The sequence below is a fragment of the Flavobacterium sp. CF108 genome (assembly GCF_900129795.1).
GTDB lineage: Bacteria > Bacteroidota > Bacteroidia > Flavobacteriales > Flavobacteriaceae > Flavobacterium.
The window spans coordinates 1-57,671 of record NZ_FQWW01000004.1 but is presented as its reverse complement, the minus strand read 5'-3'; the positions used below and the strand labels follow the sequence as shown (position 1 = coordinate 57,671).

The window sequence follows — 57,671 nt, the reverse complement described above, 5'->3', positions numbered from 1 at the left end:
AAGCTCTGATGCTTATTTCAAAAAGTTTAAAAATTATATTTTGCTGACAGGTTTAGATCTTAAATTAGACAAAACCAAAGCATTGGTAAACCGATATATTACGGCTGAATTTGCCCGTCAGTTATATGGCGAAATGTATTATTATGATGTTATTTTAAAAGATGACGCCATGATCAAAACAATTTTGAATCCGAAGAAATAATCCTTAAAATTCTAATTTGATGGAAAAAGATCTAATTGTAAATGCCGAAATTGAACTTTTAACCGCAATTAAAAATGCCGATGTTTCTGTTTTAGAACGAATTCTTCACGATGATTTGCTTTTTAATTTGCCAACTGGAGAAACCATCACTAAAGAGTTTGATTTGAATTCCTATCGTTCGGGTAAAATGAAAATTGATTCTCTCGAAGCTTCAGATCAAATTATAAATATTATAGATAATACTGCTGTAGTTACTGTTTCTGTTTCATTAAAAGGAACTTACGATAATAACCCCATAAATGGAGTTTTGAAATACATAAGAGTCTGGAAACAATTTGATGGTCATTTGAAAGTTATTGCCGGAAGCTGCGTTCAGCTGGCATAAATTTTGTTTCAAATTTAATAGTAACATAAAACAAAACTTAGCGAACCCTGCGTAAATCTTAGCGTACTTCGCGGTTAAAAATTTCAAAACATGAAAAATCTAAAAAGAATAAGTTTCCTTGTCGTTTTAATGACTTTTGTAATCTCTTGTACAACTATGAAAAATGATACCAGTAGTGCAGTTTCAGGAAAAGTAGAATCGATAGAATCTGGAAAAGACGGTTACACAGCAAAAATCAATACGGACACAAAAGGAGTATATTTTGCAACAATCAGCATTGTAAACGTTGGCGGTCCGCAAAATTACAAGCAACTAAAAATTGGAGATATAGTGTCATTAAAAGGAGAAATCTGGAAAACCGACGACGAAAACCATATCAAAGTAACACAGATTGTTTCGGTAAAGTAATCTGAAGAAACATAAAATATTTTTTAAACCATTAAGAGATTAAGTGTATTAAGCTTTGAGGCTTGTTTTCTTAATCTCTTAATGGTTTAATTATGTTTGAGGCTTAAGTTTATTAAGTACAGAAACTTAATTTCTCTTAATCTCTTAATGGTTCAAAATAAAAAAAAAACTTATGTTTTAAAATTTTATCGAATACTGTCGTGCGAGTGAGTCTGTGTTCCGTTATTCCATAAAGTTAGAATATCTGTGGCAACAGCCGCGCCGCTTCCTGCAGCAATGGCCAATTGGCTTCTCCATCCGGCTAAAGTTCCAATAACATAAATGCCGTCAGTAACTTTATGATCTTCGTTTTTAAGCTGAATACGCTGTTTTTCCGGAAGTGCCTTTTTATGCGGTTCAATATATTGTGTCAAACCTCCAATATCAAATGTATTGGCAGAACCAATTCCCACAACGATACTTTTTGTTTGATAAGAGTTTTTGTTGGTAATAACAGTAAATGAAGGAAAAGAACCTTCTACGTTAATTACTTTTTCGTTTGCAATCTGTTCGATATGCGGATAAGATGCTGCTAAATCCTGCGTACTTTCTTCTAGTAATTCAGAACCTAATTTACCTGGCGTAATGCCATAAGCGTTGTAGAAAATAGCCTCTTGTAAAGAAGAGTTTTTCTGATGCGTAAAAATTCCGATTTTTTTGTCGGTAGCAAAAGCTTTGTTTTTAGCAGAACCCAAAACTAAGGCACAAGACATGCCTGATACACCCCCGCCGATAATTAAAACGTCAAACATATATTATCGACCGTTTGTTTTTTCTTCAATTCTTTTTGAAATTCTAAAAATCAAAAGAATCAACACGGCGCAAAATGAAGCTGCAATTCCAATAAAAGCTACCATACTGTCTCCTTGAAAAGGATTTGTAAAGTCTAATAGCGTAATATTAAAAACAATTAAAGCTAATGCTAAAAGCACTAAGATTGAAGTGAAGATTTTCATATTGGTTGTTTTGTTTGTATAAAAATATCAAAGTAAAACTCTAATAAAAAATGCCTTAAAGTTGTATTTTATAAATTTAATGGGGGTAAAAGTATAAAAATAAATCTTAGACAAACAAACCTTTAACATTAGCAGCGAATAATTTAACAGCAATTGCTAAAAGTATCACTCCAAATGTCTTGCGGACCACGCCAAGTCCGTTTTCTCCTAGTAAATTTTCGATTTTTTTAGAAGATTTCAAAACAACATAAACCAATATAATATTTAGTAAAATTGCAATGATTATATTAATAGTATGAAATTGAGATCGAAGGGAAAGTAAAGTAGTCATAGTTCCCGCTCCGGCAATTAATGGAAAAGCCAATGGCACGATAGAGGCTGAGCCTGGTTCTTCGTCACGATAAATGCGGATTCCTAAAATCATCTCTAAAGCCAGAAAAAACAATACAAAAGAACCGGCAACGGCAAATGAATGAACATCAATACCAATTAAGTTCAATAATCCTTCTCCAACAAAAAGAAAAACAATCATAATCATTCCCGCAACAATCGAAGCTTTTTCAGATTCAATGTGTCCCACTTTTGCTCTTAAATTCACGATAATTGGAATTGAACCTACAATATCAATTACGGCAAAAAGTACCATGCTTACTGTAATGATTTCTTTAAAGTCTATATCTAACATATCGCTTTGATTTAAGGGTTTAAAAAACTGCTGCAAAAGTAGTTAATAAAGTTAGGTGTTTTTTCGGTATAATTCATTTTTGTTATAAAAACACGGTTTAGTGGTTAAAAAAGTGATATTTGTAACAATTATTGTTTTTACCGCAGAGTATCGCAAAGTTTCCTCGCAAAGTTTCACAAAGTTAAAATTGCGAAAAGAGTAAAAACTGAATTATTCTTTGCGAATCTTTGCGAATCTTTGCGAAAGCCTTTGTGAATCTTTGCGGTAAATTTTTTATCCGTTTTCTTTGACTATCTTTGCACTTTATAAATTTAGCGTATTTTATTATCATGTTTCAGTTAGGGAAAACTATTGTTTCAGAAGACATTCTGGAAAAAGAATTTGTGTGCAACTTGTCTGCTTGTAAGGGGGCTTGTTGTGTTGATGGAGATGCGGGCGCGCCTTTGAGTGAAGCAGAAACTAAAATCTTAGAAGAAATTTATCCAAAAGTGAAACCTTTTTTAAGAAAAGAAGGAATTGCAGCAATCGAAGCACAGGGAACCTGGGTAAAAGGAACCGACGGCGATCTTGAAACGCCGCTTATCGATAATAAAGATTGTGCTTATGTTATTTTTGATGGAAAAACTGCGCTTTGCGGAATCGAGCAAGCTTATAATGAAGGAATCGTAGATTGGAAAAAACCGGTTTCTTGTCACCTGTATCCAATTCGTGTAAAAGACTTCACAGAATTTGCTGCGGTTAATTATGACAAATGGGATATTTGCGATGATGCCTGCTCTTTAGGAAAAGAATTAGAGGTTCCGGTTTATAAATTTGTGAAAGAAGCCTTGATTCGTCGTTTTGGTGAAGACTGGTATTTAGAACTTGAAAAGGTAGCTCAGGAACTTAAAAATTCTTAAAAATTAAAGTGTAAAAAATACCTTTTTGCGAAGGCTTATTTTGACTCAAAAAAATAAAGTTTTGACTCAAAAAAAACTTTTTAAAACAATTTAAAATTTCTTGCTTTTTATATTAAAAAGTCTATATTCTACGGGGCTTCAAGGTGTAATTGGTGTATTTAATTCGTTCATTTACAGTAAATTAATTATTGTATGAAAAATGTTTCAAATTTTAACCTTTGTTAAAAACTACATCAAATTGTGAATAAGTTTGACTTTCATTTTTAGCTATAATTGCCAATCTTTGTAGTCTACTGAATTAGTAAAGTTTCAGTATAAAAATTTAACAAAATTTGTCATGTCACAAGTAGAACCAATCTTACAAGAAAATAAAAATCGTTTCGTTATTTTTCCTATCAAACATCATGATATTTGGGAATGGTATAAAAAAATGGAAGCTAGTTTTTGGACTGCTGAAGAAATCGATTTGCACCAAGACTTGACAGATTGGAATAATAAACTTAATGACGACGAAAGATATTTCATTAAACACATTTTAGCATTCTTTGCTGCTTCTGACGGAATCGTAAATGAAAACCTTGCAGAGAACTTTGTAAATGAAGTTCAATATGCTGAGGCAAAATTTTTCTACGGTTTTCAAATCATGATGGAGAATATTCATAGTGAGACCTATTCACTATTAATAGATACTTATGTGAAAGATGAAGCAGAAAAAGCAGAGTTGTTTAATGCTTTAGAAGTTTTCCCGGCAATTGCTAAAAAAGCAGAATGGGCTTTAAAATGGATCGAGTCTGATTCGTTTGCAGAAAGACTTATTGCTTTTGCTGCTGTTGAAGGAATCTTTTTCTCAGGTGCTTTCTGTTCAATTTATTGGTTGAAAAAACGTGGTTTAATGCCAGGTTTAACTTTCTCTAATGAGTTGATTTCTCGTGACGAAGGCGTACATTGTGATTTTGCAGTTCACTTGCACAATCACCATTTGGTAAACAAAGTACCAAAAGACAGAATCAAAGAAATTATTGTTGATGCACTGGATATCGAAAGACAGTTTGTAACAGAATCTCTTCCGGTAAGTTTAATTGGAATGAATGCAGGTTTAATGACACAGTACCTGGAGTTCGTCGCAGATAGACTTTTGGTTGAATTAGGTTGCGAGCGCGTATACGGATCAGCAAATCCATTCGATTTCATGGACATGATTTCTCTTCAGGGAAAAACTAATTTCTTTGAAAAACGTGTTGCCGAGTATCAAAAATCTGGAGTTATGAACACAGACAGCGATGCTCAAAAAATTTCATTTGACGCAGATTTTTAGAACAACAGCATTTTTTTAATTTGGGATAATTTTATCTAAAGCCCGGATTAATTTTTACAGAACATTTTAGGTTAAATCTCTATCACCCAAATCGGAGATTTAATAGCAATTTTAACGGCTTTTCGGTTTGATATTCAAATTGGGAAAGGACAACTATTGAGAATTCTGTAATTCTCGAAAAATAATTTAAAAACACGCAATGTTTAAGGACTGGAATTCGTTTTCTAGTTACTTTCATTTATTCAATAACTATAAAAAGTAAGCTTATGTATGTAGTAAAAAGAGATGGACACAGAGAGCCTGTAATGTTTGATAAGATTACAGAAAGAATTAAAAAATTGTGTTACGGCCTGAATGAGCTTGTAGATCCGGTTAAGGTAGCAATGAGAGTTATCGAAGGATTGTATGATGGAGTTTCTACTTCTGAATTGGATAATCTTGCGGCAGAAACTGCGGCATCTATGACGATTGCTCATCCAGATTATGCACAATTAGCAGCTCGTGTGGCGATTTCGAATTTACACTCTAATACAAAAAAATCTTTCTCAGAAACGATGAAAGATATGTATCACTACGTAAATCCAAGAAATGGTCAGGATGCACCATTAATTGCTGATGACGTATTTAAGGTGATTCAGGAAAATGCTGCTTTTTTAGATTCTCACATCATTTATACAAGAGATTTTAATTACGATTACTTTGGGTTTAAAACCTTAGAGCGTTCTTATCTTCTTAAAATAAACGGAAAAATCGTAGAGCGTCCGCAGCACATGTTGATGCGTGTTTCTGTTGGTATTCACTTAGATGATTTAAAATCAGTAATTGAAACTTACGACTTAATGTCTAAAAAGTTCTTTACGCATGCAACGCCAACGTTGTTCAATGCAGGAACTCCAAAACCGCAAATGTCTTCTTGTTTCCTTTTGGCAATGCAGGATGATAGTATTGATGGTATTTATGATACATTAAAACAAACAGCAAAAATCTCGCAGTCAGCCGGAGGAATTGGACTTTCTATTCATAACGTTCGTGCAACAGGATCTTATATTCGTGGTACAAACGGGACTTCAAACGGAATTGTTCCGATGTTGAGAGTATTCAATGATACAGCTCGTTACGTAGATCAAGGTGGTGGAAAACGTAAAGGAAGTTTTGCGATTTACATCGAAACATGGCATGCTGATATTTTTGATTTCTTAGATTTAAAGAAAAACACAGGAAAAGAAGAAATGCGTGCGAGAGATTTATTCTTCGCAATGTGGACTTCAGATCTATTCATGAAACGTGTTCAGGAAGATTCAACTTGGACTTTAATGTGTCCTAACGAATGTCCGGGATTATATGATGTTTATGGAGATGAATTCGAAGCATTATATACTGACTACGAATTTAGAGGTAAAGGAAGAAAAACAATCCGCGCTCGTGAATTATGGGAGAAAATCCTAGAATCGCAAATCGAAACCGGAACGCCATATATGTTGTACAAAGATGCAGCAAACCGTAAATCGAACCACAAAAATTTAGGAACAATTCGTTCTTCTAACTTGTGTACAGAGATTATGGAGTTTACATCTAAAGATGAAATTGCAGTTTGTAACTTAGCGTCTATTTCGTTACCAATGTTTATTGAAAACGGAAAGTTTGATCACGAAGCGCTTTACAATGTTACAAAACGTGTAACTCGTAACTTGAACAAAGTAATCGACAGAAACTATTACCCAGTTCAAGAAGCAGAAAACTCAAACATGCGTCATCGTCCGGTTGGTTTAGGTGTTCAAGGTTTAGCTGATGCATTCATTATGTTACGTATGCCGTTTACAAGCGATGAAGCTAAAAAATTAAACCAAGAGATTTTCGAAACATTATACTTTGCTGCTGTAACCGCTTCTATGGAAATGGCAAAAGAAGAAGGACCATATTCAACATTTGAAGGTTCTCCAATGTCTAAAGGAGAATTCCAATACAATATGTGGGGAATGAAAGATGAAGAATTATCAGGTCGTTGGGACTGGGCTTCATTAAGAAAAGAAGTGGTAGAACATGGAGTTCGTAACTCATTATTAGTTGCGCCAATGCCAACAGCTTCGACTTCACAAATTCTTGGTAATAACGAAGCTTTTGAACCATACACATCAAACATTTACACACGTCGTGTACTGTCTGGAGAATTCATTGTAGTAAACAAACATTTACTGGAGGATTTAGTAAAATTAGGTTTATGGAACGAAACGCTGAAACAAGAAATTATGCGTCATAACGGATCTGTTCAAAATATAGATGTGATTCCGCAAGATTTAAAAGAATTGTACAAAACAGTATGGGAAATGTCGATGAAAGATATTATCGATATGTCTCGTCAAAGAGGATATTTTATTGACCAGTCTCAATCGCTAAACTTGTTCATGCAGGATGCAAACTATTCTAAATTGACTTCAATGCACTTTTATGCTTGGCAGTCAGGTTTAAAAACAGGAATGTATTATCTAAGAACAAAAGCGGCTGTAGATGCGATTAAATTCACATTAAACAACGACAAAAAAGAAGAAACAGCTCCATCATTAGTTGCCGAAACTGAAGCAATCAGTGTTGAGGATTATAAAGCGATGCTTTTAAAAGCACAAGCCGCAGATCCTGAAGATTGTGAAATGTGTGGATCTTAATAATTTTAGATTTTAGATTTTAGATTTTTAATTATATAAAAGCAGTTATTGTAATGATAGCTGTTTTTTTATTGACTTTGATTTTTTTTGTAGCTTTTTACTTATATTTGTAGATTTTATAGAAACTTTTATATCTATAAAAGTTTCACTTAAGAACAACTTTTATATATTTGCTAAAATGAATGAGAATTCAAAGTTGAGATCTGTTTTTTTCTTTAAGGAGTATTTTAAAAAGTTTTTTAATGAACAAGAAGAAAAAGTCAAAGCAAAAATAATCTGGACAATTAGAGTAATTGAATATGCTGAAAAAATTCCATCAACATATTTAAAACATATTGAAAATACTGATGGACTTTTTGAAATTAGAATTCAGCAGGGAAGTAATATATTTAGAGTTTTTTGCTTTTTTGATGAAGGAAAAATAGTTGTATTGGCTAATGGATTCCAAAAGAAAACTCAGAAAACACCAAGGAAAGAAATTAAAAAGGCTTTGAAAATTAAAAAAGAATATGAAAACGAAAAATAAAAACTTGGTTAGCTTAGACGATTTCGTTGAAGAACATTATGGAAAAATTGGAACTCCCAAGAGAGATGAACTAGAAGTTGGTTATGAAAACTTTAAAATTGGAGTATTGCTTCAGGAAGCTAGACTTCAAAAAGGAATGACACAAGAAGAACTTGCATTAAAATCAGGAACAACAAAATCGTATATTTCAAAGATTGAAAATAATGTAAAAGAAGTCAAATTTTCGACACTTCAAAAAATTGTAGAACTTGGTTTAGGAGGACATTTAGAGTTGTCTATTAAATTATAAAATGAGTATACTTAATTTGATTATAGAAAACAAAGAGGCATATTATAATCTTGCGAGTGAGTATTTTAATAATATAAATCCCGAAGAATATGAAAATGTTAAGTTTGATAATATAGTTTCAAAATCAATTGCGGTTTTAATAGATCATGATTTTATTCCTACTCCTTGTGTTAAGATTAAAATGAATCTTTTTAAAGATGAAAAAGAAATTGGAGCTTATTATTTATATGTGAATGATGACAAAGAATTTATTGATGAGTTTTTAATAATTAAATGATACATAAAGGATTTCTTTATCTGGTATCCTATTAGTAAATAAAAAAATCTCAGAACCTTAGCAGCTCAGCATCTTAGTCCCTTAGAAAAAACCAATTGTAAATATCTCATTTTAAGCCCATATTTTTATATTATCATACAAATCAGCCTAAATTTGTTAAGAAATCCCTTTTTGTTTCATAAAATGCAATATTTTTTTTGGTGCGGTAAAAATAATTTATACATTCGCAGAGAATTTACAAAATAACACAAACAAAATGGCAAGTAACCGTTTTTATTTTAGCAACAGTTTTTATTTCTTCTTTAGTAGAAGTCAGGATTGTGCTATGGTTATTTGAGAAATATTTCTAAGACAAATAAAACTAATATACAATCCTGATGCAAATCAGGATTTTTTTTTGAATATATGACAACGAAAATTGCAATACAAGGTATTAAAGGATCTTTTCATCATCAGGTTGTGAAGGAGTATTTCTCTGAAAATGTGGATATTGATGAATGTTTGTCCTTTGAAGAATTAATTGACAGCCTTATTGCCGGAAAATCAGATCAGGCGGTTATGGCGATCGAAAATTCAATTGCCGGACCAATTATCCCGAATTATGCTTTGATTGACAAGAATAATTTACACATTATTGGAGAGCATTATTTAAACATTCAGCAAAATTTAATGGCTTTAAAAGGTCAGAAAATTGAAGATATAAAAGAAGTTCATTCACACCCAATGGCACTTTTACAATGCATGGATTTCCTGAAACAATATCCAAATATCAAATTGGTTGAGGATAAAGATACAGCCGAAACAGCAAGAAGAATTCAGGAAAAACAATTAACCGGAATCGCAGCAATTGCAAGTGAAACGGCTTCTGAAATGTATGATTTAGATATTATTGCTCCGGCGATTCAAACGATAAAAAACAATATGACGCGTTTCGTGATCATCAAAAAGCAAAATTCATTTTTGCCGGAAAACGAAATCAACAGAGCATCTGTCAAATTTGAATTAGATCACAAGAGAGGAAGCTTAGCAGCGGTTTTAAATGTAATGAGCGACTGCAAACTGAATTTGACAAAAATCCAGTCACTTCCAAAAATTGAAACACCTTGGAAATATTCATTCTTCGTAGATGTGACATTTGAGAAATACGAAGATTTTGCAAAAGCCAAAGCGTTATTAAACATAATGGCAGAATATTTTAAAGTGTTGGGAGAATATAAAAATACAAGACCTTAAGATAGTCTTAAAGTTGGAAAGTCAAAAGTCTTAAAGTCAACAAAGCATAAAGCAAAGTAAAAGTTAAAAAGAGCCTAAAGCATACAGCTTAAAGCCTAAAGCAATAAAAAAAATGATTACAACAGCAAAAAGATTAGATACAGTTGAAGAGTACTACTTCTCATCAAAATTGAGAGAAGTTCGTCAGCTGATGTCTGAAGGAAAATCGATCATCAATATGGGAATCGGAAGCCCTGATTTGAGTCCGTCAAAAGCAGTAATTGAAGCAGTCGCTGCGGCAATTCAAGACGAAAACGGACATGGTTATCAAAGCTATCAAGGATTACCGGAAATGAGAAAAGGGATGGCAGATTTTTATCAGAATCAATTTGGTGTTGAATTAAATCCGAATAATGAGATTTTGCCTTTGATGGGTTCGAAAGAAGGAATTATGCACATTTCGTTGGCATTTTTAAACGAAGGCGATCACGTTTTAATTCCGAATCCAGGTTATCCAACTTATACCTCGGTAACTAATTTGGTTCAGGCAGTTCCGGTTTATTATGATTTGAAAGAAGAAAATGCTTGGGAACCAGATTTTGAAGCTTTAGAAAAATTAGATCTTTCAAAAGTAAAAATTATGTGGCTGGGATATCCGCATATGCCAACAGGAGCGAGAGGAAGTTTAGCGTTATTTGAGAAATTGATTGCTTTTGCTAAAAAACACAATATATTATTGATCAACGATAATCCGTATAGTTTTGTTTTGAATGATAACCCAATGAGTTTATTGCAGGTTGAAGGTGCGAAGGATGTAGCTTTAGAATTGAATTCACTTAGTAAAACCTTCAACATGGCTGGCTGGAGAGTGGGAATGGTTTTAGGAAATCCTGAAATTATCGATGCAGTTCTAAAAGTAAAAAGCAACATGGACAGCGGAATGTTCTACGGAATTCAGAAAGGTGCAATCGCCGCTTTAAATTGCGATAAATCTTGGTTTGAAGACCAAAACAAAATTTACAGACGCCGTAGAGAATTAACAGAAAAACTAGCAGAAAAATTAGGCTGCGAAGTTTATAAAGAAGGAGTCGGCCTTTTTGTTTGGGCAAAACTTCCGGCAGGAATTGAATCAGCAGAAAAGTTCATTGACGAAATATTATACGAGAAACATATTTTCATTACACCAGGAACAATTTTCGGAAGCAATGGTGAAGGTTATATCAGATTCTCATTGTGTGTAAAAGAAGAAAAAGTACAAGAAGCGATTGATCGATTTTGAAAATTTTAGATTGTCAGGCTGAGCGAAGTCGAAGCCACACCCAGATTGGAAAGCTCTTCGACTTCGCTCAGGGTGACAGAAAAAATAAAAGGTCTTGAAAAACGAGAAGCTCTAGCCCTGATAGAAGCGGCATCCTTTTATGGTGGGGTTCACCATAAAAGATACAGCGGATAGCAGGAAACAGCTTCTAATAAAAATAAATATGAAAGTATACGTAATAGGAATAGGATTAATAGGCGGTTCGATGGTGCTGGACATCAAAGACCAGCATCCTGATTCGACAATTTTTGGAATTGACAGCAACGAAAAACATTTGCAGGAAGCCATTGATTTAGGAGTTATCGATGAAGCAGGAAGTTTTGAAGATTTGGCAGAAGCCGATTTTGTAATCGTTTCGGTTCCGGTTGATGTGGCGCTGACGGTTTTGCCTAAAGTTCTGAATTTAGTTGGAGATAAAACAATTGTTTTTGAGGTTGGTTCGACGAAAAAACCAATTTGCGAAGCAGTAGCAAGCCACCCAAAAAGAAGAAATTTTATTGCCACGCATCCGATAGCAGGAACAGAGTTTTCAGGACCTTCGGCGGCAATAAAAGGTTTGTTTAAAGGAAAAACAAACATTATTTGCGAAGTGGAAAAAACCACTTTTAAATTGCAGGAAAAGGCATTAAAGCTTTTCAGCGAAATAGGAATGAGGATTCGATATATGGACCCGACTTCGCACGATAAACACATTGCTTACGTTTCGCATTTGTCGCACATTAGTTCGTTTATGCTGGGTAAAACGGTAATGAATAAGGAAAAAGACGAGCAGGATATTTTTGATATGGCGGGGAGTGGATTTGAAAGTACCGTTCGTTTAGCAAAAAGTTCGCCCGCAATGTGGACGCCGATTTTTAAGCAGAACAAAGAACACGTTCTGGAAACCTTAGAAGAATATATTTCAAATCTCAGTCGGTTTAGAGATTTGCTGAAAGATGAAAATTACAATGCCATTTTTGAAGAAATGGAAAGCACAAATAAAATAAAAGAGATATTAAACGGATTAACAACAACTAAGAAATAAATTAAAAATTAAGATGGAAAATAAGAAAGAAATGAGAAAGTGGTTAGAAGATTTCAATTTAAATCACCCACTTGTGATAGCTGGACCATGTAGTGCAGAAACGGAAGATCAAGTATTGAAAATTGCTCACGAATTGAAAGATTCAAAAGTAAGTGTTTTCAGAGCAGGAATCTGGAAACCAAGAACACGTCCAGGAGGATTTGAAGGTGTTGGAGAAATTGGATTAAAATGGTTACAAAAAGCAAAAGCTGAAACTGGTTTATTAATGGGAACAGAAGTTGCGACTGCGGCTCACTGTAAACTGGCTTTAGAACATGATATCGACGTTTTATGGGTTGGTGCCCGTACAACTGCAAACCCTTTCGCAGTTCAGGAAATTGCTGATACTTTAAAAGGAACTGATAAAATCGTTTTGGTTAAAAACCCAGTAAACCCGGATTTAGCTTTATGGTTAGGTGGTGTTGAGCGTTTACACATGGCTGGAATCGAGAAATTAGGAGTTATTCACAGAGGTTTTTCTACTTACGAAAAAACAAAATACAGAAACATTCCAGAATGGCAGATTGCTATCGAATTGCAAAATAAATTCCCTGATTTACCATTAATCATCGACCCATCTCACATTACTGGAGATCGCAAAATGATTTTTGAAGTAACGCAAGAGGCTTTAGATTTGAACTACGATGGTATGATTATCGAAACGCACTACGATCCGGACAATGCTTGGTCTGATGCTGCACAGCAAGTTACTCCAGATGCTTTGAAACAAATCATTAAAGATTTGACTATCAGAAAAACGGATGATACTACAGATGAGTACAGTCAAAAAATGACAAAACTAAGAGCTAACATCGACGTTCTTGATGCTAACTTATTAGAGTTATTAGGAAAACGTATGAAAGTTGCTGACGAAATTGGTCAGGTGAAAAAAGATGCAAACGTAGCGATTCTTCAAAACAACCGTTGGAACGAAATCTTAGGGAAAATGATTCTTGAAGGTGAGAAAAAAGGTCTTACTGAAGAATTTGTTTTAAGAATGTTCAAAGCAATTCACCAGGAAAGTATTGGACACCAAGAGAAAATATTCAATGCTTAAAATAGCATAGAAATTAATTACAATTGTTTAATAAAAATAACCTTCTGCAATTTGCAGGAGGTTATTTTTTTGCGTTCTTTACAGCCAAAATTTTGTTAAAATAAATTAATCCAAAACCAATACATGAAAAAAATTACTTTCGCTTTTTTACTGCTAGTTTTATGCTGTACCAATTTACATGCCCAGAATAAGATTGAAAATTTAAAAATGACTTATGGCGATGAATTGCCAGATGACAAACAAAAAATTATAAAAATTGTTGGTGAAGCAAATAATAAAATTTATGCTTTAGCTCTTGCAGGCAGGGAAGATTTTTTCTTGAAAATTTTCGAATCAGGATCAATGAAAATGATATCTTCAAATCCTATTAGTATTCCAAAACTGGATGATAGAGAAGTTGATTTTGAAGAAATATTTTTATTAAACGAAAAGCTATATGCAATAGGAAGTGTTTACAATAGAAAAGAAAAAACATTTAACCTGGTTGGTCTTGGGATTTCAGATTCTGGTGCTTTGAGTAATAAATCAATCTTATTATTTAATTCTGTTGTAGAAAGAAAATCTGAAAAAGGAGATTTTTATTTTAAACTTTCTCAGGATGAAAAATCTTTGCTTGTTATGCATACTTCTTTATTCTCGAAAGAAGATTCTGTTCAGTATGAAGTAAAATTATTTGATGACAAATTAGACGTGCTTTTTTCAAATGCTGAAAAAGTAAAATTTGACGATAGTAAAAAAGATTATGAATTTACTATTTCAGATTTTGAATTAAACTTTGAAAACGATGTGTTTTTAGTTATCAACGAAAGTTACAGAGATTCTAAAAAGAAAGAGCAAATTGAAAAATTTCAAATTCATGAGTTTAAAAAAGTCAATTCTTATAAAAAAGAAGTTGTTGATATAAACATTTCAGGGAAAGAAATTATTAATTGCAAAATGATTTCTACGGCACAACATACCTTAAAACTTGTTGGGTTTTATTCGAGTGTGCGAGATAATGGAAAAGGAAATAGAGATTTAAAAGGAATTTATAATGCAACATTAGATTTAGCAAGTACAGCTAGTCCAGAGGTAAAATTTGATGAATTTGATTATGAAACAAAAGTTAAATTAATAGGGGAGCGCCGCGCTAAAAATGGCAAAGATGTAAAACCGCGTTACACCATTACTACAATTATTGAACGATATGATGGAGGTTTAATTGTTCTTTCGGAAATGCAATATGTATATGTTGGTAAAAGTTCTGGATTTGGACCATTAGCATTTACTCCGGTTACTTATACAAAAAACGAAATTATCGTAACATCTCTAAAACCTGACGGTTCATTAGATTGGAGTAATGTATTGCCAAAAGAACAAGTGGCATCGATAACGACAATGTCATTGTCTTTGGGAGCTATTGGAGGAAATGGCAGTTTTACTGTTGGAGCTTCGTTAATGATTCCTTTGGTAGATTTAGGAAAAGGCCCGGAATATTTAGGAGCAATACCGATGTACAAAGACGGTAAATTGAATGTAATTTTTAATGATAATGTAAAAAATAAAGGAATCACAGATATTGAAAAAATTAAAGCATTAGGAAATTATAATAATGCAGTTCCGTCTCTTTTTATATTTGACGAAACTGGAGCAATTACAAGAAAAGATCCTGAAGAGGCTGTTAAAAATGAATTGGTACTTCGCCCAGGAGTTTATTATAGAAAAAACGAAAGCGAGTTGATTTTATATTCTTCCAGAAAGAAACAAGATAAACTGGGACGACTATTATTAGAAAAATAAAAATGTAAAAAGGTTGTGAATCATTTCACAACCTTTTTTATTTAATAGCCACAGTCAGCGTATATCTGATTAAAAACTTTAAACTTTTGAACTTTAAACGAAAAACAATCGTTTATCTTTGCAAAGATTTAGGATTTGAATCTAAAATCTAAAATCAGCAATCTAAAATTAAAGAATGACAGGAATCGTATATAAATCTACAGGAAGCTGGTACACCGTAAAATCTGAAAAAGGAGATTTTATAGAATGCCGTATGAAAGGGAAATTCAGAATGAAAGGTATTAAAAGTACTAACCCAATTGCTGTAGGCGATATTGTCGATTATGAATTAGAAGAAACTTCGGATGCCGTTACAGGTACAATTCATAATATTCACGAAAGAAAAAATTACATTGTTCGTAAATCGGTTAACTTGTCAAAGCAAATACATATTATTGCATCAAATATTGATCAGGTTTTTTTACTGGTTACAATTGATAATCCACCCACAACTACAAGTTTTATTGACCGTTTTTTAGTTACTGCAGAAGCATACGGAATCGAAGCAGTTTTGATTTTCAACAAAATCGATACCCTCAATGAACAGACTTTAGACGATCAGCTTTATTTACAGCATATTTATACCGAAATTGGATATAAATGCCTCAGAATTTCATCAACAGAAAACAAAGGTGTTGATAAACTTAAAGAAATGATGATTGGAAAAGTAAGTATGTTTTCCGGACATTCTGGAGTTGGAAAATCAACTTTGGTAAACGCAATGGAACCAAGTCTTCATTTAAAAACCTCTATAATTTCAGAACAAAGCAAACAAGGACAGCATACAACGACTTTTGCCGAAATGTATGATTTATCTTTTGATGCCCGAATCATCGATACTCCGGGAATAAAAGGCTTCGGAATCGTCGATATGGAGCCATCAGAAATCAGCGGTTATTTTCCGGAATTCTTCAAACTGAAAGATCAATGCAAGTTTAATAATTGTCTGCATAAAGAAGAACCGCATTGCGCTATAAAAGCGGCTTTAGAAAAAGATGAAATTGCATGGTCACGTTACAATAGTTATCTAAAAATATTAGAAGGCGATGAAGAACATTATCGTACTGATATTTATGGTGATGATCGTGCAGCGAGTGATGAAACAAGGAAGTAATTGAAATACCAATTTTTTCAAATTCCAAATTCCAAAAAGACAAAGTATTCAAATGTAGAGATACACTGCAGTGCATCTAACGCTAGAATTTAAAATCTGTTAAATCCTTTAATCTGTGGCATAAAACCACCTTCTGTAATAATGAAAGTAGTCGTACAAAGAGTTTCCGAAGCATCAGTAACCGTTGATGGTCAAAAAACAGCCGATATTAAAAAAGGATTATTAGTTTTAGTTGGAATTGAAGATGCCGATACTCAGGAAGACATTGACTGGCTTGCCGGAAAAATCATAAAAATGAGAATCTTTGGTGACGAAAATGATGTCATGAACTGCTCGGTTCAGGATATCGACGGTGAAATTATTGTTGTCAGTCAATTTACACTTCACGCTTCTACAAAAAAAGGAAACCGACCATCTTACATAAAAGCTTCAAAACCTGAGTTTGCAATTCCTATGTACGAAAACTTTGTGAAAGCTTTAGGAAAAGAATTTGGTAAGAAAATACAAACCGGAATTTTTGGTGCTGACATGAAAGTCAGCTTATTAAATGATGGCCCTGTAACGATCATAATCGATAGCAAAAACAAAGAGTAAAAATAACTCAACAAATGTTAAGAATTTCTAAAAATAATATATATTTGACGAAATTACTTACTAATGAAATCTACCTTTTGCGGGCTGTTTTTTGTCTTATTTTCTTTTGTTTCTTCTGCTCAGAAGAACAATTATTCTACACTATTTATACCTGACAGTCTTAAACAAAATGCTAATGCTGTTGTTCGATTAGATCAGATGGATATTATTATTGCTTCACAAAGAAGCATGAATATAAAAACCCAAAGGGCTGTTTCTGTCTTAAATGAAAAAGGTTTAAATGATATTGATGCCTATGCGCATTATGATAAAACTACTTCAATAAAAAATATAGAAGCCATAGTTTATGATGCATTAGGAAATGAGATAAAAAAAATCAGGAAAAAAGATTTTAGAGATCAAAGCGCAGTTAGCGGCAGTACGCTGTTTTCAGATAATCGGGTACTTTATTTAGATTATACACCAATCTCATATCCTTTTACAATTGTTTACACCTGTGAAACAGAAACTTCAAATACAGCCTTTATACCGCAATGGTATTTCTTGGGAGCTTATAATCTAAGCGTAGAGAAATGTGTTTTGAATGTTACTTTTCCTAAAGAATTGGGATTTAAAAAGAAAGAATTCCGATTTGATGGTTTCAATATTAAAAAACCGACAGATACTGATACGAATTTAAGTTATATAGCAACAAATATTGTGGTTCAGAAACAAGAAGATTTGAGTCCCTCTTACGGAGAGCTTTTTCCTAAAGTTATGATGGGATTAGAAAATTTTCACTTAGAAGGAGTTGACGGAAAAGCTGCTACATGGGAAGCATTTGGAAAATGGTACGGAGAAAAAATCTTAAACGGAACTACTGTTTTACCAGATGAAACCAAAGTAAAAATAAAAGCACTTGTAGGAGACGAAAAAGATCCTGTCAAGAAAGCTAAAATTATTTACGATTATGTTCAAAAAAAATCCAGATACGTGAATATTGCAGTTGGTATAGGAGGATGGAAACCTATGTTTGCCAGTGATGTAGATCGTTTAGGTTATGGAGATTGTAAAGCACTATCAAATTATACAAAAGCACTTCTGGAGGTTGTAGATGTACCATCTTATAATACCATTTTATATGGAGATCGTTATAAGTTAGATATTCAGTCAGATTTTGTTTCGATGCAGGGCAATCATATGATTCTTGCCGTTCCAAACGGGAATAATTATATCTGGTTAGAATGTACAAGTCAGGATGATCCTTTTGGATATCAGGGCATTTTTACAGATGACCGTGATGTTTTAGTAGTAAAACCTGAAGGAGGAGAAATTGTTCGTACTAAAATTTATGATGATAAAGGAAATACGCAGGAAGGAAAAGGAACTTATACAATTGATGAAAACGGAAATTTTTCAGGTGTTTTAAAAATTGCATCACAAGGAAGTCAATACGCTTCAAAATCAAGAGTTGAAACCATGCAGCCCAATGAAAAAGAAGAACATTACAAAGATTATTGGGATAATATCAATAATTTGAAATTGGGCAAAATAACTTTTACAAACGATAAGGAAAATGTTCGTTTTATTGAAGATGCTCAGATTAATGCTTCAAATTACGGAACAATTACGGGTACAAAAATGATGTTTGTGGTTGATGCTTTTAATCAATATACGGGAAGTATAAAACGAATCAGAAACCGTAAAAATCCATTTCAAATTCAGCGTGGATATTTAGATACAGATGAAATCGAAATCAATCTTCCAGCTGGTTTTTCAATAGAATTTCTGCCTTCAAACTTTGAATTAAAAGGGAAATTTGGAGAATACAAAACCGAAATTATCAAAAAAGACAATAATAAACTGATTTACAAACGCTCTATGTTTGTAAATAAAGGAAAGTATTCAAACAAAGAATATGATGAATACCGTCTTTTTATAGAGCAGGTGTCAAGAAATGACAATGCAAAAATTATATTAAATAAAAACTAACCAAAATCAATCATATACAAATGAACATTATTAAAATTTTTTGTCTGGCAATTGTCTCGCTGTTTATTTCAGAAGCAAGTGCACAAGAATTTAAATTAGGAAAAGTTTCTATTGCAGAGCTGGAACAAAAAGTGCATCCAAAAGATTCATCAGCCGCAGCTGCTATATTGTTTAAAAGAGGAAAAGCCAGAGTTGAATACGATCAAACAGATGGTTTTGTGACAATTACTGATGTTGAAACACGTATAAAAATATATAAAAAAGAAGGCTATGATTGGGCAAACCATGAAGTCTTATACATTTATAATAGCGATTTTAGAGAAAAAGTTACATTCAATGATGCTGTAACATATAATTTAGTTGGGGGTAAAGTCGAAGGCACCAAACTAAAAAGCGATGGTATATTTGATGAAGTTGTGAGTAAATACAGAAGTCGAAAAAAAATAACGATGCCAAATGTTAAAGAAGGCTCAGTTATCGAATTTAAATACACTATTAAAAGTCCGAGTGACGGAATGATTCGTGATTGGGATTTTCAAACGAGCATTCCGGTAAATTATTCTGAATTTTCTACTTATATACCTGAATATTATGTTTTTAGTCCAAGACAAAAAGGATATATTTTTCCTAAAGTAACTTCGGAAAAAAACAACAAAGCAATTATTATAAATTCGAAAGAAAGATATAATTCAGGAGGATTTGGCGGCGGAGCTGTTAGAACAGAATTTACTCAGGATAAAATAGACTATTCAGAAACTAAAACAACATATGTAGCTGAGAATTTCCCGGCAATGAAAGAGGAAGCTTTTGTGAACAATATTGATAATTATACTTCTTCTATTTCTCATGAATTATCAATGACAAAGTTTCCTAACAGACCAATGAAACCCTATTCAACAGATTGGAATTCTGTAGTGAAAACAATTTATGATTATGATGATTTTGGACCTGAATTAAACAAAACAGGATACTTTGAAGAGGATTTGAAAAAACTGCTGACAGGTCTAAACACTCCGGAGGAAAAAATATGGGCTGTTTTTAACCATGTCAAGTCTAGTGTAAAATGGAACAATTATACAGGATATAGCTGTGATAATGGAGTTCGAAAAGCATACAAAGAAAAAACAGGAAATATTGCCGATATTAATTTAATGCTTACCGCAATGCTGCGTTATTCTGGTTTAACGGCAAATCCGGTATTGGTTAGTACGCGTTCTAACGGGATAGCTTTATTTCCAAATAGAACAGCATTTAATTATGTAATTGCGGCAGTAGAAACTCCAAACGGATATATTTTATTAGATGCATCTGAGAAACTTTCAACTCCAAATATTTTACCCTTAAGAGTTCTAAATTGGTCAGGAAGATTAATTCGAAAAGATGGAACATCTGAAGAAATAAATTTAATGCCTGAAAAAACATCCAATGATTATGTTTTTATGACATACAGTATTGATGCCGATGGGAAAATTACAGGAAAAGCAAGAAGACAATCTACAGATTATAATGCAATGATTACGAGAGATAACATTAGCAGCCTGAAGGAAGAAGAATATCTTGAAAAACTGGAAAATAGAAACAATAAAATCGAAATAAGCGAATACGTTAAAACAAATGAAAAAGATATTTTGCAGCCTATAACAGAGACCTATTCTTTTACGGGAACAAATTTATGTGAACTTATTGGAGGTAAAATTTATGTAAGCCCAATGCTGTTTTTTACAAAAGATAAGAACCCTTTTACACAAGAGGTTAGAGAATATCCTGTAGATTTTAGTTATCCTTTTACGGATAAATTCAATATTACAATTCAAATTCCGGAAGGTTTTGCAGTTGAGACATTACCAGCTCCGGCAGCTATATCTATGGAGGATAATTTGGGAACTTTTAAGTTTAATATTGCTGCAAGTGCAAACGTGCTTCAATTATCAATTTTGCATCAAATAAACGAGGCGATTGTATCACCTGAAAAATACGAAATGCTAAAGGAATATTACAAAGCAATGATAGCCAAAGAGACTGAAAAAATAGTATTAAAAAGAATTTAAGTATGAAATTTTCAAGTTCAGTATTTGTTTTATTTTTTCTTTTTATTGTAAAGGTACAATCCCAAAATTACGAGTTAGGAAAAGTAACTATTGCTGAACTTGAAGAAAAAGTACATCCTCTCGATTCTGGAGCTGTTGCGGCAATTTTATTTTGCAAAGGGATTTCTGAAATAGATAATAATGATTCACATACTACAATCCGGATTCGTATAAAAATTTACAAGAAAGAAGGATATGATTGGGCTAATGCACAGTTTGCATTTCCAGCGGGAAAACTAAATACAATTAGCCTAACGGATGTTTTTACATACAATTTAACAGACGGAAAGATTATAAAATCTAAATTAAAACCTGAAAGTGAATTTATTGATAAGAACAATAAAAATTATTGGTTAAAAAAAATCACTTTTCCGGATGTTAAAGAAGGTTCTGTTATCGAATATAAAATTAAAACTAACGGAGGCGGTATCCGAGATTGGGATTTTCAAAAAACTATTCCGGTAAATTATTCAGAATTTAAAACAATAATTCCTGATGCATTTACTTTTAAAAGAAATTTCACAGGCTTTTTTATTCCCAAAGTAACGAGTCAAATTGCAAGTAATACTTATACTTATTTAGCAAAGGAAACTACCTATTGTCTTCAAAATCTGCCAGCAATGAAAGAGGAGGACTACGTTAACAATATAAAAAATTACTGTGCCTCTATTTCTCACGAACTTGAAACAATCTCTATTCCGGGAACGTTTTTTAAATCGTTTTCTACAAATTGGCCAACTGTTGCAAAAACAATTTATGAATATGAAGATTTTGGACCGGAATTAAATAAAACAGGATATTTTGAAGAAGATCTTAAATTACTTTTAGAAGGTAAAACAAGGCCCGAAGATAAAATGACAGCAATTCTTAATTATGTAAAATCTAACATAAAATGGAATAATTATTTAGGATATAGCTGTGATAAAGGTGTAAGAAAAGCATACAAAGATAAAACAGGAAATTGTGCAGATATTAATTTAATGCTGACTGCAATGCTGCGTTATTCAGGTTTGGAGGCGCATCCGGTTTTAATAAGCACCAGATCTAACGGAATTAACTTTTTTCCTAGTACGCAAGGTTTTAATTATGTAATAGCAGGAGTTGAAACCCCAACAGGAATTGCCCTATTAGATGCTACAGATGAATTTTCAACAATAAATGTTTTGCCGTTAAGAGATTTGAACTGGGTAGGAAGATTAATTCGTAAAGATGGAACTTCAGATACGGTGGATTTGATGCCTAAGAAAAACTCAAATGACCTTGTTTCTATGATTTTTGAGGTTAAAGAAGATGGAAAAATAGAAGGAAAAACAAGAAGACAATATTCAGATTATGATGCATTCAATTTTAGAACAAAAACAGCCAAAGAGAATGATGAAACTTATATTGAGAAATTAGAAAATGAAAACGGCAAAATTGAAATAAGTAACTATAAAAGGACAAATCAAAATGAAATTTCAGAGCCAGTTTCTGAATCATTTTCTTTTACAGGATCAAATCTTTCTGAAATAATTGGAGATAAAATATATGTAAACCCGATGCTTTTTTTCTTAAATGAAAAAAATCCTTTTAAGCAAGAAAAAAGAGAATATCCAGTCGATTTTGGGTTTCCTTTTGCAAAACGATATGCGATTACAATTACAATTCCGGCTAATTTCACAGTCGAAAATTTGCCAAAATCATTAGGAGTAGTTATGGAAGACAATTTGGGAGTCTTTAAATTTGATATTGCAATTGTAGAGAATATAGTACAGTTGTCAATTGTGCATCAAATCAATGGAGCCATATTTCCGATAGAAAAATATGAAATGCTCAAAGAATATTATAAGACCATGATTGCAAAACAAACAGAAAAAATAGTATTAAGAAGAATATAATATGAAGTTGTCCAATTTTTTACCTGCTATAGTTTTATTACTTTTTATTGCAAAAGTACAATCTCAAAATTATCAATTGGGAAAAGTAACAATAGCAGAACTTCAGGAAAAAGTACATCCTATAGACAGCAGTGCCTCAGCAGCTATATTGTTTAAAAAAGGCAGAACCTATTTTAGTTACAATAAAGACGTTGGATTTTCTGCAAACCATGTCTGCGAAGTCAAAATTAAAATTTATAAAAAAGAAGGATTGAAATGGGCTGATCAAAAAGTCCGATTTTATATAGGTTATGAAAACTTAAACGAAGACCGCTTAGAATTTTCAGATGCAATTACCTATAATCTGGAGAATGAAGCCATAGTAAAAACTAAACTGGAGAATCAAGGGGCATTTAAGAAAAAAATCAATAATTACTGGAAAGAAAAAGCGATTACACTACCAAATGTAAAAGTGGGTTCTGTTATCGAATATAAATATATTTTAAAGTCTGAGAATATTGTAAAATTCCCTGACTTTGATATTCAATACGATATTCCGGTTAACTACTTTTATTATAAAACAGAAATACCAGAATTCTATATTTACAAACCAATTTTGATAGGCGGAATTCCGCTGGAAACTGATTCTAAAATCTCTACGGGAGGTCAAACATACGAAAATGAACACAATCAAACCAAATCATTTTCGTATCGACAAATTGAAGCCTATTATTCAGGAAAAAACGTCCCGGCTTTATATGAGGAACCGTATGTAAATAACATTGAAAATTACAAAGGAGCAATTAAGCACGAGCTGGAAAGAGTAAGAATGCCGGAACAACCCGTAAAAGATTATACGATGACTTGGGAAGGTGTGGCAAAAACAATTTTTAAAGATGACAGCTTCGGGAAAGAACTTAATGAAAGCAGTTTTTTAGTCGAGGATGTAAAACGATTAATTGGAAATGTAGAAGCTCAAAACGAAAGACTTAACCTGGTTTTTACTTATGTTCAAAACAAAATGAACTGGAATGAAAACTATGGTTATTATACAGATAAAGGAACTAAAAAAGCATATACAGATCAAACGGGGAATGTTGCCGAAATTAATTTTATTTTGATCAATATGCTTAGACTGGCAGGAATAGAGGCAAATCCGGTTTTAGTAAGTACAATCGAAAACGGACAGCCTGTTTATCCTACCAGAACCGGATTTAATTATGTAATTGCCGCGGCAGAAATTGACGGAAAACAATTTCTGCTTGACGCAACACACAAGTATACTTCTCCAAATATTTTACCTTTAAATGTTTTGAACTGGAAAGGAAGACTTATAAAAAATGATGGAACTTCATTAGAGATCGATTTAGAACCTTCAAATCCTTCCAAAGAAAGTTATAATTTGATGGCAAAAATAGATCAGGATGGAAAAATGAGCGGGCAGGTCAGAATTCTTCGAACAGATTATGATGCCTATCATTTTAGAGTAGAAAATGGTGCTAAAACTCAGGATAATTATCTTGAAAAGTTTGAAACAGAATTAGGAAACTTGACTATTTCAAATTATAAAATTGAGAACCAAAAATCAAATATCAAAGATCCAATTCTGGAAACTTTTTCTTTTACATCAGGCAGTCAGTCGGATATAATAGGAGGGAAAATTTTCGTAAGCCCATTATTGTTTTTTACAAGAACAAAGAATCCATTTAATCAGGAACAAAGGGTTATGCCGGTTTATTTTGGATATAAAAATCAGCAAAAATATAATGTGAATATCGAAATTCCAGAAGGTTTTCAAGTAGAATCTCTGCCACAGCCTATTAGAATTGCGACAGAAGATAAAAATATAATCTACATGCTAAATTTTTCTGCCGAAGGAAATAAAATTCAAATAACCTGCTCAAAAGAAATTAACAGCAGTATTTTTGCAGCAGAACAATATACTGGACTGAAAAATATGTTTCAAAAAGTTATTGCGAGTCAAAATGAAAAAATAGTCCTTAAAAAAATATAATCATGGATTTGAAAAATGCACAATTAGACGTTGATACCTGGATAAAAGAACACGGAGTTCGTTACTTTAACGAATTAACCAATATGGCACAACTTACAGAAGAAGTAGGAGAAGTTGCCAGAATTATTGCTCGTCGTTACGGAGAACAATCTGAAAAAGAAAGTGATAAAAACAAAGATTTAGGCGAAGAATTAGCCGATGTTGTTTTTGTAGTTTTATGTCTGGCGAATCAAACCGGAATTGATTTACAAGCCGCTTTTGATAAAAAAATGGACTTAAAATCGGTTAGGGATAAAGATCGTCACAAAAACAACGATAAATTGAAATAATTGTGAAATATCACTCATAAGTTTTGAATTATGAGTTTTGAATTTTGAATTATGAATGGGGAGTGGTAAATTGCGGGGCTGAATTAAGTTTCTAATCATTCATAATTCATAATTCACAACTTACAATTAAAAAAATGAATTTAAAATTAAGTACGAATTCACAATTCACCATTGATAATTCACAATTAAATATCACAGGTTCTAAAAGCGAAACAAACCGTTTATTATTACTAAAAGCGTTATTTCCAAATATTACCTTAGCCAATACTTCAAACTCTGATGACAGCGAAGTAATGCAGAAAGCATTAATTGGCAATGATAAAATTGTAGACATTCACCACGCAGGAACTGCAATGCGTTTCTTAACCGCATATTTTGCCGTAAGCGAAGGCAGAGAAGTTGTAATGACAGGTTCTAGCAGAATGCAGGAACGCCCAATAAAAATTTTGGTTGAAACATTAGGCCAATTGGGAGTTGAGATTACTTATGAAAAAGAAGTTGGTTATCCGCCAATTAGAATCAAAGGAAAAAAAGTTACCGATTCAAAAGTTACTTTAGCAGCTAATGTAAGCAGCCAGTATATTTCGGCACTTTTATTAGTGGCTTCAAAATTAGAAAATGGTTTAGAATTGACATTAGAAGGAGAAATTACTTCAGTTCCTTATATCAAAATGACTTTGGCTTTGTTAAATGATTTAGATATAAAAACAAGTTTTGAAGGAAACATAATTAAAGTTTATCCTAAAGAATCTGTTGAATCAAAAGAAATGGTTGTAGAATCTGACTGGAGTTCGGCTTCGTATTTCTTTAGTCTTGTGGCTTTGGCCGATGCTGCAAAAATAACCTTAAGCAGTTATAAAGAAAACAGCCTTCAGGGAGATTCAGAATTAGTTTCTCTTTATGAAAAAATGGGTGTGAAAACTACTTTCCAAAATAATAAAATGACTTTGGAAAAAGCAGCAGGATTTAATTATCAGGATGTAAATTTTGAATTGAATAACACGCCGGATATCGCGCAGACAATTGTAGTAACTTGTTTAGGTTTAGGAATTGGATGTCATTTAACAGGTCTTCATACTTTAAAAATTAAAGAAACAGACAGACTTGAAGCCTTAAGAATTGAGCTTACAAAATTGGGAGCAAACATATCAGTAACCAATGACAGTTTAACTTTAGAGCGTTCAGGAAATATTAATCACGATATACATATTGCAACATATAATGATCACCGTATGGCAATGGCATTTGCGCCGCTTGCGATCAAAGTACCAATTATTATCGACGATGCCGAAGTAGTTTCAAAATCATACCCAGATTTCTGGAATGACTTAAAAGCCTTAAACTTCCAAGTTTCAGAATTGTAAAGTTTTGAACCATATAAGTTATATAAGTTCATTTAAATAAAAGCTCGATACAAAGCTTAAGAAAAACATAGCCTCTGGTTTCAACCAGAGGTTTTTTTTATGCGCATTACAAAGCAAACCCGGAAGGTTTTTAAAACCTGTCGGGTTTAAACAGTATGTAAAAATCCAGTTAATATGAACTTATATAACTTATATGGTTCAAAAACGTTAAAATTAATTTAAATAATGTGTTTTAGCTCATCGTAAAACCTCACTAAATCAAGGACTTTTGAAAATAAACGTCAAAACACTTGACAACGCCTATCTCACAATCGTATATTTGCAGGCGATTTAAAATTTTAGATAAAAAAATCTAAGATTGATATTTTAAAATCTAACTTCAAATATGAAATTATCACACTTCAATTTCAATTTACCGAAAGAACTTTTAGCTGAATTCCCGGCAGAAAATAGAGATGAATCTCGTTTAATGGTAATTGACCGTCAAAAACAAACTATAGAACATAAAATGTTTAAAGATGTTATCAACTATTTTGATGACGGAGACGTTTTAATTCTTAACAATACAAAAGTTTTCCCTGCACGTTTGTACGGAAACAAAGAAAAAACTGGAGCTAGAATTGAGGTTTTCTTATTAAGAGAATTAAATTCAGAGCAGCGTCTTTGGGACGTTTTAGTAGATCCGGCTAGAAAAATCCGTATCGGAAACAAACTTTATTTTGGTGACGACGATTCGTTAGTTGCTGAGGTAATCGACAATACAACATCTCGTGGAAGAACATTACGTTTCTTATACGATGGTTCTTATGAAGAATTCAGAAACAAATTAACAGAACTTGGAGAAACGCCAATCCCTAAATACATCAACAGAGAAGTTACTGCTGAAGATGCTGAAAGATACCAAACAATCTACGCAAAAGAAGAAGGAGCTGTAGCGGCGCCAACTGCTGGTTTACACTTCTCAAAACACCTTTTGAAAAAATTAGAAATCAAAGGAGTAAATTTTGCTGAGGTAACTTTACACGTAGGTTTAGGAACTTTCAATCCAGTTGAGGTTGAAGATTTATCTAAACACAAAATGGATTCAGAAGAATTGATCATTAATCAACAAGCTTGTGATATCGTAAATGAAGCAAAAGCAAAGAAAAAACGTATTTGTGCAGTAGGAACAACTTCTATGCGTGCAATTGAAAGTTCTGTTTCTTCTGCAAATACTTTGAATCCTTACGAAGGATGGACAAATAAATTTATTTTCCCCCCTCATGATTTCAGTATTGCAAACTGTATGATTACGAATTTCCACACACCAAAATCAACATTATTAATGATGATTTCTGCTTTCTGTGGGCATGATTTAATGAAAAAAGCATACGACGAAGCAATCAAAGAAGGATACAAATTCTATTCTTACGGAGACGCAATGTTAATTCTATAATTAGAATTTATCTTATAAAGAAACCCGACAAGTTTTTAAAACCTGTCGGGTTTTTTGTTTTTAATAGTTTTGTTTCAAGTTTCAGGTTTCAAGTTTGAAGTTCGTTGTGTGTTTAACCGCAAAGTTCGCAAGGATTTTTTGCTCAGTTTGTGTTTGCCAAGTGCTAAAGAACGCAAAGCTTTGCGAACTTAGCGTTTGTAAACGTCAACCTTGATAAAAATCCTTGTGAACTTTGCGGTTAAATTTCACAAACCATATCAACGTGAAACGTGAAACCTGAAACAAAAAAAACAATAATCGAAATTTTTGTTATTTTTACGACTCAAAATAAACACAATGACTTTTCAAAATACACGCGAATTTGCACGAGAGCTAGATTCGAAAGACGCATTAAACCATTATCAGGAACAATTTATTTTTCCTAAAGTAAACGACAAACGAGTAATCTACTTTACCGGAAATTCATTAGGATTACAGCCAAAACGCACCAAAGCTTATATTGACGAAATAATGAACGACTGGGCAGAACTTGCTGTCGAAGGTCATTTTTATGCCGAGAAACCTTGGTGGGATTATCAGGAAAGATTTGCTGAACCGTTGAGTAAAATTGTGGGAGCAATTTCGTCAGAAGTTACGGTTATGAATACTTTGACTGTGAATCTTCATTTACTGATGGTATCTTTTTATCAGCCAAAAGGAAAACGTTATAAAATTATCTGCGAAGAAAAAGCATTTCCATCAGATCAATATATGTTTCAAAGTCAGGTTCATTTTCATGGATACAAACCAGAAGATGCGATTGTAGAAATTAAACGTCGCGAAGGAGAACACAATATTCGTCTTGAAGATGTTTTAGCAAAAATCGAAGAAGTTGGTGATGAATTGGCTTTAGTTTTAATTGGCGGAGTAAATTATTACACCGGACAAGTTTTCGATATTAAAACCATTACGGCTGCCGGACAAAAAGCCGGAGCAAAAGTAGGTTGGGATTTAGCACACGCTGCCGGAAATATAAAATTAGAACTTCACGACTGGAATGTTGATTTCGCCGCTTGGTGCAGTTATAAATATATGAATTCAGGGCCAGGAAATGCTTCTGGAGTTTTTGTTCACGAAAGACATCATAACGATCCGGATTTACCTCGTTTTGCAGGCTGGTGGGGACATAACAAAGAACGCCGTTTTAAAATGGAACCTAATTTCGATCCCGTTCACGGAGCAGGAGGATGGCAGATTAGTAATCTTCCAGTTTTATCTTTAGCGCCGTATTTGGCTTCTGTAGAAATGTTTGCTGAAGTTGGAATGGATGCTTTAATTAAAAAACGTGATCATATTACATCCTATTTAGAATTTATTCTACATGAAATTGACAAAGAAGTAGAAAGTACTTTTGAAATTATTACACCAACAAATCCTGAAGAAAGAGCTTCACAATTGTCTGTTTTCCTGCATGGAGAAGGAAGAAGTTTATTCGATTATTTAATGAAAAACGGAGTTATTACAGATTGGCGAGAACCAAATGTAATTCGCCTGGCACCAGTTCCTTTATATTGTTCTTATGAAGATATGTACGATTTTGGGCAAATCCTGAAAAAAGGAATTTTAGGTAAGTAAAAAAGAATAATCTCGCAAAGTCGCAGAGGCGCAAAGTTTTTTTATTTAAAGCCACAGATTAAAAGGATTAAAAAGATTTTTTTTAAATTGCCTCCAGCTTTAGCTGGAGGTATTAAAGATGAAATTTGAAAGGCTTTAGCCAAACGTGTATAGTTTGGCTAAAGCCTTTTTGATTTGCGTTTATATTTTCATCCAGCTAAAGCTGGACGCTATTAAACTTAGTAGGAGTTAATTAATCTCTCAAAGTTTTTTATTTCACGTAGATTTTGCAGATTAAGCAGATTTTTTGACAAAGTATATCAAAAGATTAATCCGCTTAATCTGCAAAATCTGCGGGAAAAATTTCCAACGTAATTTGAAATCTTTTTAATCCTTTTAATCTGTGGCTAAAAAAACTTTGCGTCTCTGCGACTTTGCGAGATTAAACCATTCAGTTTTGAATAGAAATCTTGCGAGCAAAACACAAAATCTTCTAATCTTATAACGTTTCTCAAAAATCATGTAATAATCGGGACGGGATATATTGCGTATTTTGTAGTGTATAATTTTAAAAACTACAATCATGAAAGGCTTATATATATTATTAGCGGTAATACTTATCACTTCTTGTCAAAATCAAAGTAAAGATGATATAAACAAAGCCAAACAAGCCAGTATTGATTCAATGAAAGTTGAGATTAACAAACAACGTGTAATAGATTCAATGAAAACTGAAATGGCTAAAATTAAAGAAGAGCAAAAAGTTGAATCTCAAAAAGTTGTTGTCGTACATCAAAATGATGGAACAGCCACCACAACTGCCAAAAAGAAAGGCTGGAGTGCAACTGCTAAAGGTGCTGTAATTGGTGCCGGAGTTGGTGCTGCAACCGGAGCAATTGTGAGTAAGAAAAAAGGTGAAGGTGCTATTATTGGTGGTTTGGCCGGTGCTGCTTTAGGAACTGGTACAGGTGCTGTTATTGACAGCAAGAACAAGAAGAAAGAATAGATTTTAACTATATACTAAAAACGCCGATTTAGAATTTCTAAATCGGCGTTTTGTTTTATACTAATTCTGGTTTCGGAATCTGGATCGCATTTAATTCTGATTTATAAAAATCGAATTGATTTTTGATTTTTTCTTCTTCGGTTTTAAAATAAAAAGTGGATGAAAATAGATTCTGATAATATTCGATTCCTTCTAAAATATTCGTTTTAAAAGAATTCCATTTTTTTATCTGCATTGCGGTTACTTCTCCAGAAATCATTTCAATTTCATTTCTAAAATAATCAACATACATTTTTAATTCCTTCACAAATAAATTCGGGCGGTCTGTTCTCAAAACCGATTTCCCCTGATAAATGTGCTGTACCATTTCTTTTAAAGAAACTTCCTGATCAAAATATGCTAGATTTGGCCCAGGACAAATTACTACACCTTGAGCCTGGCCTTTTATTTGAATATCATTTTCAAGATAAGAAGCATTGGCCAAACCTACACACAAACATGATTTTTCGGTTATTTTGATTTTGCTTTTCTCAAATGCATCGGCAGATAAAGTATTTTTTATGCGTTCTAATTCTTCCAGTTTAATATCCTGATATTTTTTTGAAGCTGTACAAATTCCATGCAGATCGTATTCTTTGCTTAATGCTAAGAATTTTTTCGGACATGAACTTCCGGCTTTATTCTCGTGGATTCTTTTTTGTTTTAAAAATTCATTTGTAGTTCCTTTCAAAGTATTAAACGGAACTCCCAAAGGTGAAATATTACTTAAATAAAAATCATCTTCTTTAGCATTCATCAATAAATTTCGGGTTTCCTTATCTACAGAAGTAGCTTCGGGAACCAATAAAAATGGAGATCCCCAGCCAACAGAATCGACTGGATATTCATCTAATAAAAATTCATGCTCTTCGGCAGTTCCAACTCCGCCCTGAACTGTAATTTTCAATTCTAAAGGCTTTTCTGGAAAAACCTGATTTTTTAGCTGTAAAGCTTTAATCATTAAATCATGGGCCGATTGTACCAATTGCTCTTTTTTCTGCTTAAATTCTTCTAAAATGGTGCCTAGTAAGAGTCCATCAGTGGCAAAGGCGTGACCGCCGCAGTTTAATCCGGATTCGATTCGGTATTCAGAAACCCAAAGACCTTTTTTAGCAAGGAAATTTCCCTGAATCATAGCCGATCGAAAATCACTTACTTTTAAAATAATTTTCTTTTTAAGTTGGTTATTTTCATTCGGGAAAAAATCTTTGAAATTTTCGAAGTAACCGAACAATCTCGGATTCATTCCTGCAGAAAGCACAACAGACGATTCCAGATTACTATTTGCAAAACCTCTTAAAGCGGCGTGAGCGTCATTAAATTCAATTGGAAGCTGTTCATTTTTAATGAAATTATCTTTGTCCAGTTTCGTCATAATATTAACGTCAATTTCTCCCGGAAAAAGATTCGTTTCGATATAATTCTGAATATTTTCTTTAAAAGCAATTCCATCATCCAGTAAATTCTGAAATCCTTTTTTAATGTCAGAAGTATTAGGAAGCATCGACATGAAGTTTTCAAGAGAAGTTTTGCTTTCGGCTAAATCTGTTTTAAAATTTTCAAATTTTTCTTTTACGATTTTGTCAACTAAATTTAGATAAGAAGTGATTCTCTCTGCACGGTAATCATGAAATTTCTGTGTGATTTCTTCGTACGGAATATTGAATTTAGCGCTGTAAAAATTACGCATCTTCTCAATCAAGTCATCATCAGCGAGAGCAACAACAGACGAAATTCCATATTGCGCCACGCGAATTGGGCTGTCAATTGTATATGCAAGACCCATCACCGGAATATGAAAAGTGTGTAAAGGTATTTTTGCCATTTGTTTTCAGATTAAAATAAAGGCAAATATTGAAAAAAGGATTTTTTTAAAAGCTGATAATTGTCAGGTTTGTGGGTTGGTTGCCACGAATTCCACGAATTTCCACGAATTTTTATTCGCAGGATTTTAAAAAAAATAATTCGTGAAAATTCGTGGCGAAAAAACTATACTAATCCATTCAACTTTTTAAAACAGATAATCATTACGGATATTGATTGCGTTCCTGCGGTTGAAACCGCAGGCTGTGTTTTCTTTGCGTATATTTTTTCAATATAGCCCGTGGTTTCAACCACGGGGAACGTATTGTGAGAATGCGTTATGGGATTTCTTTGCGGAAATACATTGTGTTCCTGCGGTTGAAACCGCAGGCTATATTGACGAGGTGCGTTTATATCAAAATCTTCTTCAAAGATTCTGCGATGCTTCTCCATAAAAAGTTGTAGAATGATTTTTTCTGAATTCTTTCAATCTCAACATCAGCGGTTTTGGCTTTGTCTTTCGAATCGTTTTTGACCAATAAATTAGCAATTGCAGATTTGAGTTTGGCTTCTTTTTCAGGATGTTTCTTTTTGTATAATTTCACTTTTAAATCGTCATAATCTAAAGAAGCATTTCCTTTTGAAATATTATCATTTCCATAGAAATTAAAACGGTATTTATGAAAAGTTCCCGTAAATATTGCATTCATATAAGGTTGGCTGAATTGCCCCATTGCCCTTACATCAAAATTTGAAATCACGCCCTGAATATGAAAACTGTCTTTTTTATCCAAAACATTAAAACTCCAATCGACATCAAGAGGCGACGTTTTCATGAAAATGCATTTGATTTTTATTTTCACGTCATCGGTTTTTTTGAGACCAAAACCACTTCGCAGGCTGGTTGCCTGTAGGTTGAATTTATCGAAGTTTAAAATTCCGGGACCTTTCGAGAAATCAATTTCTTCTTCATAAATCAATTTGGATTTTAAAACCTGTAAAGTATCTATTTGAAGCGGAAATTTTATATTTCGTAATAAATGATTGTACAGATATTTTTTGCTTAAATCGTCTTTCGGCATTTTTCCGCGATAAATGTTTGCATCAAAATGATTGATTACAAGTGAATTTGCTTTAAAGAAAAAACGATCGTTTTTAAAACCCCAATCCATTTTTGAAACTTGAGCCGAATCGAATTTTAAGGTATAAATGTCCTTTTCTTTATCTAAACGTTTGGTAAAATCTCGTCGGTTAAATTGCGGGAGATTAGAGAAATTATTGATTTTCAGAAAATTCTTTTCGGTACTTATTTTTCCAATATTGATATGGTAAAAAGCACTCGGTCTGTAAAATAAACTATCAATAACCAAGGCATAGCTTTTATACTGCAGCGGAATTTTCTCTTTCAAAGTGGCATCGGTCAGCAAAATTCCTTCTAATTTCAGAATGATTTTTTTGATGCTGAAAATTGGCTTTTGAGTATCTAAAGAAACAACATCAACCGTTCCGTCATTTAAGTAAATATTCGAAACAGCAACAATTTTTCGGAAAGGTTCAAAAATTTCACTTTTGATACTTTTACTGTTATTCAACAATTTTTCGCCTTTTTTATATAAAATCACTCTGGGTTTATTGATGATAATACTTTCAGCCTGAATAATATCACGGAAAGCCAAATCCCAAATATTAAAATGTTTTATTGTAATAGATTCAATTTTAGAGAAAAGACCGTTTTTGCTGTCTTTCGGCTGATTCTTCGGATTTACTAATAATGTCTCTGCGTAGATATTTCGAGAAAAAAGAGAAATTTCAATTTTTTCGTAATTGATATTATAAACGGTTTTGTTTTTCTCGTGAATAATAATCGGGAGCTGTTTTTTAATCCAGTAATTCAGGCCAATATTTGCTAAAATCACAAGTAGGAAAAGAGAAATCACACCAATTGCTATTTTTTTATATATTGACATTTATAAGATTGATTTTAAATACATAAATTTAGGCTTTAAAAAAGGAGGATTATTACATTATTCTTCTTTTTGATTACATCATTTTACAAACATCACGGTTTATACTTTTGCAAAATATGAGAAGATTTAAAAAATTTCTGCTGGTTTTAGTAGTGCTTATTGTTGTACTTGGAATAGGTTTATGTACTTATATTTTTCATTTGAAACCTAAGTATGAAGGAGAAATAGAATTGAAAAATCTCCAAAAAGAAACCACAGTATATTTTGATGAATATGGTGTTCCTCATATTTATGCCGATTCTGAAAAAGATGCCATGACAGCGCTTGGATATGTTCATGCGCAGGAAAGATTATGGCAGATGGAATTGCTCCGCAGAATTGCTCCGGGAAAATTATCAGAAATCTTCGGGTCTGTGGCACTTAAAAATGACAAGTTTTTTGCCGGAATTGGTATCGAAGAAGCTTCGGCGAAAGCCATTGCCAAATTAGATAAAAACAGTGAAAGCTATAAATTGACACAAGCGTATCTGGACGGAATTAATCAATATTTAGATGAAGGAACAACGCCAGTTGAATTTACATTGGTTGGAATAAAAAAGGAAAAATTCACGATAAAAGATGTTTACAATATCTTCGGCTATATGTCTTTTAGTTTTGCAATGGCTCAAAAAACAGATCCTTTATTGACCGATATTCGAAATAAATACGGCGTTGAATATTTGAAAGATTTAGGAATTGAAGGCGAATTCAATAATACGCAGATCAAAAGTTCGAAAGAAAATATTGAAGATTATACCGCTGTTTCAAAATTGATTACGGCATTGTTGGACAAATCTCCAATTCCGCCATTTATAGGAAGTAACAGCTGGGTTGCGGGACCGCATAAAACAAAGAGCGGAAAAGTGATTTTTGCCAATGATCCGCATATTGGGTTTTCGCAGCCGGCAACTTGGTACGAAGCGCATATTGTAACTCCAAAACATGAATTGTACGGCTGTTATCTGGCTGGAACTCCGTTTCCGTTATTGGCACACAATCGTGATTATGCCTATGGTTTAACGATGTTTGAAAATGATGACATCGATTTTTATCAGGAAAAAAATAAAGATGGAGATTCTAATCAATATCAAACACCAACAGGTTTTGCGAATTACGAAGTCAGAAAAAAGACGATTAAAGTAAAAGATACTTCGGATGTTGTGCTGACAATTAAGTCAAGCCGACACGGGCCAATCATGAATGATTTACTGGAACGATTGGATCGTAAAAATCCGATTGCAATGTTGTGGACATACACGCATCAGCCCATTCAAATTTTGGATGCTGCTTATGGTCTTTCGCATGCTAAAAATAAAGAGGATTTTAAAAAGGCTGCCAGCTTAATTGCTGCGCCGGGATTAAATGTAATGTACGGCGATGCTAAAGGAAATGTGGGCTGGTGGGCGACAGGAAAATTGTATAAACATAACAAAGGCGTAAATACACATTTAATTTTAGACGGTTCAAGCGGGAAAGATGATATTGTAGAATATTTAGATTTTTCGAAAAACCCATCGGCTGAAAATCCGAAATGGGGTTATGTATATTCAGCAAATAATCAACCGGAACCAATTGACGGGTTTTTATATCCGGGATATTATCTGCCGGAAGATCGTGCAAAAAGAATTTCTGGTTTAATGGATGCAAAATCAGATTGGGATAAAGAAGCAATCAGCAAAATGATTTATGATAATACATCTGAAGTTGCAGTTGGAACGGTTCAAAATCTAATTTCGAATATTGATCTTAATGCTGTTTCGGCATCAGAAAAAGAAGCTATAAAAGTTTTAAAATCATGGAAAGGAACTACAAACATGGAAGATGTTGCGCCAACGATTTATAATAAATGGGTTTATCTTTATCTGAAGAATACTTTTGAAGACGAAATGGGCGAGGACAATTTTAATATGTTTTTGGGAATTTCTGTTGGAAAACAAGTTATTGCCAATCAGGTTAAAAATGAAAATTCGGTTTGGTGGGATAATATCAAAACCAAAAATGTAAAAGAAACCAGAAAAGACATTGTTTCAAAATCATTTCATGAAGCGATTTCAGATCTTCAAAAACAATTGGGAACCACAATTGCTGATTGGAAATGGGGAGAAGTTCATACGGTTGAACATGAACATCCGTTAGGAAAAGTCGCGGCACTTCGTGGATTATTTAATGTAGGGCCTTTTGCTTCACCGGGTTCAAATGAAGTTATCAATAATTTATTTTTCGGTTTAACCAATGAAGGAAAGTATTATGTAAAAGGCGGACCTTCAACGAGAAGAATTGTAGATTTTTCTGATATTGAAAACAGCTGGAGTATTCTGCCAACAGGACAATCAGGAAATCCGTTCAGTAAACATTACAGCGACCAAGCCGAAATGTATAACGCTGGGAAATTCAGAAAAATGAAATTGAATAAAGAAGAGATTATAAAAACGTCGACTAAACTGGTTTTGAAACCTAAAGGATAGTTTGTTTTGTTTCAAGTTTCAGGTTTCAGGTTGTGGGTTACGAAATCTTTGTCAAAGTTTCAAACTTTGACAAAGATATTGAGACTTAAAAACCTTTGAACCTTTGTTGCTTTGTCCCTTTGAGCCTAAACTTAGAACCTTAGTATCTCAGAACCTCAGAACCTTTACTTAGAAATATACTTCCCCTTCACAATATCATTTGCAAAAATATTCAGGTTATTAGTAAGGACTTTACTAGTTGTCATAATATTTTGGGTTTGATAAGCTGTATCTTTTTCGTATGCTTTTAGCAAAGTTTCTAACTCCACTTCATCATACACAACAAAAAGATTGTAAATCGCATCTCTGAAATTTTTGTAGTTAATGCTTTCCGTAATTTCCATTGCTTTTTGTTCGTTCCAGCCTTCTTTTGCAGAAGCTTCGTTTATTTTAGCTAAACAAAAATCAATTACATAGTTTTTGTAATGTGTGGCTTCTATGATTTTGTCGACAATAATTTTATTTTGTTGTGAAGGCATTGCCGGAGACGGCGGATTTACTTGCGAAATACAAATTGTTGGAATTAAAAGGCATAGGAATAAAGCCAGAAAAGCGTGCTTTTTTAGATTTTTCATAGGTTATTTTAGTTGTTTTGGGTACGGCTAAAATAATATTTTTTATGATAAATCATCGGGTTTCAATGTTACAAGTTATAACAAAAAGAACTCCGATAAAACAGATTTTGAATCGATTTTACCGGAGTTGATTTTAAGAGATATTCTAAAAATTATTTCGCTTTATTTTTTGAAAGTTCTTCTAATACTTTTTTTCCATTTTCATTTGAAGGATCAAGTTCAACTGATTTTGAATAATTAGCTAAGGCCAGTTTTTTATCTCCATCGGCTAAATATGCTTCACCTAAACTATCGTAAACATTTCCTGATTTTGGGAAAGCTTCTACATTAATTTTGAAAACTTCGATTGCTTCTTTCTTTTTTCCGGCTTGTAATAATTGGTAACCTGCATTATTCATGTCGCCTTCCTTAATACCGTAAGTTGGATCGATTTTTAGTTTCTTATAAGTATCTAAACCTGCAGTTGTACCTTTTTCTTTAAAAATATCTAAAAGTTCAAGTGCCATTGATTTTTTAGGCTGATTATAAGGCTGATTGTATAAAATATTACGAATAGCCTCGTTCATTTCGCCTAAAACTGTTCCGCCGGTATTGTTCAATAAAACAACTAGATTTTTATCAGCAGGCACGCGGGAAATGATGGTGTTGAATCCGTTAATGCCGCCGCCGTGCTCAATAATTTTTAATTTGCCTTTACCTTCAATATTAACATCTTCTAAAGACCATCCATAACCATAAGATTCATCTCCCCAGGATTTTATATAAGGTTTGAATAAAGATTCCATTGATTTTTCTGAAAGTATTTTATTGCCATAAAGCGCCTGATCCCAAAGATATAAATCTTCTACAGTCGAATATAAAGAACCTGCAGCATAAGGAATACTCATATCAATAAAAGAAGAGTTAACATAGTTTTTGCCTTGTTTTTCATAACCGGCGGCTCTGTTTTTAAGGATAATTTCGCTATGATCAAAACCTGTATTTACAAGGTTTAAAGGCGTAAGAATAGTTTCCTGTAAATATTGCTCATAGGTTTTACCTGTAATTTTTTCGATAATATAACCCAGTAAAAAGTATCCGGAATTACTATAGTTAAATTTTTCGCCCGGTTTAAATTCAAGCGGCAGTTTATCAAATGTTTTTACAAAATCTTGTGGAGAATACGGATTACGGCTTTTATCTCTAAGAAAGTTTGGTGTAGCCGTATAATTTGGAATTCCGGATGTATGTGTAAGCAAATTATGAATCGTGATTTTATCGCCATTTTCTTTTGGATAATCCGGTAAATAAGTTGTGATTGGAACATCTAGTTTTATTTTTCCTTCTTCAGCCAGTTTTACTATTAAAAATGCTGTGAATTGTTTGGTGATCGAACCTAATCTGAATTTAGTATCAGATTGATTAGGAATATTCCATTCCATATTAGCCAGACCAAAACCTTTTTTAAAGATTACTTTTCCGTTTTCTGCCACCAAAGCAGATCCGTTAAACTGGCCGTATTCAGTATATTTAGCTAAAAGATCTTCGATTTGTTTTGTCTTGTCCTGCGCAAAAGTAGTTATTGTAAAAAGTGATAATATTGCGTAGAGTGCAATGAGTTTGATTGATTTTTTCATAATGCTGGGTTATGGGTTTAGGTAATGAATGATGCGTTTTGATTGATGATTGAAACTTCTAACAATTAGATATTCAATAAATGAAATCGAAAGTACGATTTTTTTTACTTGAATAAATCCAGGTGCTTAAAATGTTAGACGACTGAATTTTGATTTGGTTTCAACATTCAACAATTTTTTTCATTCACTTTACTAAAAAAGAACTCGAGTGTAGACTAAAGGCTAGTTTTTATAAGGTCTATGCTCGTAACTCACAATTCGTTTCAATTTCCAATCTGTTCCATTCCTTTCCCAAATATGAACAAATTTTCCAGTCCCTTTTGGAACGCCATCAACATAAAAAGTATGTTCTCCTAATTGTACAGCTCCAAAATCGCCTAATTTATCAATTGTACAAGAATTTAGTTTTCGGGTTAATTTTTTCGGACTCTCGCATTTTGAAATCAGCGATTTGATTTCATTTGCCTGAGATATGTTCAATCCAGAGCGGTCATCGTAAAACTCAACATCTTCTGAAATTATTTTTTTAAAGAGGGCAGCATCGCATTGATTGAATGCAACATCAAAAAGTAAACTGTCCATTTTAATAATTTCAGTTTTTAAAAGATCCATTTTTAAAATTTCTGAATTTGTCTGCGCAATAGCTTCTTTTTTTAAAAATAGTATAAAGAGAACTAATATGTTGATCATTTTTGGCATAGCTATAGTTTTATAATATTGATTTTCGGGTGAATTATTTCGTTTCAATATCAATTAGTTTTTGCCCATTTTCGCCAAGATAATGCAAGAGTAAATCTTTGTATACTTTATAGCCATCATCAACATTGGTAAAAATAATAAGACCTTGTTTTGTTTTTGGAAGTATAAAAAACAGCGTTTGAACACCCTGATCTGCGCCGCCGTGTGATAAAGCATATTCGCCGTTTCCGAAATCATAAATTTCAAAACCCAGACCAAAATATTTATCTTTTTTCGTTGTGACCTGATGCGCATTCATGTCGTCAAATACCTTTTTACTCAAGCCTTCGCCGTTTAAAACACTGCAAAGAAACTTACCGTAATCTTCAATAGTCGTTAATAAATCGTCGGCAGCGTTTGCGGTTTTGTTTTTAACCGGTTCATACGCATTTCCCTTTTTATCATAATTAACAGCATATCTCGAAAGATCGATTTTATCATTCCAAACAAGCTGCGAATCATTCATTTTTGCCGGTTCAAAAACCAATTCTGATGCTAATTGTTCTAATGTTTTATGGAATTTTTTCTCTAACGCTTTTCGCAGATATTCAAAACCTTCGCCAGAATATTGATATTTTGTTCCGGGTTTGAATTTGAAATCCAGTTTCCCAGATTCGTTTAAAAATCTCCAGTTTGGGAAGCCCGTTTGATGACTTAAAACAATTCTCGTTGTAAGCAGTTTTAAATACGGATCATTTGCAATATCTGGATCTGTCCAGTATTTATAAAGCGGCTCGTCAAGATCCCATTTTCCTGCACTTACTAATTTTAGCGTTGTAATCGCAGTAATAGGTTTTGTTAAAGAAGCTACGTTCCAAATGGTATTATATGGCGCGGTAACACCTTTTTTGAGTTCGCCAAAAACTTTTACCTGTTTCAGCTTTCCATCTGTAATAATTCCGATTCCTAAAGCCGGAACATTATTTTCTTTAAGCCATTTTTCAGTTTCCTGATCGTTATCAAAAAGATTTGATTTTCCAGCTGTAGAACTTGTCATTTGATGATTGTAACTTAGCGATCGGGCTAATTTCCACTCCTTGTTTTTTAAGAGCCAAAGATGCGTGAATTTGGCAAAACTTCCGGCCTGTTCAGCACTGCCAGCCGTATTTTCATAAAAACGATGCGTTCCCATTTGAATCGCACCGTATAAAATACCATTTTTATACAAGGGATAAACTTCGGTGCTTCCATTAATTAGTTCTCTGCGATAGTTATATTTTCTTGTTGGAGAACAGATTCCGTTTTTCAATGTTTTTAAAAATCTGGCTTTATCCGAAATGCTGTCTTTGTCATGATAAAACTCAAAATCTTCGGTATAAAGATTTTCAAATTGTTTTATATCGCAGGTATTAAAACCAATATTAAAAAGAAGACTGTCTTTTGACATAATGGTTTTGTACAAAGCCGAGTTTTCGGTTTCCTGAGAAAATCCAAATTGGATTTGAAAAAGTAAAATTCCAACTAAAATAAATTTTAATTGAAAAAAAGTGTGATTGATTTTCATTGTGATTGATTGATGATTAATGACTTGCAATATTACATCAATCAAAAATTGAAAAATAGTATAAAAGCGAAAACTTACCTTTTTTGCGAAAGAAAATAGGAATTGGGGTCGAACATCTTAGGCGTTGTCTTCGTTACATCTTTAAATTTTTTTATGAAATGCGATTGATCGAAGTACTTATTATACAATGCAACATCGGTTAATTTCAGTTTTTCTAAATCAGAATTCACCATTTGATCGACCGATTTTCTAAACTTCAAAATCTGAATGTATTTTTTAATTGTCAATCCGGTTGCCGTTTTAAATTTAATCTGCAATAATCGCTGTGATGATTTTAAATCTTTACTGATTTCAGAAACCGAAATTTCTTCCTGATTTTTAATGATTTCGCAGATTCTTTCAATCACATTTTTGTTTAGATGTAAAACTGCTAATTCTTCAAAATAAATATTTATCGTATTTAATAAAGTTTCAATTTCAGCGTTATTTCGAACTTTAAAAGGCAATTCTTCAGGATTAATTTTAAGAATAGAATCTGTAAAATTGCTTAAATCATATTTCGGAAACATCGAAAGTGTCCACGTATGAAGCTGTATTATAGTGACTTTAGTTTTCGGCTGAATATTCACCAAAACTTTATTGGTCATTTGCGAACAAAAGTAAATGCCTTCGTTCATTTCGTATTTGTTTTTACTAGTATGAACTTCTATCGCATTTCCAGTTACAATGGCAAGATTAAAACAGCCGTTTGGTAAAACGAGTTTATTTTCAATCAGGCTTTCGCCGATGCTGTTATCTAAACACCAAATTTTATTGACGAACCTTTCAGCTTTTGGAGTTACATAATGTTCTGAGTAGAGGTTCATTTTTGTTTATTAGTTTGAATTGTTTCTCTGAAAATTTATTCAAATGTTACTTTCGCGGCATTAATCTTTATTGAATTTACAAGCTCTTTGAACGAATTAAGATATTTGTTAAATTCAGCATGATCTTTTGCTGCTAAAACAGCTGTAATAATGGTAGTTTTAGATTCGATAACCAATAAAGCTTCTTCTTTAAAATTAGGATATATGTAGCTTACAACTTTATAACGTCCGGTTAAAAAGTTATCTTTCTTTAAATTTTCAAAGCTGTAATTTAATTCACCAATCTTTATTTCAGGAATATCATTTTTTAATTCCGAACTATTTCCTTCAATCCATAAATTTAGATCAGGCGGCGATTGATAATCTAATCCATAAACATACATATAAGTATCGTCGCTGCTATTTTTCTCGTCTGGCCTTATTAAAAAAGGAATTTGATCATTTTCGGCCTGAACCCAGTTTTTAGGAATTTCCAGCCTTATTAAATGTTTAGGGCCGGTTAGCATTTTTGACTGAGCATAAAAATTAAAAGAAACCAGAATAAGAAGTGCTGTTAAATAAGTTTTAATTTTCATAGGTTACGAAGAAAAGATAAGTTTATATCAAGCTAATGTATTGCTTTTTTTATTAAACATATGAATTGATTTTTATACAAACTCCCCAAAATAATCTCGCTTAGTATTCTGCCATTCCTCTAAAATTATACTATAATAAACATCGTCTTTACTGTTTCCTTTAGAATCTATATAATTATTTCTAAATAAGCCTTCTTTTAAAGCTCCCAAGTTTTCAATCGCTCTTTGCGATCTTAAGTTTTCAAGATCAGCGCTGAATTGTATTCTTTTAAATTGAATATTTTCGAAGCCAAATTTCAATAATTCATATTTACAGGCTTTGTTTAAACCAGTTCCCTGAAAATCTTTTCCATACCAGGTCCAGCCAATTTCACATTTCTGGCTCGCATGATTTAAATAGCCATAACGAGTACTTCCGGCAACTCTGTTTGTAGCTTTATCTATAATAAGGAACGGATAACAAATTCCGTCTGCTTTTTGTTTTAAGGTACTTTGAATATAATTTTCAAAATCCTGATCGTTGCGAACATACATTCCCATATATTTCCAGATTTCGTCATCAAAAATAATTTCTTTGAGTTCGATGTTTCTTTCGTTCTCAAAGGGAATTAATAATACTCTTTCGTTTTCTAAAATGATTTCTGATTGTAAAATTTCGCTGTTCATTGTTGTTGGTTTATTAATGTCTTTTTGAATTAAGATTTTTTAATACTGGAGATGGCTTCTCGCAAAGTCGCCAAGACGCAAAGTTTGTTTCCCGCAGATTTAGCTGATTTTACAGATTTTTTTAAGTGTAATTATCTGCTCAATCTGCGGGAAAAAATCATTACAATCCGTATAATCTGTGGCAAAATAGAAACTTTGCGTCTTTGCGACTTTGCAAGATTTTTTCCCCAGTTAAGATTTTTCTTTAAACGAAATTACTCCTTTTGAAAATCTAAATAAATCTAATAAAATAGGATTTTGTTATGAAAATGGGTACAGATGCCCAATAAATATTGGTATTTAAGGTTAAATATTTGTTGTAATTTAAAGCTTATGTACAATTATTACTTATTTTTACGATCTTATATATTAGATTTTCCCCGATGCAAACTTCACTCAAAATTGCTGTTGTAGGTTCTGGACTTGTAGGATCGCTGTTGGCAATTTATCTTAAAAAAGCAGGTCACACAGTTCATGTTTATGATCGAAGCCCTGATATTAGAAAAATAAATTTTTCTGGCCGTTCTATTAATCTTGCAATGTCTAATCGTGGATGGAAAGCGCTTGACGGCGTTGGAGTTGGTGATGCAGTTCGGGAAATTGCAATTCCTATGGGTAAACGTGCCATTCATTTGGTCGATAAACTCAATTTTCAGAATTATGGACAGGAAGGCGAATCGATTTATTCGATTTCGAGAGGAAAGCTAAACAGAAAAATGATTGATTTGGCCGAAAATGCCGGAGCCGAATTTCATTTTGAACAAAAAATCTGGGATGTAACGTTAAGTGATGCAACTTTGCACATTGGCGAAAGTGAAAGAGGCGAGTGGGAAGAACGAAAATACGATATGGTTTTTGGTGCCGATGGAGCATTTTCGAGAATCCGCCACAGAATGCAGCGCCAGAGCATGTTTAATTATTCGCAGGAATTTTTAAATATGGGTTATAAGGAATTGAATATTCCGGCAAATGCTGACGGAACGCATAAATTAGATAAAAATTCTTTTCATATTTGGCCGAGAGGCGAGTACATGCTAATTGCGCTTCCTAATCTTGATGGAAGTTTTACCTGTACTTTATTTATGCCTTTTGAAGGGAAAAATTCTTTTGAATCGCTTACAGATCGTAAAATGGTTGAAGATTTCTTTGAGAAAAATTTCCCGGATTCGATTGAAGTGATTCCGGAACTGGCAAATGATTTCTTTAAAAACCCAACAAGTACTTTGGTAACCATGAAATGTTTTCCGTGGACTTACGAAGATAAAATTGCTTTAATTGGAGATGCCTGCCACGCTATTGTTCCTTTTTATGGACAAGGGATGAATGCCGGTTTTGAAGATATTACGGTGCTGAACGAAATGATTGAAAAGTTTGGAAACGACTGGAAAAAGATTTTCTCTGAATATCAAATTTCCCGCAAACCAAATGCCGATGCAATTGCTGAACTTTCATACCGAAATTTCATGGAAATGAGTACCAAAACGGCAGATGAAAAATTCTTATTACAAAAGAAAATAGAAAAAGTTTTCTCAGATAAACATCCAGATAAATGGATTCCGCTTTACAGCCGCGTTACTTTTAGCGACCGCCCGTATGCAGAAGCATTGGCAATTGGAGATTTCCAAAACGGAATTATGGAAGAAGTTTTAAAACTGGACAACATAGAAAATATCTGGAACTCACCAGAAGTTGAAAATAAAATTCTGGATTTACTGCAAAAATAAATCAATGTCAATTACAATATCAAAAATCAATTTTAAATTGACATTGATATTGTAATTGATTTTTGATATTGTTATTTCTTAAAGATTTTGGTCAAAACGCCAAACACGCCTCTTATAAAGGTAGCGCTTGTTACCACTTTTAAAACCGATTTACCCACTACACTTGCAGTGCTTGGTTCTGCTTTTGAAGACCTTGTTGGTGTTTCTTCTTCTTGTTGAGCAGCAGCTTCATTTGCATCGGCTATTTTTTTAGATAAGATTTCGAAGGCGCTTTCACGGTCAATCTCTTCGCCATATTTTTTAACCAGTTTCGATTTGTTGTTTATTTCTTCAATTTCAGAAGGCGATAAAATATCCATTCGACTTTGTGGCGCACGCATCATTGTGGCAACAAGCGGTGTCGGAACACCTTTTTCGTTTAGGGCTGTTACCAAAGCTTCTCCAATCCCTAAACTTGTCAGTAATTCATCAGTTTTATAATATTCAGAAGTTGGGTAATTATCAGCTGTTTTTTTAATCGCCTGACGATCATTTGCAGTAAAAGCTCTAAGTGCATGCTGAATTTTTAATCCTAATTGTGCCAAAACACCACTCGGAACATCCATTGGGTTTTGAGTAACAAAATAAACACCCACACCTTTTGAACGAATTAATTTTACAATCGTTTCAATTTGCTCTAATAACGCTTTACTGGCTTCATTGAAAATTAAATGCGCTTCATCTATAAAGATTACCAGTTCAGGCTGCTCTGCATCTCCTTTTTCAGGCATTTTTTGATAAATCTCTGCTAAAAGGCTTAACATGAAAGTGGAGAATAATTTTGGTTTATCCTGAATATCCGTCAAGCGGATGATATTAACGTATCCTTTTCCGTTTTCGTCAATTCGCATTAAATCATCAGTTTCAAAAGACAATTCGCCAAAAAACAAATCACCGCCTTGCTGTTCCAGTTCAATAATTTTTCTAAGAATTGTTCCGGTTGTAGCAGTTGATATCTTGCCGTAACTGGCAGCGATTTCTTCTTTACCTTCTTCCGTAATATAATTGATAACTTTTTTAATGTCTTTTAAATCTAATAAAGGCATTTGATTATCATCACAATATTTAAAGATAACCGCCACAACTCCGGCCTGAGTATCATTTAAATCTAAGATTCTCGAAAATAAAACCGGACCAAATTCTGAAACCGTTGCACGCAGACGAACTCCGTTTTGTTTAGACAGCGACATCAACTCAACCGGAAACGCAGCTACATTATAAGGTACATTTATTTTAGAGTGACGTTCTGTAATAAAACCTTCCTCTTTTCCTTCTTTTGCAATACCGCTAAAATCACCTTTAATATCCATCATTAAAACAGGGATTCCGGCATTTGATAACTGCTCAGAAAAAACCTGAATTGTTTTTGTTTTTCCGGTTCCGGTCGCTCCGGCAATAAGACCGTGGCGGTTTAATGTTTTTAAAGGAATCTTGACGTGAGCCTCGGCAATTGCTTCACCATCTAAAATTGCACCGCCCAAAATAATAGAGTCACCTTTAGCCGAATAACCGCTATTTATCTCCTGAATGAAATTATCTTTTTTATTCATGTTTTTATTTGTAATTTAGATGATTATAAGAGTTTTGTTTGATTTTTTAACAATTTAACTATCTTTTTTTTAGTAGGAAAATGCTTTTTTTGATTGAAATAAACATAAAAAATAAATTCGCAGCTTTTTAAGAAGATTTCAACGGAATGATTGAATATTTACTAAAACGTTGTAATTTTTTTATTATTCGCCTTTTTTTTTGTTTTATCATAAAAATACTGCCGACAAATTAATGAGATATTTTTTAATTTGACGTTAAATTTCCTTCAATAAAATTAAAAAAAGTTTTTTTATTTAAACTAAACGTATAAATTTGCTACCCTACAAGTTAAATATAACTAAAAAATAAAAATTATTTAAAACTATTAAAATTTAAAAAAATGGCAAACGTTAAAGTTAAAAAAGAAAGCACTTCAAATGGAGGAGGGATGATTACAGGAATCATTATTGTTGCGTGTATTTTGGTTGGGGTGTTTATTTGGAAAGTAATCATGGGAGATACGTCTAACTTCGAAGGAGGTAACCCTGAAACTGGACATCCAATCAATACATTAGGACAAGTTTATAAAGGAGGATTTATTGTACCAGTATTATTAGGTATGTTTTTAATGGTTGTTGTTTTTTCAATTGAAAGATTCATTGTTATCGGTAAAGCTGCTGGAAAAGCTAACCTAGACAAATTCATGAAAAGCGTTCAAGGAAGTATTAAAGAAGGAAACATTGAGGCTGCTATCGCTTCATGTGACAAACAACAAGGTTCAGTTGCAAACGCAATTAAATCTGCTTTGATTAAATATCAAGACGTTAAAAAAGAAGGATTCAACAGTGAAGAAGCTTCTGAAGTAATCCACAAAGAAATCGAAGAGGCAACTTCATTAGAAATGCCAATGTTAGAAAAAAATATGACTATTATCTCTACTTTAGTATCATTAGGAACTTTAGGAGGATTATTAGGAACTGTATCAGGTATGATTAAAGCGTTTGGTGCGTTAGCTTCTGCTGGAACTCCTGACCAAGCTGCTCTTGCAACTGGTATTTCTGAGGCACTTATCAACACTGCAACAGGTATCTCTACTTCTATCTTAGCAATTGTTTCTTACAACTTCTTTACTGCTAAAATTGACGATTTAACTTACTCTATCGATGAGGCTGGTACTACAATCGTGAATACTTACAGAAGATTCAGAGGAAGTTTGAAACAATAATTAATTTTTGATATTAATAATTACAATTAATTATATCAAAATAAAATAAAAGAGAATGGCTAAAATAAAAATGAAAAAAAAGTCAACATCGACAGATATGACTGCCATGTGTGATGTTGCGTTCCTTTTGCTTACGTTCTTTATTTTGACCGCTACTGCTAAGGTGCCTGAAGCACTTCCTGTAGATATGCCTGCTTCTGTTGCTGAATTTAAATTACCAGATACTGATTTGGCAATTATTACAGTAGGAAAAGATAAAGATGGGAAAAGCAAAGTGTTTTTTGACCTAAAAGGTAGAGAGATTCGTAAAAGAACTCTTGAAGGAATGGGTGCAAAATTCGGTGTGACTTTTACAGAAGATGATAAAACTAAATTTGCTTTAATGGATGACTTTGGTGTTCCTGTAACAAGTTTAAAGCAAATCATTGGTATGACTTCAGCTGAAAGAGTAAAAGCGGATCAACCTGGAATTCCAATCGATTCTTTAGATAATCAATTAAAAGAATGGTTGTTAGTTTCAAGAAGAGCTGCGATTGATCTAGATGATAAAGAATTGCAGATTGCAATAAAAGGTGATGCTAAAGAAGAATATCCAAAAATTAAAAAAATTATGGATATTTTACAAGATCAGAAAATCAACTCCTTTAACTTAGTTACAGGTACGAGAGGAAAAGACTTTTAATTAAAAAAGATACACTAAAATGGCTGAATTAAATACCGGCGACGGTGGCGGCGGAAAAGGTGGCAAGGTAAGAAGTAAAAAGCAAAATTCGAAAGTCGATTTAACGGCTATGGTGGATTTGGCATTCTTATTGATCACATTCTTTATGTTGACCACATCGTTGTCAAAACCTCAATCGATGGATTTGTCTTTACCAAATAAAGAGGATGATACGACGAAGGTAGAAGATACAAAAGTAGATGAGAATCGTACGATGACTGTAATACTTGGTGCCGACAACAAATTGACTTATTATATGGGATTGTTAGAAAAACCTATTGGTGGACCTAAAGATATTGCATATGGTAAAGATGGGATTCGTAGAGAACTGCTTAAAAGAAAAAAAACAGTTTTAGAATATTCTGCTGCTAAAGGGAAGCCTAAACAGGGAATTATTGTTATTATCAAACCAACTAAAAAATCAAATTACCGTAATTTGGTAGATATATTGGATGAAATGGCAATTACTAAAGTTGATACGTATGCTATTGTTCCTGAGTTTACACCAGAGGAAACAAAACTGATAGAGAAAAAATAAGGGTTATCTTGTTTTAACATCCTAATAATCAAGAAAATGAAATTAGATATAATTAAAAACACGTGGCTTGATATCGTATTCGAAGGACGTAATAAGATATATGGTGCATACGAGTTAAGAAAATCGAACAACAAAACTACGGTAAAAGCGCTTATCATAGGTTCGATCATTTTTAGCTTTGCTGTTGCAGCTCCTCTTATTGCTAGTTTTTTACCAGAATCTGGTGAAGATGAAGTAGATAACAATGTTAAGATTGCTACAGTGAAATTACCTCCTAAAAAAGAGGAAGTAAAGCCTAATCAACCACCACCACCACCACCACCACCAAAAGTGGATCAGGTGAAATTTACAAAACCGGTTGTTGCTAAAGCGGAAGAAGTTACTGAAGATCCTCCAAAAATTGAGGATTTGAAAGACAAGAAAGTAGGTAATGAAACTATCAAAGGAGATCCAGATGCAGTTTTAACTGTTGATGAGCCAGTAGGTACAGGACCAGTTTCTCAAGTCGTAGAAGAAGATAACAGTGTATATAATACAGCTGGTATCGAAGTAAAACCTGATTTCCCTGGAGGGATGGATAAATTCTACAAATTCGTAGGAAATAATTACAAGACTCCGGAAGAAGAAGGTTTAAAAGGTAAAGTTTACGTTACTTTTGTAGTTGAAAAAGACGGTTCATTAACCGACATTAAAGTTTTAAGGGATATCGGTTACGGTACAGGAGCAGAAGCAATTCGTGTTCTTAAAAAATGTCCAAAATGGACTCCCGGCGAGCAAAATGGTAAAAAAGTTAGGGTTCTTTACTCTTTACCTATTACTATTCAATCTGCAGAATAATGTTAAAAGATATGCTTAATAATATTCAGAAGAAATCGCTCAAAGAGCGATTTCTTCTTGTTTTAGGAATACTGTTTTTTTTAATATATCTTGTGCTGGGTTTAATGATAATGTTTTGGGAAAAACTTCCTTTAAATATGGAACCTAAATACAGATATGCTTTTGGTGGATTACTTATTGTCTATTCAGCAATACGTTTTCTGCGATTGATAAATTCTAATACAGAGTAATTATGTTAAAATATAGTAAAGTTGTTGGTTTGGTTCTTTTTGTCTTTTTGTTTGTTATGTGCAACCAAAAAAGCAAAAATGAATCTGAAAACGAAACAATTTTAAAAGGATCAGTTGATGTTACTGTTGATGAAACTATAAAGCAGATTGTCGATGATCAGGTTGCTGTTTTTGAAGGTACATATTATGATGCTAAGATTACGGTTAATCCAAAGTCAGAAGTGGAGCTTATTAACGACCTGTTAAATAAAAAAGCTAAGGTTGTTGTAACAGCTAGAAAACTGAGTAAAGAAGAATTGGGAAGATTCGAAAAAAGTAAAATTAAACCTCGAATTACCCCCTTTGCAATTGATGGAATTGCCTTAATTGCAAAAAAGAACAATAATGATACATTAATTGCGTTGAAAACTGTAATTGATTTTTTACAGGGTAAAACTGATTCTAAGATAAAAGGAATTGTTTTTGACAACCCAAATTCAAGTACTGTACGTTATATGAAAGAGCTGGCGAAAGTAAAAGATTTTCCTTCAACGGGTGTTTTTTCTTTCAAAACAAATGATGAAGTTATTAAATTTGTTTCAGAAAATGATGAAATGATTGGTGTTGTTGGAGTGAATTGGTTGTCACAGCCATCTCCAGACATGATTGAAACAATCAAAAAAATTGATGTTTTAAGCGTTAAAGGCTTAAATGATAACAATTATTATAGCCCTAGTCAAACTAACATAGCATTAAACAAATATCCTTTGGCACGTGATTTGTTTATTATAAACTGTCAGGGTTATTCTGGACTAGGAATGGGACTTGCCTCTTTCATGGCTGGTGAGATTGGACAAAGAATAGTTTTGAAATCTGGTTTAATGCCTGTTAAGACTCCAGGTAGGAAATTTAATATTAGAAGTCAAATTATAAACGATAAAGAATAAATTAATTACAACAAAGATGAATAAATTTAAAATTTTTAGTCTTGCTATGATTGCTACAGCTTCTGTTGCAAACGCGCAAGATATTAAAGAAGCAAAAAAGGCAATCGATGCTGAACAGTTTCAAAAAGCAAAATCATTACTTAAATCAATCATCAAAGCTAAGCCTTCAGATGGAGAAGCTAATTTTGTTTTAGGTAATATTTACTTAAACCAAAGTGTTGTTGATTCTGCTAAAATCTATTACTTAAACGGAATTGAAGCATCAGATAAGAAAAACTTAAACTATATTGGTTTAGGTCAAATCGATCTTGATAATAAAAATGTTGCTAGCGCACAAGCTAACTTTGCTTTAGCTACAAAAGATATTAAACGTAAAGATATTGAGGAATTCGTTTATATCGGTAAAGCTTACATGAACTCTGTAAACCCTGATTACACAAATGCAGTTGCAAGTTTGAAAAAAGCTTTATTAATTGAGCCGCAAAATGCAAATGCACTTTTAACAATTGGAGATGCATATTATGGAGCTAACAATCAAAACGATGCTTACAAAGCTTACCGTGATGCTTTTACAGCAGATCCAACTCTTTTAAGAGCAAAAATGCAATTAGGTGTTTTGTTGAAAGGAGCAAAATCTTATGATGAAGCTATTAAATCTTTCAATGAAGTTATTGCTATAAATCCAAATTATGGTCCTGTTTACAGAGAATTAGCTGAAACATATTACAAATGGGGAAGAAACAAACCTTCTACGGCTAAAGTTAATTTGCAAAACGCAATTACAAACTACGAAAAATACCTAAGCTTAACAGATTACTCTTTAGATTCTAAAATGCGTCACGCAGATTTCTTAATCTTGGTAAAAGATTACAAGAGTTTAGAAACTGTAGCAAACAAAATGATTGCAGAGGATAAAGTAAACCCTAGAATCTTTAGATATTTAGGTTATGCTGCTTACGAAAACGGAAATGTTGATGTGGCTATCAAATCTATCGAAGATTATATCAAAACTCCAACAAATAAAGTAATTGGTAGAGATTATTTATATTTAGGGTTATCTAAAATTAAAAAAGGAACAAATGCTGAAGGTGCTGTAGATCAGGCTTCATTTGACGCTGGTCTTGCAGATATCAAAAAAGCAATCGAATTAGAGCCGTTAGTAGTTGAAGAACTTAATGATTTAGGAAAAGCTTTATTTGGTAAAAAACAATTTGCTCAAGCGGCTTCTATCTTTGAATTCGGTGCAAACAACAAAGATTCTAAAAATTACTTAGATGACAACGTTTACTACGGTATTTCTGTTTATTATGCAAATGCTAATAAAACTGGCGGAGCTGCAGATGCTGCTCAGTTAGCTAAAGCAGATGCTGCTTTTGATAGAATTTTAATTGCTTCTCCAACTTATGATGAGGCTTACTTATACAAAGGAAGAATCAACAACTTGTTAGAGAAAGATGATTTAATTATCAAAAACTACGAGGAGTATGTTGCTAAAACAACAGCAAAAGGCGCTGAAGAATTAGCAAAACCAGCTACAGTTAAAAAAATTGTAGAAGCTTACAACAGTATTGGAGCAAGTTATGCAAATACTGATAAAGCTAAAGCAATTGAATATTTCAATAAAACTTTAGTTTTAGATCCAGCAAATACATACGCTTCACAATCTGTAAAAGCTTTAAAATAATATAGTTTTAAACTAATTTATTAAAACCGATAGTTCGCTTTGAACTATCGGTTTTTTTGTTCCATAATTAATTGACTATCTTTGCACATTAAATTAAAATAATGTTACCAAAAGAAATACAATTAGAAGTAAACAAAGGAGCGATGCTGCCTTTGATGGAAGAATTTTATACCATTCAGGGCGAAGGTTTTCATACCGGAACCGCTGCTTACTTCATTAGAATTGGAGGCTGTGATGTTGGGTGTCACTGGTGTGATGTGAAAGAGAGCTGGAATGCAGAATTGCATCCGCCAACAAATATCGATGTAATTGTAAATAATGCTTCAAGTTATGCAAATACAGTTGTAGTTACCGGCGGAGAGCCGCTTACATGGGATATGACTTTGTTGACACAGCAATTAAAAGATAAAAACTTAAAAGTTCATATCGAAACTTCTGGAGCCTATCCGTTATCTGGAACTTGGGACTGGATTTGTCTTTCACCAAAGAAAAACAAACTTCCAACGCCCGATGTTTATGCTAACGCACATGAATTAAAAGTAATTATTTATAATAAGCACGATTTTATCTTTGCAGAAGAACAAGCAGAATTGGTTAATGATAATGCCATTTTATTTCTTCAGCCAGAATGGAGCAAAAAAGAAGAAATGACACCGCTGATTGTTGATTATGTAATGAATAATCCGAAATGGAGAGTTTCACTTCAAACTCATAAGTATTTAAATATACCTTAAATCATAAAAAAACCTCTTCTAACTTAGAAGAGGTTTTTTTTATGTAATAAATACACACTGTGTAAAAAAGAAACATTTTATTATTTCCAGTTTTTCTGATTTTTTAAATTGACAATCTGAGCAAGATGATGATTTCCGTGCCAGGCATACATCCCAATAATTTGTTGAATTCGATATTCAGAATTATTTTCAGGATGAATAAATGACCTTTCTAAATCAACTTCAGATAAATTTCTCATTATATAAGATAATCTAAAATGCAATCCATCTAATAAATTTAGTGTAGGAGCTATTGGCATCGTTAAATTATCCGACAGTTCAGACCACAATTTTTCGTCATAAGGCTTTATAATCGGATTGTTTTCAGTTAAAGCCCACTTTAATCTAATGTAACAATTCATGTGGCTTTCGGCGCAATGATGAATTACTTGTCGAACAGTCCAGCCTTCAGGTCGATACGGAGTGTCTAATTGTTCATCATTAAGAGGAGTAGCTTCCTTTTTTAACCTTTCAGGAAAAGTCGAAATTTCTTCAATCTTATCTAAAATATATTTAGATGTGAATTCTTTAGGAACTTCAAATTTTCCTATAGGGTATTTTAATTTTTCTAAATCTAAATTTTCCATGATAAAAGATATTTATATTGAAAGTCTGGCTAGATAATTATAATGATCACCTTCCATAACTAATTCACATGTTAATCCGTTTGCAATTGCGGCATTCTGCAGTGTATTATAATCGAGATACAACCAATCAAAAGTTTCTTCTTTTTCTCCTTTATACGATATTGTAAAAGTAAGCTCTCCGTAATACTCTGTTTCAGACGGAATCCATTTTCCGCCATCTTCATCTTCATCAAACATATAAATAATATCAGAACTGTCAATTAAAATTTGTCCGCCAGGATTCAAGAGTGACTTTAATTTTGATAAATAGGAATTGCAATTTGCTAATTTCCCAAAAATACCTGTTCCATTCATCAGTAAAATAATTGTATCAAATTTTTCTCCTTCATAATCCAATACATTTTCAACTTTGGCATTTTTTAATCCGCGAAGCTTGCAAGTTTCAATTGCTTTTTCAGAAATGTCGATAGAAATAACATCTAAATTGCGATCGTTTTGTAAAGACAAACTGTGGCTTCCGGCACCGCATCCCACATCTAAAGTTTTTCCTGTTGTAATTTGTAAAGCCTTTTGCTCAATTTTTGGCATTTCATCATAAGAGCGAAATAAATATTCAACGCTCATTTCATCTTCTTCAGAAATCGAAGTTTCGGTAATAATATCTTCGGGCGAATTATTAGTTTGGAAATCATACATCGCTTTCCCAAAAAGATCTTTCATTGTAATTTAGTTCAAAGTTTAAGGTTTCAAGTTTAAAGTTGTTTAATTTTGCAGCTCAACTTTAAATATTAAACTTGAAACAGATTTTAAATAACTTAAATAAGTTAGCCAAAGATAAGCATATCGAAAACAAAAAGTATTTTGATAAGCTGAAAAAGAAACAGCCAAAGAATTTAGATTACGTTATGCAGGACTTGCATGATGCCGAATTTAAAAAAACGGATTGTTTACAATGCGCCAATTGCTGTAAAACAACTGGGCCTTTATTTACTTTGGCAGATATTGAAAGAATATCAAAATCTTTCAGACAAAAACCACAGCAGTTTATTGATCAGTATCTACGTATTGATGAAGATAAAGATTATGTTTTAAAAAGCGTTCCTTGTACATTCCTGGACAGTGAAAATTATTGTATGATTTATGATGTAAGACCAAAAGCCTGCAGGGAGTTTCCGCATACAGATCGTAAAAAGTTTCATCAAATTGCAGATCTGACTTTGAAAAATGTTGCAATTTGTCCAGCGGCTTATAATATAGTAGAAGAAATGAAAAAGAAATTACCACTTTAAGCGTTTAAAGAGCATTGTTACTTTAAGATTATACATTTCGCTTTTTTAAATGTATTTTTGAATAACCTGATCGAAAAAGAAATATAAATCATAACAGAACCCTAAATTGAATCTAGAATACTTTATAGCAAAAAGACTCATCACTGCCAAGGATTACAAAAGCAGTATATCGGCACCAATTATTAAAATTGCCATTTCAGCAATTGCAATAGGTATAATTATGATGATGGTTTCTGTAGCAACCGGAATTGGATTACAGCAAAAAATACGCGAAAAAGTTTCTGCCTTCAACGGTCAGATCATTATTTCGAATTATGACAATAATAATTCAGAGATAACCTTAATCCCAATTTCAAAAAAACAAGATTTTTATCCAAATTTCAAATCAGTTCCAGAAGTGAGCCATATTCAGGCAGTCGCAAGCAAAGCCGGAATTATTAGAACAGAAAATGCCTTTGAAGGAATTGTTTTTAAAGGAGTAGGAGCAGATTATAATTGGAACAATATAAAAGAGTACTTAGTAGAAGGTAAACTGCCTGATTTTTCAAAAACACTAAACGAAGAAGTTATTATTTCAAGATTTCTTGCAGATCGGTTGAATTTAAAATTAGGTGACAGTTTCAATACCTTCTTTATAAAAGAAGAGCAAGGAAAACTGCCAAACAGCCGCCGATTTAAAATCGCAGGAATTTTTAGCTCAGGATTTCAGGATTTCGATGCTACATATATAATAGGAGATATTCGTCATATTCAACGAATCAACAAATGGAGTCCGGATCAAGTTGGAGCTTTTGAAGTTTTTGTAAAAGACTTTACAACTATTAAAGAAACAGGAAACCAGATTTACGAACAAATCTCTTCAAATCTCGATACAAAAACAATTACCGAAAAGTATAGCTATATTTTTGACTGGCTTCAGCTTTTCGATTTCAATATAATTGTAATCCTTGCCATAATGATTCTGGTTGCTACAATTAATATGGTAGTCGCATTACTCGTTCTTATTTTAGAACGCACACAAATGATTGGAATTCTAAAAGCATTAGGAGCAAATAACTGGACAGTCCGCAAAGTATTTCTATACAATGCATTCTACCTAATCGTTCGAGGATTGTTTTGGGGCAACTTAATTGGAATTACACTGCTGTTAATTCAACAGCAATTCGGAATCATTCATCTAAATCCCGAAAATTACTATGTTAACCAAGCTCCCGTATATTTAAATTGGGGTTATATAGCTCTGTTGAATTTACTAACCATAACAGTATGCTTCGTAGTATTATTAATTCCTTCCTATATAATAACAAAAATCTCTCCTGTAAAAGCAATTCGCTTCGATTGATTTAATAAAACAAGATATTTCATAACCCGACAGTTTTCTAAAATCTGTCGGGTTTGTTTTGTATACATATATATGTATAATTATAATTAAGCCCCAATTTTCCGTAGAGACGCACTGCAGTGCGTCTTATGAGTTCATCAATATCTATAATATATAGTATATATGGCTGGCTGAGCGAAGTCGAAGCCCTTTTAAGTTTGGTATTTGAAGAATTGAAGTTTATTTTGATGGAGCTATTTCCTGCTATCCGCTTCAATCTTTTATTTTGAACCCCAAAATAAAAGGATTTCCGCTTCTATCGGGGCTAGGGCATAAGTTTTCAGAATAAAAAATTGGGAAGATTTGAGCATTTCCAGAATAAAAACCTCCCAAAAATAAAAACTCAGCGCCTTTTCGGCTCTGCGAGATTAATAAAACGGCAGAAAAAGCAGTCTTTGCGTCTTAGTGCCTTTGCGGCAAAACCATTCAAAAGAGGTTCAAAACATAAAAACTCCTCAAAAACGGGTTAGGGAAAAGGGGTTAAAATAAGGAAAAAGCAATGCGGTGCAGAAAAACCTGACAATGTTTCAAAAAATAATGAATTGTAAAACTTGTGTTATCAGAGAGTTAAGAAATAATTGCAAAAAAGATTAAAAATAGTTTAGAAAAAGGCTTGCGTAACTGGAATTGTTGTGTACTTTTGCACCCGCAACAACGAAAGACGTTCACTGAAACACTGACAAGAAAAGAAATCGAAACTGAAAATTTTTTCAGAAAAAAGATTGAGAAAAGCTTGTGAGATTTGAAAATGCTTTTTACATTTGCACCCCGCAAAACACGGAAG

At 32.9% G+C, this 57,671-nt stretch carries 53 protein-coding genes (1 of these 53 running past the window's edge); 37 read left to right on the top strand and 16 right to left on the bottom strand.

The genetic code is table 11. The features are described from left to right. The 3 genes from BUE10_RS11990 to BUE10_RS11980 all read left to right on the top strand — a co-directional run. On the top strand, positions 1-202 hold the final stretch of the coding sequence (locus BUE10_RS11990; RefSeq protein WP_073485380.1) for a S41 family peptidase. It extends 1,376 nt beyond the left edge of the window; 202 of the gene's 1,578 nt are visible here — the last part of the coding sequence; its start codon lies beyond the left edge, outside the window; it ends in the stop codon at positions 200-202. A 19-nt stretch (positions 203-221) separates the two neighbouring features. Further along, a complete protein-coding gene (locus tag BUE10_RS11985; protein WP_073485378.1) occupies positions 222-587 on the top strand; it encodes a nuclear transport factor 2 family protein in 366 nt (121 codons plus the stop codon). 90 nt (positions 588-677) lie between these two features. Then, the gene (locus tag BUE10_RS11980; RefSeq protein ID WP_073485376.1) at positions 678-995 is read left to right on the top strand and encodes a hypothetical protein; all 318 of its coding nucleotides are present in this window, start codon (positions 678-680) and stop codon (positions 993-995) included. A 185-nt stretch (positions 996-1,180) separates the two neighbouring features. On the opposite strand, the gene BUE10_RS11975 is transcribed toward BUE10_RS11980, so the two are convergent. From BUE10_RS11975 to BUE10_RS11965, 3 genes are all read right to left on the bottom strand, one after another. Then, positions 1,181-1,786, bottom strand: coding sequence for an FAD-dependent oxidoreductase (locus BUE10_RS11975; RefSeq protein WP_073485375.1), 606 nt, complete (start codon positions 1,784-1,786; stop codon positions 1,181-1,183). Between the two features lie 3 nt (positions 1,787-1,789). After that, a complete protein-coding gene (locus tag BUE10_RS11970; protein ID WP_053472508.1) occupies positions 1,790-1,990 on the bottom strand; it encodes a hypothetical protein in 201 nt (66 codons plus the stop codon). Positions 1,991-2,096: 106 nt separating this feature from the next. Then, entirely contained in the window at positions 2,097-2,675 is a 579-nt protein-coding gene (locus BUE10_RS11965; RefSeq protein WP_053472509.1) for a MarC family protein, read from the bottom strand. 329 nt (positions 2,676-3,004) lie between these two features. Between BUE10_RS11965 and BUE10_RS11960 the strand changes: the two genes are divergently transcribed. The 22 genes from BUE10_RS11960 to BUE10_RS11855 all read left to right on the top strand — a co-directional run bounded on the left by BUE10_RS11960 (position 3,005) and on the right by BUE10_RS11855 (position 30,472). Then, complete coding sequence (locus BUE10_RS11960; RefSeq protein ID WP_073485373.1) at positions 3,005-3,574, top strand: DUF3109 family protein; 570 nt, start codon at positions 3,005-3,007, stop codon at positions 3,572-3,574. Positions 3,575-3,911: 337 nt separating this feature from the next. Beyond that, entirely contained in the window at positions 3,912-4,889 is a 978-nt protein-coding gene (locus BUE10_RS11955) for a ribonucleotide-diphosphate reductase subunit beta (protein WP_053472511.1), read from the top strand. Positions 4,890-5,155: 266 nt separating this feature from the next. Next, positions 5,156-7,549, top strand: coding sequence for a ribonucleoside-diphosphate reductase subunit alpha (locus tag BUE10_RS11950; RefSeq protein ID WP_073485371.1), 2,394 nt, complete (start codon positions 5,156-5,158; stop codon positions 7,547-7,549). Positions 7,550-7,727: 178 nt separating this feature from the next. Beyond that, entirely contained in the window at positions 7,728-8,075 is a 348-nt protein-coding gene (locus BUE10_RS11945) for a type II toxin-antitoxin system RelE/ParE family toxin (RefSeq protein ID WP_073485369.1), read from the top strand. Further along, positions 8,059-8,364, top strand: coding sequence for a helix-turn-helix domain-containing protein (locus BUE10_RS11940; protein WP_073485367.1), 306 nt, complete (start codon positions 8,059-8,061; stop codon positions 8,362-8,364). The genes BUE10_RS11945 and BUE10_RS11940 overlap by 17 nt, the downstream gene beginning before the upstream one ends. Position 8,365: 1 nt before the next feature. Next, a complete protein-coding gene (locus BUE10_RS11935) occupies positions 8,366-8,641 on the top strand; it encodes a hypothetical protein (RefSeq protein ID WP_073485365.1) in 276 nt (91 codons plus the stop codon). Between the two features lie 405 nt (positions 8,642-9,046). Beyond that, positions 9,047-9,874 carry a prephenate dehydratase gene (locus BUE10_RS11930; RefSeq protein ID WP_073485364.1) on the top strand — a complete coding sequence of 276 codons (828 nt, stop codon included), beginning with the start codon at positions 9,047-9,049 and terminating at the stop codon, positions 9,872-9,874. Between the two features lie 112 nt (positions 9,875-9,986). After that, on the top strand, positions 9,987-11,132 hold the full coding sequence (locus tag BUE10_RS11925) for a pyridoxal phosphate-dependent aminotransferase (protein ID WP_073485362.1): 1,146 nt from the start codon (positions 9,987-9,989) through the stop codon (positions 11,130-11,132). A 202-nt stretch (positions 11,133-11,334) separates the two neighbouring features. Next, positions 11,335-12,195 (top strand): prephenate dehydrogenase, encoded by an 861-nt coding sequence (locus BUE10_RS11920; RefSeq protein WP_073485360.1) that lies wholly within the window; start codon positions 11,335-11,337, stop codon positions 12,193-12,195. A gap of 13 nt (positions 12,196-12,208) precedes the next feature. After that, the gene (locus BUE10_RS11915; RefSeq protein WP_068842266.1) at positions 12,209-13,291 is read left to right on the top strand and encodes a bifunctional 3-deoxy-7-phosphoheptulonate synthase/chorismate mutase type II; all 1,083 of its coding nucleotides are present in this window, start codon (positions 12,209-12,211) and stop codon (positions 13,289-13,291) included. A 123-nt stretch (positions 13,292-13,414) separates the two neighbouring features. Next, the gene (locus tag BUE10_RS11910) at positions 13,415-15,070 is read left to right on the top strand and encodes a hypothetical protein (RefSeq protein ID WP_073485358.1); all 1,656 of its coding nucleotides are present in this window, start codon (positions 13,415-13,417) and stop codon (positions 15,068-15,070) included. Positions 15,071-15,245: 175 nt separating this feature from the next. Further along, positions 15,246-16,223 carry a ribosome small subunit-dependent GTPase A gene (rsgA, locus tag BUE10_RS11905; protein ID WP_073485357.1) on the top strand — a complete coding sequence of 326 codons (978 nt, stop codon included), beginning with the start codon at positions 15,246-15,248 and terminating at the stop codon, positions 16,221-16,223. 141 nt (positions 16,224-16,364) lie between these two features. Beyond that, on the top strand, positions 16,365-16,817 hold the full coding sequence (gene dtd, locus BUE10_RS11900; protein WP_073485355.1) for a D-aminoacyl-tRNA deacylase: 453 nt from the start codon (positions 16,365-16,367) through the stop codon (positions 16,815-16,817). A gap of 63 nt (positions 16,818-16,880) precedes the next feature. Beyond that, complete coding sequence (locus tag BUE10_RS11895) at positions 16,881-18,788, top strand: DUF3857 domain-containing protein (protein WP_073485353.1); 1,908 nt, start codon at positions 16,881-16,883, stop codon at positions 18,786-18,788. A 20-nt stretch (positions 18,789-18,808) separates the two neighbouring features. Then, positions 18,809-20,836, top strand: a complete 2,028-nt coding sequence (locus BUE10_RS11890; protein WP_073485351.1) for a transglutaminase domain-containing protein — start codon at positions 18,809-18,811, stop codon at positions 20,834-20,836. Between the two features lie 2 nt (positions 20,837-20,838). Then, entirely contained in the window at positions 20,839-22,752 is a 1,914-nt protein-coding gene (locus tag BUE10_RS11885; RefSeq protein ID WP_073485349.1) for a DUF3857 domain-containing protein, read from the top strand. Between the two features lies 1 nt (position 22,753). Continuing rightward, complete coding sequence (locus tag BUE10_RS11880; RefSeq protein WP_073485347.1) at positions 22,754-24,745, top strand: DUF3857 domain-containing protein; 1,992 nt, start codon at positions 22,754-22,756, stop codon at positions 24,743-24,745. A 2-nt stretch (positions 24,746-24,747) separates the two neighbouring features. After that, the gene (locus tag BUE10_RS11875) at positions 24,748-25,074 is read left to right on the top strand and encodes a nucleotide pyrophosphohydrolase (protein ID WP_012022600.1); all 327 of its coding nucleotides are present in this window, start codon (positions 24,748-24,750) and stop codon (positions 25,072-25,074) included. A 134-nt stretch (positions 25,075-25,208) separates the two neighbouring features. Next, positions 25,209-26,438, top strand: a complete 1,230-nt coding sequence (locus BUE10_RS11870; protein ID WP_073485345.1) for a 3-phosphoshikimate 1-carboxyvinyltransferase — start codon at positions 25,209-25,211, stop codon at positions 26,436-26,438. Positions 26,439-26,823: 385 nt separating this feature from the next. Beyond that, a complete protein-coding gene (gene queA / locus BUE10_RS11865) occupies positions 26,824-27,873 on the top strand; it encodes a tRNA preQ1(34) S-adenosylmethionine ribosyltransferase-isomerase QueA (protein WP_053472529.1) in 1,050 nt (349 codons plus the stop codon). Positions 27,874-28,209: 336 nt separating this feature from the next. After that, complete coding sequence (gene kynU / locus BUE10_RS11860; RefSeq protein WP_073485343.1) at positions 28,210-29,487, top strand: kynureninase; 1,278 nt, start codon at positions 28,210-28,212, stop codon at positions 29,485-29,487. 562 nt (positions 29,488-30,049) lie between these two features. Next, a complete protein-coding gene (locus tag BUE10_RS11855) occupies positions 30,050-30,472 on the top strand; it encodes a YMGG-like glycine zipper-containing protein (protein WP_073485341.1) in 423 nt (140 codons plus the stop codon). A 55-nt stretch (positions 30,473-30,527) separates the two neighbouring features. Here the strand turns inward: BUE10_RS11855 and BUE10_RS11850 are convergent, their stop codons facing one another. After that, positions 30,528-32,336: a hypothetical protein gene (locus BUE10_RS11850; RefSeq protein ID WP_073485339.1), complete on the bottom strand. Its 1,809-nt coding sequence runs from the start codon at positions 32,334-32,336 to the stop codon at positions 30,528-30,530. Positions 32,337-32,724: 388 nt separating this feature from the next. After that, complete coding sequence (locus BUE10_RS11840; RefSeq protein ID WP_073485336.1) at positions 32,725-34,281, bottom strand: hypothetical protein; 1,557 nt, start codon at positions 34,279-34,281, stop codon at positions 32,725-32,727. Positions 34,282-34,397: 116 nt separating this feature from the next. Between BUE10_RS11840 and BUE10_RS11835 the strand changes: the two genes are divergently transcribed. After that, positions 34,398-36,785, top strand: coding sequence for a penicillin acylase family protein (locus BUE10_RS11835; protein ID WP_073485334.1), 2,388 nt, complete (start codon positions 34,398-34,400; stop codon positions 36,783-36,785). Between the two features lie 164 nt (positions 36,786-36,949). Here BUE10_RS11835 and BUE10_RS11830 read toward each other — a convergent pair whose 3' ends face one another. From BUE10_RS11830 to BUE10_RS11800, 7 genes are all read right to left on the bottom strand, one after another. Then, a complete protein-coding gene (locus tag BUE10_RS11830; protein WP_073485333.1) occupies positions 36,950-37,399 on the bottom strand; it encodes a hypothetical protein in 450 nt (149 codons plus the stop codon). Positions 37,400-37,551: 152 nt separating this feature from the next. Further along, the gene (locus BUE10_RS11825) at positions 37,552-39,015 is read right to left on the bottom strand and encodes a serine hydrolase domain-containing protein (protein ID WP_073485331.1); all 1,464 of its coding nucleotides are present in this window, start codon (positions 39,013-39,015) and stop codon (positions 37,552-37,554) included. 222 nt (positions 39,016-39,237) lie between these two features. Next, the gene (locus BUE10_RS11820) at positions 39,238-39,705 is read right to left on the bottom strand and encodes a nuclear transport factor 2 family protein (protein WP_234984741.1); all 468 of its coding nucleotides are present in this window, start codon (positions 39,703-39,705) and stop codon (positions 39,238-39,240) included. 43 nt (positions 39,706-39,748) lie between these two features. After that, a complete protein-coding gene (locus BUE10_RS11815; protein WP_073485329.1) occupies positions 39,749-41,257 on the bottom strand; it encodes a serine hydrolase in 1,509 nt (502 codons plus the stop codon). Between the two features lie 74 nt (positions 41,258-41,331). Continuing rightward, entirely contained in the window at positions 41,332-42,123 is a 792-nt protein-coding gene (locus tag BUE10_RS11810) for a helix-turn-helix domain-containing protein (protein ID WP_073485328.1), read from the bottom strand. Between the two features lie 35 nt (positions 42,124-42,158). Further along, positions 42,159-42,698 (bottom strand): hypothetical protein, encoded by a 540-nt coding sequence (locus tag BUE10_RS11805; protein WP_073485326.1) that lies wholly within the window; start codon positions 42,696-42,698, stop codon positions 42,159-42,161. Between the two features lie 72 nt (positions 42,699-42,770). Then, positions 42,771-43,364 carry a GNAT family N-acetyltransferase gene (locus tag BUE10_RS11800; RefSeq protein ID WP_073485324.1) on the bottom strand — a complete coding sequence of 198 codons (594 nt, stop codon included), beginning with the start codon at positions 43,362-43,364 and terminating at the stop codon, positions 42,771-42,773. 422 nt (positions 43,365-43,786) lie between these two features. Here BUE10_RS11800 and BUE10_RS11795 point away from each other — a divergent pair, with 422 nt between their 5' ends. Further along, positions 43,787-45,127: an FAD-dependent oxidoreductase gene (locus BUE10_RS11795; protein ID WP_073485322.1), complete on the top strand. Its 1,341-nt coding sequence runs from the start codon at positions 43,787-43,789 to the stop codon at positions 45,125-45,127. A gap of 71 nt (positions 45,128-45,198) precedes the next feature. Here the strand turns inward: BUE10_RS11795 and BUE10_RS11790 are convergent, their stop codons facing one another. Further along, positions 45,199-46,716 (bottom strand): helicase HerA-like domain-containing protein, encoded by a 1,518-nt coding sequence (locus tag BUE10_RS11790; RefSeq protein WP_073485321.1) that lies wholly within the window; start codon positions 46,714-46,716, stop codon positions 45,199-45,201. 380 nt (positions 46,717-47,096) lie between these two features. Between BUE10_RS11790 and BUE10_RS11785 the strand changes: the two genes are divergently transcribed. The 8 genes from BUE10_RS11785 to BUE10_RS11750 all read left to right on the top strand — a co-directional run bounded on the left by BUE10_RS11785 (position 47,097) and on the right by BUE10_RS11750 (position 53,591). Next, the gene (locus BUE10_RS11785) at positions 47,097-47,921 is read left to right on the top strand and encodes a MotA/TolQ/ExbB proton channel family protein (RefSeq protein WP_073485319.1); all 825 of its coding nucleotides are present in this window, start codon (positions 47,097-47,099) and stop codon (positions 47,919-47,921) included. A 55-nt stretch (positions 47,922-47,976) separates the two neighbouring features. Further along, positions 47,977-48,603 (top strand): ExbD/TolR family protein, encoded by a 627-nt coding sequence (locus tag BUE10_RS11780; RefSeq protein WP_073485317.1) that lies wholly within the window; start codon positions 47,977-47,979, stop codon positions 48,601-48,603. 19 nt (positions 48,604-48,622) lie between these two features. Further along, a complete protein-coding gene (locus BUE10_RS11775) occupies positions 48,623-49,180 on the top strand; it encodes an ExbD/TolR family protein (RefSeq protein ID WP_073485316.1) in 558 nt (185 codons plus the stop codon). A 36-nt stretch (positions 49,181-49,216) separates the two neighbouring features. Next, positions 49,217-50,017 carry an energy transducer TonB gene (locus BUE10_RS11770; protein WP_073485314.1) on the top strand — a complete coding sequence of 267 codons (801 nt, stop codon included), beginning with the start codon at positions 49,217-49,219 and terminating at the stop codon, positions 50,015-50,017. After that, on the top strand, positions 50,017-50,247 hold the full coding sequence (locus BUE10_RS24260) for a hypothetical protein (RefSeq protein WP_053472547.1): 231 nt from the start codon (positions 50,017-50,019) through the stop codon (positions 50,245-50,247). Before BUE10_RS11770 ends, BUE10_RS24260 begins: the two co-directional genes overlap by 1 nt. A 2-nt stretch (positions 50,248-50,249) precedes the next feature. Next, a complete protein-coding gene (locus BUE10_RS11760) occupies positions 50,250-51,173 on the top strand; it encodes a PstS family phosphate ABC transporter substrate-binding protein (RefSeq protein WP_073485312.1) in 924 nt (307 codons plus the stop codon). Between the two features lie 16 nt (positions 51,174-51,189). Next, the gene (locus BUE10_RS11755; protein ID WP_073485310.1) at positions 51,190-52,857 is read left to right on the top strand and encodes a tetratricopeptide repeat protein; all 1,668 of its coding nucleotides are present in this window, start codon (positions 51,190-51,192) and stop codon (positions 52,855-52,857) included. Positions 52,858-52,958: 101 nt separating this feature from the next. Next, on the top strand, positions 52,959-53,591 hold the full coding sequence (locus BUE10_RS11750; RefSeq protein ID WP_073410564.1) for a 7-carboxy-7-deazaguanine synthase QueE: 633 nt from the start codon (positions 52,959-52,961) through the stop codon (positions 53,589-53,591). Between the two features lie 80 nt (positions 53,592-53,671). Here BUE10_RS11750 and BUE10_RS11745 read toward each other — a convergent pair whose 3' ends face one another. Together BUE10_RS11745 and BUE10_RS11740 are read right to left on the bottom strand one after the other, a co-directional pair. After that, positions 53,672-54,217, bottom strand: coding sequence for a YfiT family bacillithiol transferase (locus tag BUE10_RS11745; protein ID WP_073485308.1), 546 nt, complete (start codon positions 54,215-54,217; stop codon positions 53,672-53,674). Positions 54,218-54,229: 12 nt separating this feature from the next. Continuing rightward, on the bottom strand, positions 54,230-54,937 hold the full coding sequence (locus BUE10_RS11740) for a class I SAM-dependent methyltransferase (RefSeq protein ID WP_073485306.1): 708 nt from the start codon (positions 54,935-54,937) through the stop codon (positions 54,230-54,232). 74 nt (positions 54,938-55,011) lie between these two features. Here BUE10_RS11740 and BUE10_RS11735 point away from each other — a divergent pair, with 74 nt between their 5' ends. Together BUE10_RS11735 and BUE10_RS11730 are read left to right on the top strand one after the other, a co-directional pair. Beyond that, positions 55,012-55,506, top strand: coding sequence for a YkgJ family cysteine cluster protein (locus BUE10_RS11735; RefSeq protein WP_053472553.1), 495 nt, complete (start codon positions 55,012-55,014; stop codon positions 55,504-55,506). A 106-nt stretch (positions 55,507-55,612) separates the two neighbouring features. Further along, positions 55,613-56,848: an ABC transporter permease gene (locus BUE10_RS11730; RefSeq protein ID WP_073485304.1), complete on the top strand. Its 1,236-nt coding sequence runs from the start codon at positions 55,613-55,615 to the stop codon at positions 56,846-56,848. A gap of 640 nt (positions 56,849-57,488) precedes the next feature. On the opposite strand, the gene BUE10_RS24255 is transcribed toward BUE10_RS11730, so the two are convergent. Further along, positions 57,489-57,671: hypothetical protein (locus tag BUE10_RS24255; RefSeq protein WP_234984740.1), on the bottom strand; the 183-nt coding region annotated here is incomplete at its 5' end.

Excerpts from the sequence above, each read along its gene's own strand:
- BUE10_RS11985 (WP_073485378.1), top strand. The coding sequence starts at position 222 with ATGGAAAAAGATCTAATTGTAAATGCCGAAATTGAACTTTTAACCGCA.
- BUE10_RS11980 (WP_073485376.1), top strand. The coding sequence starts at position 678 with ATGAAAAATCTAAAAAGAATAAGTTTCCTTGTCGTTTTAATGACTTTT.
- BUE10_RS11975 (WP_073485375.1), bottom strand. The coding sequence starts at position 1,786 with ATGTTTGACGTTTTAATTATCGGCGGGGGTGTATCAGGCATGTCTTGT.
- BUE10_RS11970 (WP_053472508.1), bottom strand. The coding sequence starts at position 1,990 with ATGAAAATCTTCACTTCAATCTTAGTGCTTTTAGCATTAGCTTTAATT.
- BUE10_RS11965 (WP_053472509.1), bottom strand. The coding sequence starts at position 2,675 with ATGTTAGATATAGACTTTAAAGAAATCATTACAGTAAGCATGGTACTT.
- BUE10_RS11960 (WP_073485373.1), top strand. The coding sequence starts at position 3,005 with ATGTTTCAGTTAGGGAAAACTATTGTTTCAGAAGACATTCTGGAAAAA.
- BUE10_RS11955 (WP_053472511.1), top strand. The coding sequence starts at position 3,912 with ATGTCACAAGTAGAACCAATCTTACAAGAAAATAAAAATCGTTTCGTT.
- BUE10_RS11950 (WP_073485371.1), top strand. The coding sequence starts at position 5,156 with ATGTATGTAGTAAAAAGAGATGGACACAGAGAGCCTGTAATGTTTGAT.
- BUE10_RS11945 (WP_073485369.1), top strand. The coding sequence starts at position 7,728 with ATGAATGAGAATTCAAAGTTGAGATCTGTTTTTTTCTTTAAGGAGTAT.
- BUE10_RS11940 (WP_073485367.1), top strand. The coding sequence starts at position 8,059 with ATGAAAACGAAAAATAAAAACTTGGTTAGCTTAGACGATTTCGTTGAA.
- BUE10_RS11935 (WP_073485365.1), top strand. The coding sequence starts at position 8,366 with ATGAGTATACTTAATTTGATTATAGAAAACAAAGAGGCATATTATAAT.
- BUE10_RS11930 (WP_073485364.1), top strand. The coding sequence starts at position 9,047 with ATGACAACGAAAATTGCAATACAAGGTATTAAAGGATCTTTTCATCAT.
- BUE10_RS11925 (WP_073485362.1), top strand. The coding sequence starts at position 9,987 with ATGATTACAACAGCAAAAAGATTAGATACAGTTGAAGAGTACTACTTC.
- BUE10_RS11920 (WP_073485360.1), top strand. The coding sequence starts at position 11,335 with ATGAAAGTATACGTAATAGGAATAGGATTAATAGGCGGTTCGATGGTG.
- BUE10_RS11915 (WP_068842266.1), top strand. The coding sequence starts at position 12,209 with ATGGAAAATAAGAAAGAAATGAGAAAGTGGTTAGAAGATTTCAATTTA.
- BUE10_RS11910 (WP_073485358.1), top strand. The coding sequence starts at position 13,415 with ATGAAAAAAATTACTTTCGCTTTTTTACTGCTAGTTTTATGCTGTACC.
- rsgA (WP_073485357.1), top strand. The coding sequence starts at position 15,246 with ATGACAGGAATCGTATATAAATCTACAGGAAGCTGGTACACCGTAAAA.
- dtd (WP_073485355.1), top strand. The coding sequence starts at position 16,365 with ATGAAAGTAGTCGTACAAAGAGTTTCCGAAGCATCAGTAACCGTTGAT.
- BUE10_RS11895 (WP_073485353.1), top strand. The coding sequence starts at position 16,881 with ATGAAATCTACCTTTTGCGGGCTGTTTTTTGTCTTATTTTCTTTTGTT.
- BUE10_RS11890 (WP_073485351.1), top strand. The coding sequence starts at position 18,809 with ATGAACATTATTAAAATTTTTTGTCTGGCAATTGTCTCGCTGTTTATT.
- BUE10_RS11885 (WP_073485349.1), top strand. The coding sequence starts at position 20,839 with ATGAAATTTTCAAGTTCAGTATTTGTTTTATTTTTTCTTTTTATTGTA.
- BUE10_RS11880 (WP_073485347.1), top strand. The coding sequence starts at position 22,754 with ATGAAGTTGTCCAATTTTTTACCTGCTATAGTTTTATTACTTTTTATT.
- BUE10_RS11875 (WP_012022600.1), top strand. The coding sequence starts at position 24,748 with ATGGATTTGAAAAATGCACAATTAGACGTTGATACCTGGATAAAAGAA.
- BUE10_RS11870 (WP_073485345.1), top strand. The coding sequence starts at position 25,209 with ATGAATTTAAAATTAAGTACGAATTCACAATTCACCATTGATAATTCA.
- queA (WP_053472529.1), top strand. The coding sequence starts at position 26,824 with ATGAAATTATCACACTTCAATTTCAATTTACCGAAAGAACTTTTAGCT.
- kynU (WP_073485343.1), top strand. The coding sequence starts at position 28,210 with ATGACTTTTCAAAATACACGCGAATTTGCACGAGAGCTAGATTCGAAA.
- BUE10_RS11855 (WP_073485341.1), top strand. The coding sequence starts at position 30,050 with ATGAAAGGCTTATATATATTATTAGCGGTAATACTTATCACTTCTTGT.
- BUE10_RS11850 (WP_073485339.1), bottom strand. The coding sequence starts at position 32,336 with ATGGCAAAAATACCTTTACACACTTTTCATATTCCGGTGATGGGTCTT.
- BUE10_RS11840 (WP_073485336.1), bottom strand. The coding sequence starts at position 34,281 with ATGTCAATATATAAAAAAATAGCAATTGGTGTGATTTCTCTTTTCCTA.
- BUE10_RS11835 (WP_073485334.1), top strand. The coding sequence starts at position 34,398 with ATGAGAAGATTTAAAAAATTTCTGCTGGTTTTAGTAGTGCTTATTGTT.
- BUE10_RS11830 (WP_073485333.1), bottom strand. The coding sequence starts at position 37,399 with ATGAAAAATCTAAAAAAGCACGCTTTTCTGGCTTTATTCCTATGCCTT.
- BUE10_RS11825 (WP_073485331.1), bottom strand. The coding sequence starts at position 39,015 with ATGAAAAAATCAATCAAACTCATTGCACTCTACGCAATATTATCACTT.
- BUE10_RS11820 (WP_234984741.1), bottom strand. The coding sequence starts at position 39,705 with ATGATCAACATATTAGTTCTCTTTATACTATTTTTAAAAAAAGAAGCT.
- BUE10_RS11815 (WP_073485329.1), bottom strand. The coding sequence starts at position 41,257 with ATGAAAATCAATCACACTTTTTTTCAATTAAAATTTATTTTAGTTGGA.
- BUE10_RS11810 (WP_073485328.1), bottom strand. The coding sequence starts at position 42,123 with ATGAACCTCTACTCAGAACATTATGTAACTCCAAAAGCTGAAAGGTTC.
- BUE10_RS11805 (WP_073485326.1), bottom strand. The coding sequence starts at position 42,698 with ATGAAAATTAAAACTTATTTAACAGCACTTCTTATTCTGGTTTCTTTT.
- BUE10_RS11800 (WP_073485324.1), bottom strand. The coding sequence starts at position 43,364 with ATGAACAGCGAAATTTTACAATCAGAAATCATTTTAGAAAACGAAAGA.
- BUE10_RS11795 (WP_073485322.1), top strand. The coding sequence starts at position 43,787 with ATGCAAACTTCACTCAAAATTGCTGTTGTAGGTTCTGGACTTGTAGGA.
- BUE10_RS11790 (WP_073485321.1), bottom strand. The coding sequence starts at position 46,716 with ATGAATAAAAAAGATAATTTCATTCAGGAGATAAATAGCGGTTATTCG.
- BUE10_RS11785 (WP_073485319.1), top strand. The coding sequence starts at position 47,097 with ATGGCAAACGTTAAAGTTAAAAAAGAAAGCACTTCAAATGGAGGAGGG.
- BUE10_RS11780 (WP_073485317.1), top strand. The coding sequence starts at position 47,977 with ATGGCTAAAATAAAAATGAAAAAAAAGTCAACATCGACAGATATGACT.
- BUE10_RS11775 (WP_073485316.1), top strand. The coding sequence starts at position 48,623 with ATGGCTGAATTAAATACCGGCGACGGTGGCGGCGGAAAAGGTGGCAAG.
- BUE10_RS11770 (WP_073485314.1), top strand. The coding sequence starts at position 49,217 with ATGAAATTAGATATAATTAAAAACACGTGGCTTGATATCGTATTCGAA.
- BUE10_RS24260 (WP_053472547.1), top strand. The coding sequence starts at position 50,017 with ATGTTAAAAGATATGCTTAATAATATTCAGAAGAAATCGCTCAAAGAG.
- BUE10_RS11760 (WP_073485312.1), top strand. The coding sequence starts at position 50,250 with ATGTTAAAATATAGTAAAGTTGTTGGTTTGGTTCTTTTTGTCTTTTTG.
- BUE10_RS11755 (WP_073485310.1), top strand. The coding sequence starts at position 51,190 with ATGAATAAATTTAAAATTTTTAGTCTTGCTATGATTGCTACAGCTTCT.
- BUE10_RS11750 (WP_073410564.1), top strand. The coding sequence starts at position 52,959 with ATGTTACCAAAAGAAATACAATTAGAAGTAAACAAAGGAGCGATGCTG.
- BUE10_RS11745 (WP_073485308.1), bottom strand. The coding sequence starts at position 54,217 with ATGGAAAATTTAGATTTAGAAAAATTAAAATACCCTATAGGAAAATTT.
- BUE10_RS11740 (WP_073485306.1), bottom strand. The coding sequence starts at position 54,937 with ATGAAAGATCTTTTTGGGAAAGCGATGTATGATTTCCAAACTAATAAT.